The 55588-nt window shown below is 72.9% G+C and carries 54 protein-coding genes (1 of these 54 cut by a window edge); 28 read left to right on the top strand and 26 right to left on the bottom strand.

Going from position 1 to position 55588, the window contains the following annotated elements:
• Positions 1–124, top strand: the 3' end of a protein-coding gene (locus IEZ20_RS38470; RefSeq protein ID WP_189307622.1) for a phosphatase PAP2 family protein. Its footprint begins 740 nt before the window's first position; the window shows 124 of its 864 coding nt (coding positions 741–864); its start codon lies beyond the left edge, outside the window; it ends in the stop codon at positions 122–124.
• A gap of 223 nt (positions 125–347) precedes the next feature.
• Here IEZ20_RS38470 and IEZ20_RS38465 read toward each other — a convergent pair whose 3' ends face one another.
• The gene (locus IEZ20_RS38465; protein WP_189307620.1) at positions 348–3341 is read right to left on the bottom strand and encodes a bifunctional [glutamine synthetase] adenylyltransferase/[glutamine synthetase]-adenylyl-L-tyrosine phosphorylase; all 2994 of its coding nucleotides are present in this window, start codon (positions 3339–3341) and stop codon (positions 348–350) included.
• Between the two features lie 43 nt (positions 3342–3384).
• Positions 3385–4305: a DUF72 domain-containing protein gene (locus IEZ20_RS38460; protein WP_189307618.1), complete on the bottom strand. Its 921-nt coding sequence runs from the start codon at positions 4303–4305 to the stop codon at positions 3385–3387.
• A 127-nt stretch (positions 4306–4432) separates the two neighbouring features.
• Between IEZ20_RS38460 and IEZ20_RS38455 the strand changes: the two genes are divergently transcribed.
• The 5 genes from IEZ20_RS38455 to IEZ20_RS38435 all read left to right on the top strand — a co-directional run bounded on the left by IEZ20_RS38455 (position 4433) and on the right by IEZ20_RS38435 (position 10785).
• The gene (locus IEZ20_RS38455) at positions 4433–5329 is read left to right on the top strand and encodes an alkaline phosphatase family protein (protein ID WP_189307616.1); all 897 of its coding nucleotides are present in this window, start codon (positions 4433–4435) and stop codon (positions 5327–5329) included.
• Position 5330: 1 nt separating this feature from the next.
• A complete protein-coding gene (locus tag IEZ20_RS38450; protein WP_189307614.1) occupies positions 5331–6602 on the top strand; it encodes an MFS transporter in 1272 nt (423 codons plus the stop codon).
• A complete protein-coding gene (locus IEZ20_RS38445; RefSeq protein WP_189307612.1) occupies positions 6599–7618 on the top strand; it encodes a TolB family protein in 1020 nt (339 codons plus the stop codon). Before IEZ20_RS38450 ends, IEZ20_RS38445 begins: the two co-directional genes overlap by 4 nt.
• A gap of 162 nt (positions 7619–7780) precedes the next feature.
• Positions 7781–10153, top strand: a complete 2373-nt coding sequence (locus IEZ20_RS38440) for an Orn/Lys/Arg family decarboxylase (RefSeq protein WP_189307610.1) — start codon at positions 7781–7783, stop codon at positions 10151–10153.
• A 227-nt stretch (positions 10154–10380) separates the two neighbouring features.
• On the top strand, positions 10381–10785 hold the full coding sequence (locus IEZ20_RS38435; protein WP_189307608.1) for a hypothetical protein: 405 nt from the start codon (positions 10381–10383) through the stop codon (positions 10783–10785).
• A 114-nt stretch (positions 10786–10899) separates the two neighbouring features.
• Here the strand turns inward: IEZ20_RS38435 and glnA2 are convergent, their stop codons facing one another.
• Positions 10900–12261, bottom strand: a complete 1362-nt coding sequence (gene glnA2, locus IEZ20_RS38430) for a gamma-glutamylpolyamine synthetase GlnA2 (RefSeq protein WP_189307606.1) — start codon at positions 12259–12261, stop codon at positions 10900–10902.
• A 307-nt stretch (positions 12262–12568) separates the two neighbouring features.
• Here glnA2 and IEZ20_RS38425 point away from each other — a divergent pair, with 307 nt between their 5' ends.
• The gene (locus IEZ20_RS38425; RefSeq protein ID WP_189307605.1) at positions 12569–13753 is read left to right on the top strand and encodes a globin domain-containing protein; all 1185 of its coding nucleotides are present in this window, start codon (positions 12569–12571) and stop codon (positions 13751–13753) included.
• Between the two features lie 24 nt (positions 13754–13777).
• Here the strand turns inward: IEZ20_RS38425 and IEZ20_RS38420 are convergent, their stop codons facing one another.
• Positions 13778–14233 carry an RrF2 family transcriptional regulator gene (locus IEZ20_RS38420; protein ID WP_189307603.1) on the bottom strand — a complete coding sequence of 152 codons (456 nt, stop codon included), beginning with the start codon at positions 14231–14233 and terminating at the stop codon, positions 13778–13780.
• A 150-nt stretch (positions 14234–14383) separates the two neighbouring features.
• Here IEZ20_RS38420 and IEZ20_RS38415 point away from each other — a divergent pair, with 150 nt between their 5' ends.
• From IEZ20_RS38415 to IEZ20_RS38405, 3 genes are all read left to right on the top strand, one after another.
• The gene (locus tag IEZ20_RS38415) at positions 14384–15067 is read left to right on the top strand and encodes a thioredoxin-like domain-containing protein (RefSeq protein ID WP_189307601.1); all 684 of its coding nucleotides are present in this window, start codon (positions 14384–14386) and stop codon (positions 15065–15067) included.
• A complete protein-coding gene (locus IEZ20_RS38410) occupies positions 15064–15696 on the top strand; it encodes a DUF305 domain-containing protein (protein ID WP_189307599.1) in 633 nt (210 codons plus the stop codon). Before IEZ20_RS38415 ends, IEZ20_RS38410 begins: the two co-directional genes overlap by 4 nt.
• A gap of 214 nt (positions 15697–15910) precedes the next feature.
• Positions 15911–17854, top strand: a complete 1944-nt coding sequence (locus IEZ20_RS38405; RefSeq protein WP_189307597.1) for a S53 family peptidase — start codon at positions 15911–15913, stop codon at positions 17852–17854.
• 62 nt (positions 17855–17916) lie between these two features.
• Here the strand turns inward: IEZ20_RS38405 and IEZ20_RS38400 are convergent, their stop codons facing one another.
• Both IEZ20_RS38400 and IEZ20_RS38395 read right to left on the bottom strand, forming a co-directional pair.
• Complete coding sequence (locus IEZ20_RS38400) at positions 17917–18120, bottom strand: DUF397 domain-containing protein (protein WP_189307595.1); 204 nt, start codon at positions 18118–18120, stop codon at positions 17917–17919.
• The gene (locus IEZ20_RS38395) at positions 18092–18955 is read right to left on the bottom strand and encodes a helix-turn-helix domain-containing protein (RefSeq protein WP_229896487.1); all 864 of its coding nucleotides are present in this window, start codon (positions 18953–18955) and stop codon (positions 18092–18094) included. Before IEZ20_RS38395 ends, IEZ20_RS38400 begins: the two co-directional genes overlap by 29 nt.
• A gap of 115 nt (positions 18956–19070) precedes the next feature.
• On the opposite strand from IEZ20_RS38395, the gene IEZ20_RS38390 reads away from it, so the two are divergent.
• The 4 genes from IEZ20_RS38390 (at position 19071) to IEZ20_RS38375 (ending at position 21114) form a co-directional block, all read left to right on the top strand.
• Positions 19071–19295: a hypothetical protein gene (locus IEZ20_RS38390; RefSeq protein ID WP_189307593.1), complete on the top strand. Its 225-nt coding sequence runs from the start codon at positions 19071–19073 to the stop codon at positions 19293–19295.
• Positions 19289–19693 (top strand): ATP-binding protein, encoded by a 405-nt coding sequence (locus IEZ20_RS38385; RefSeq protein ID WP_229896486.1) that lies wholly within the window; start codon positions 19289–19291, stop codon positions 19691–19693. Before IEZ20_RS38390 ends, IEZ20_RS38385 begins: the two co-directional genes overlap by 7 nt.
• Positions 19694–19904: 211 nt before the next feature.
• Entirely contained in the window at positions 19905–20597 is a 693-nt protein-coding gene (locus IEZ20_RS38380; RefSeq protein WP_189307637.1) for an esterase/lipase family protein, read from the top strand.
• 187 nt (positions 20598–20784) lie between these two features.
• Positions 20785–21114 (top strand): hypothetical protein, encoded by a 330-nt coding sequence (locus IEZ20_RS38375; protein WP_189307591.1) that lies wholly within the window; start codon positions 20785–20787, stop codon positions 21112–21114.
• 227 nt (positions 21115–21341) lie between these two features.
• Here the strand turns inward: IEZ20_RS38375 and IEZ20_RS38370 are convergent, their stop codons facing one another.
• The 4 genes from IEZ20_RS38370 to IEZ20_RS38355 form a co-directional block, all read right to left on the bottom strand.
• Positions 21342–22559 (bottom strand): MFS transporter, encoded by a 1218-nt coding sequence (locus IEZ20_RS38370; RefSeq protein WP_189307589.1) that lies wholly within the window; start codon positions 22557–22559, stop codon positions 21342–21344.
• Positions 22560–22656: 97 nt separating this feature from the next.
• Positions 22657–23706, bottom strand: a complete 1050-nt coding sequence (locus tag IEZ20_RS38365; RefSeq protein WP_189307587.1) for an endonuclease/exonuclease/phosphatase family protein — start codon at positions 23704–23706, stop codon at positions 22657–22659.
• A gap of 187 nt (positions 23707–23893) precedes the next feature.
• Positions 23894–24523, bottom strand: a complete 630-nt coding sequence (locus tag IEZ20_RS38360) for a TetR/AcrR family transcriptional regulator (protein WP_189307585.1) — start codon at positions 24521–24523, stop codon at positions 23894–23896.
• 75 nt (positions 24524–24598) lie between these two features.
• A complete protein-coding gene (locus IEZ20_RS38355) occupies positions 24599–26185 on the bottom strand; it encodes an MFS transporter (protein WP_189307583.1) in 1587 nt (528 codons plus the stop codon).
• A gap of 214 nt (positions 26186–26399) precedes the next feature.
• On the opposite strand from IEZ20_RS38355, the gene panB reads away from it, so the two are divergent.
• The 3 genes from panB (at position 26400) to IEZ20_RS38340 (ending at position 29262) form a co-directional block, all read left to right on the top strand.
• Positions 26400–27266 carry a 3-methyl-2-oxobutanoate hydroxymethyltransferase gene (gene panB / locus IEZ20_RS38350; RefSeq protein WP_189307581.1) on the top strand — a complete coding sequence of 289 codons (867 nt, stop codon included), beginning with the start codon at positions 26400–26402 and terminating at the stop codon, positions 27264–27266.
• 152 nt (positions 27267–27418) lie between these two features.
• Positions 27419–28444, top strand: a complete 1026-nt coding sequence (locus IEZ20_RS38345) for an ATP-binding cassette domain-containing protein (protein WP_189307579.1) — start codon at positions 27419–27421, stop codon at positions 28442–28444.
• Positions 28441–29262, top strand: coding sequence for an ABC transporter permease (locus IEZ20_RS38340; protein WP_189307577.1), 822 nt, complete (start codon positions 28441–28443; stop codon positions 29260–29262). The genes IEZ20_RS38345 and IEZ20_RS38340 overlap by 4 nt, the downstream gene beginning before the upstream one ends.
• A gap of 79 nt (positions 29263–29341) precedes the next feature.
• On the opposite strand, the gene IEZ20_RS38335 is transcribed toward IEZ20_RS38340, so the two are convergent.
• Both IEZ20_RS38335 and IEZ20_RS38330 read right to left on the bottom strand, forming a co-directional pair.
• Entirely contained in the window at positions 29342–32614 is a 3273-nt protein-coding gene (locus IEZ20_RS38335) for an ATP-binding protein (protein WP_189307575.1), read from the bottom strand.
• Positions 32615–32628: 14 nt separating this feature from the next.
• Positions 32629–33036 carry a DUF6578 domain-containing protein gene (locus IEZ20_RS38330; RefSeq protein ID WP_189307573.1) on the bottom strand — a complete coding sequence of 136 codons (408 nt, stop codon included), beginning with the start codon at positions 33034–33036 and terminating at the stop codon, positions 32629–32631.
• 108 nt (positions 33037–33144) lie between these two features.
• Between IEZ20_RS38330 and IEZ20_RS38325 the strand changes: the two genes are divergently transcribed.
• Positions 33145–33945 (top strand): site-2 protease family protein, encoded by an 801-nt coding sequence (locus tag IEZ20_RS38325; protein ID WP_189307571.1) that lies wholly within the window; start codon positions 33145–33147, stop codon positions 33943–33945.
• Here IEZ20_RS38325 and IEZ20_RS38320 read toward each other — a convergent pair.
• The 3 genes from IEZ20_RS38320 to IEZ20_RS38310 all read right to left on the bottom strand — a co-directional run bounded on the left by IEZ20_RS38320 (position 33935) and on the right by IEZ20_RS38310 (position 36023).
• Entirely contained in the window at positions 33935–34120 is a 186-nt protein-coding gene (locus tag IEZ20_RS38320) for a hypothetical protein (protein WP_189307569.1), read from the bottom strand. The genes IEZ20_RS38325 and IEZ20_RS38320 overlap by 11 nt on opposite strands.
• Positions 34121–34195: 75 nt before the next feature.
• Complete coding sequence (npdG, locus tag IEZ20_RS38315; protein ID WP_189307567.1) at positions 34196–34909, bottom strand: NADPH-dependent F420 reductase; 714 nt, start codon at positions 34907–34909, stop codon at positions 34196–34198.
• Between the two features lie 37 nt (positions 34910–34946).
• Entirely contained in the window at positions 34947–36023 is a 1077-nt protein-coding gene (locus tag IEZ20_RS38310) for a sialidase family protein (RefSeq protein ID WP_189307565.1), read from the bottom strand.
• Positions 36024–36130: 107 nt separating this feature from the next.
• On the opposite strand from IEZ20_RS38310, the gene IEZ20_RS38305 reads away from it, so the two are divergent.
• Positions 36131–36727, top strand: coding sequence for a hypothetical protein (locus IEZ20_RS38305; protein ID WP_189307563.1), 597 nt, complete (start codon positions 36131–36133; stop codon positions 36725–36727).
• Positions 36728–36801: 74 nt separating this feature from the next.
• On the opposite strand, the gene IEZ20_RS38300 is transcribed toward IEZ20_RS38305, so the two are convergent.
• Positions 36802–37035, bottom strand: coding sequence for a hypothetical protein (locus IEZ20_RS38300; RefSeq protein ID WP_189307561.1), 234 nt, complete (start codon positions 37033–37035; stop codon positions 36802–36804).
• Positions 37036–37093: 58 nt separating this feature from the next.
• Here IEZ20_RS38300 and map point away from each other — a divergent pair, with 58 nt between their 5' ends.
• Positions 37094–37951 (top strand): type I methionyl aminopeptidase, encoded by an 858-nt coding sequence (map, locus tag IEZ20_RS38295; protein ID WP_189307559.1) that lies wholly within the window; start codon positions 37094–37096, stop codon positions 37949–37951.
• 70 nt (positions 37952–38021) lie between these two features.
• Here map and IEZ20_RS38290 read toward each other — a convergent pair whose 3' ends face one another.
• Together IEZ20_RS38290 and IEZ20_RS38285 are read right to left on the bottom strand one after the other, a co-directional pair.
• Positions 38022–38219 (bottom strand): hypothetical protein, encoded by a 198-nt coding sequence (locus IEZ20_RS38290; protein ID WP_189307557.1) that lies wholly within the window; start codon positions 38217–38219, stop codon positions 38022–38024.
• 139 nt (positions 38220–38358) lie between these two features.
• Positions 38359–39003, bottom strand: coding sequence for a PhzF family phenazine biosynthesis protein (locus tag IEZ20_RS38285; RefSeq protein WP_189307555.1), 645 nt, complete (start codon positions 39001–39003; stop codon positions 38359–38361).
• Positions 39004–39226: 223 nt separating this feature from the next.
• Between IEZ20_RS38285 and efeO the strand changes: the two genes are divergently transcribed.
• Genes efeO through IEZ20_RS38265 form a run of 4 tightly spaced genes read left to right on the top strand, consistent with a single transcriptional unit; the run spans position 39227 to position 43483 of the window.
• Positions 39227–40360, top strand: coding sequence for an iron uptake system protein EfeO (gene efeO / locus IEZ20_RS38280; RefSeq protein WP_189307552.1), 1134 nt, complete (start codon positions 39227–39229; stop codon positions 40358–40360).
• Positions 40361–40377: 17 nt separating this feature from the next.
• A complete protein-coding gene (gene efeB, locus IEZ20_RS38275; RefSeq protein ID WP_189307550.1) occupies positions 40378–41655 on the top strand; it encodes an iron uptake transporter deferrochelatase/peroxidase subunit in 1278 nt (425 codons plus the stop codon).
• A 3-nt stretch (positions 41656–41658) separates the two neighbouring features.
• Positions 41659–42531 carry an iron uptake transporter permease EfeU gene (gene efeU / locus IEZ20_RS38270; protein ID WP_189307548.1) on the top strand — a complete coding sequence of 291 codons (873 nt, stop codon included), beginning with the start codon at positions 41659–41661 and terminating at the stop codon, positions 42529–42531.
• Positions 42491–43483, top strand: coding sequence for an SCO2278 family lipoprotein (locus IEZ20_RS38265; RefSeq protein ID WP_189307546.1), 993 nt, complete (start codon positions 42491–42493; stop codon positions 43481–43483). Before efeU ends, IEZ20_RS38265 begins: the two co-directional genes overlap by 41 nt.
• A 12-nt stretch (positions 43484–43495) precedes the next feature.
• On the opposite strand, the gene IEZ20_RS38260 is transcribed toward IEZ20_RS38265, so the two are convergent.
• From IEZ20_RS38260 to IEZ20_RS38240, 5 genes are all read right to left on the bottom strand, one after another.
• Positions 43496–44236 carry a bifunctional DNA primase/polymerase gene (locus tag IEZ20_RS38260; protein WP_189307544.1) on the bottom strand — a complete coding sequence of 247 codons (741 nt, stop codon included), beginning with the start codon at positions 44234–44236 and terminating at the stop codon, positions 43496–43498.
• Between the two features lie 104 nt (positions 44237–44340).
• On the bottom strand, positions 44341–44958 hold the full coding sequence (locus IEZ20_RS38255; RefSeq protein WP_189307542.1) for a TetR/AcrR family transcriptional regulator: 618 nt from the start codon (positions 44956–44958) through the stop codon (positions 44341–44343).
• Between the two features lie 31 nt (positions 44959–44989).
• Positions 44990–45985: a small ribosomal subunit Rsm22 family protein gene (locus IEZ20_RS38250; RefSeq protein ID WP_189307540.1), complete on the bottom strand. Its 996-nt coding sequence runs from the start codon at positions 45983–45985 to the stop codon at positions 44990–44992.
• A gap of 85 nt (positions 45986–46070) precedes the next feature.
• A complete protein-coding gene (locus IEZ20_RS38245) occupies positions 46071–47252 on the bottom strand; it encodes a serine hydrolase domain-containing protein (protein ID WP_189307539.1) in 1182 nt (393 codons plus the stop codon).
• On the bottom strand, positions 47192–48505 hold the full coding sequence (locus tag IEZ20_RS38240; RefSeq protein ID WP_189307537.1) for a multidrug effflux MFS transporter: 1314 nt from the start codon (positions 48503–48505) through the stop codon (positions 47192–47194). The genes IEZ20_RS38245 and IEZ20_RS38240 overlap by 61 nt, the downstream gene beginning before the upstream one ends.
• Before the next feature lie 115 nt (positions 48506–48620).
• Here IEZ20_RS38240 and IEZ20_RS38235 point away from each other — a divergent pair, with 115 nt between their 5' ends.
• Both IEZ20_RS38235 and IEZ20_RS38230 read left to right on the top strand, forming a co-directional pair.
• On the top strand, positions 48621–49697 hold the full coding sequence (locus tag IEZ20_RS38235) for a Gfo/Idh/MocA family protein (RefSeq protein WP_189307535.1): 1077 nt from the start codon (positions 48621–48623) through the stop codon (positions 49695–49697).
• Between the two features lie 56 nt (positions 49698–49753).
• A complete protein-coding gene (locus IEZ20_RS38230) occupies positions 49754–50512 on the top strand; it encodes an SDR family oxidoreductase (protein WP_189307533.1) in 759 nt (252 codons plus the stop codon).
• A gap of 229 nt (positions 50513–50741) precedes the next feature.
• Here the strand turns inward: IEZ20_RS38230 and IEZ20_RS38225 are convergent, their stop codons facing one another.
• The 3 genes from IEZ20_RS38225 to IEZ20_RS38215 form a co-directional block, all read right to left on the bottom strand.
• Positions 50742–51926, bottom strand: coding sequence for a D-alanyl-D-alanine carboxypeptidase family protein (locus tag IEZ20_RS38225; protein WP_229896484.1), 1185 nt, complete (start codon positions 51924–51926; stop codon positions 50742–50744).
• Between the two features lie 204 nt (positions 51927–52130).
• On the bottom strand, positions 52131–53111 hold the full coding sequence (locus IEZ20_RS38220; protein WP_189307530.1) for an aldo/keto reductase: 981 nt from the start codon (positions 53109–53111) through the stop codon (positions 52131–52133).
• A 54-nt stretch (positions 53112–53165) separates the two neighbouring features.
• Entirely contained in the window at positions 53166–53492 is a 327-nt protein-coding gene (locus IEZ20_RS38215; protein WP_189307528.1) for a nuclear transport factor 2 family protein, read from the bottom strand.
• A 128-nt stretch (positions 53493–53620) separates the two neighbouring features.
• Here IEZ20_RS38215 and IEZ20_RS38210 point away from each other — a divergent pair, with 128 nt between their 5' ends.
• Positions 53621–54166, top strand: coding sequence for a DoxX family membrane protein (locus IEZ20_RS38210; protein WP_189307526.1), 546 nt, complete (start codon positions 53621–53623; stop codon positions 54164–54166).
• Between the two features lie 554 nt (positions 54167–54720).
• On the top strand, positions 54721–55588 hold an 868-nt coding region (locus IEZ20_RS38205; protein WP_373304046.1), incomplete at its 3' end, for a ribonucleotide reductase N-terminal alpha domain-containing protein.

Below are 55588 nucleotides of genomic sequence, written 5' to 3'. Positions count from 1 at the left end.
GGTGCTCTGCCTGGCCTTCGGGTGCGCGGTGGCCCGGGCGTGGTACGGCAGCCTCCCGCACGCCCTGCCGCGGCTGGTGCCGGGGTCCCGGCGGGAGCCGGCCGGGGCGGTTCAGTCCGCGTAGCCCCGGGCCGGCCGGCATGGCCCCGGGCCGGTCGGCGTGGCGCTACGGCCGGCCGGCCGGCGTGGCGCCGGGGCCGGTCCGTCCGTGCGGCTCCGGGGGCGGTCGACGTGACGCCAAGGCCGGTCCGTCCGCGCAGCTCCGGAGGCGGTCAATCCGCGTAGCCCTGGAGCCGGTCGGTCTGCGTGGCGCCTGGGCCGGTCGGTCCGTGTAGCCCCGGGGCCGGTCAGTCCGCGTAGAACAGCTCGTCGACCACCGTGCGCGCCCGGCGGGTGGTACGGCGGTAGGCGTCCAGCATGTCCCCGGCGTGCCCGGCGCCGTAGCCCAGGTAGCGGCCCACGGCGGCCAGCTCGCGCGGCTCGGTGGGGAAGGTGTCGCCGGCCCGGCCGCGGACCAGCATGACCGCGTTGCGCACCCGGGTGGCCAGCACCCACGCCTCGTCCAGGATCTCCCTGTCCTCGGCGCTCAGCAGCCCGGCCTCGCGGGCCGCGGACAGGGCCTGGCGGGTACGGGTGGTGCGCAGGGCGGGGACGTGGTGGCCGTGGCGCAACTGGAGCAGCTGGACCGTCCACTCGACGTCGGACAGGCCGCCGGGGCCGAGCTTGGTGTGCAGCCGGGGGTCGGCGCCGCGCGGCAGCCGCTCGGACTCCATCCGGGCCTTCAGCCGGCGGATCTCGCGGACGGCGTCCTCCGTCAGCCCCTGCCGGGGGTAGCGCAGCGGGTCGACCAGCTCGACGAAGCGCCGGCCCAGCTCCTCGTCGCCGGCGACCGGCTCGGCCCGCAGCAGCGCCTGTGACTCCCAGACCAGGGACCAGCGGCGGTAGTACGCCTCGTACGACTTCAGGGTGCGCACCAGCGGGCCGGACTTGCCCTCCGGGCGCAGGTCGGCGTCGATCAGCAGGGGCGGGTCGGAGCTGGGCAGCTGGAGCAGGCGGCGCATCTCGGCGACGACCTTGTTGGCGGCGGCGGAGGCCTCGTGCTCGTCCACGCCGTCCTGCGGCTCGTGCACGAACAGCACGTCGGCGTCGGAGCCGTAGCCCAGCTCGTGCCCGCCGAAGCGGCCCATCCCGATGATCGCGAACCGGGTGGGCAGGGTGTCGCCCCAGCCGTCCCGGACCACCGCGCGCAGGGTGCCGGCGAGGGTGGCCGCGGTCAGGTCGGAGACGGCCGCGCCGACCCGGTCCACCAGGGCGCCCTGGTCGGCCTCGGCGGCACTGGCCTCGGTGCCGTAGGAGGCGACGATGTCGGCGGCGGCGGTGCGGAACAGCTCGCGGCGGCGGACGCCGCGGGCCGCGGTGACGCCCTGCGCGGCGTTCTCCGCGCGGCCCACGGCCGCCATGATCTCCTGCTCCAGGGCGGCGCGGCGCCGCGGTTCCAGGCCGCCGCCGTCGCCGTCGCCGAGCAGGGCGACCGCCTCGGGGGCGCGCATCAGCAGGTCGGGGGCGAGGCGGCCCGCCGACAGGACGCGGGCCAGGTTCTCCGCCGCCGCGCCCTCGTCGCGCAGCAGCCGCAGGTACCAGGGGGTCTTGCCGAGCGCGTCGGAGACCTTGCGGAAGTTCAGCAGGCCGGCGTCGGGGTCGGCGGAGTCGGCGAACCATCCGAGCAGCACCGGGAGCAGGGTGCGCTGGATCGCGGCCTTGCGGGTCACGCCGGAGGCGAGGGCCTCCAGGTGGCGCAGGGCGGCGGCCGGGTCGGCGTAGCCGAGGGCGATGAGGCGTTCCCGGGCCGCCACGGCGCTCAGCCGGGCCTCGCCGGGGGCGAGCTGGGCGACCGCGTCGAGCAGCGGGCGGTAGAAGAGCTTCTCGTGCAGGCGGCGTACGACGGTGGTGTGCCGCTTCCACTCGCGGTTCAGCTCGCCCACCGGATCGGTGCGCAGGCCCAGGGAACGGCCGATGCGGCGCTGGTCCGGCTCGGACTCCGGGACGAGGTGGGTGCGGCGCAGCCGGTACAGCTGGATGCGGTGCTCCATGGAGCGCAGGAAGCGGTACGCCTCGTCCAGGCGGGCGGCGTCCTCGCGGCCGACGTAGCCGCCGGCGGCGAGGGCCTGGAGGGCGTCCAGGGTGGTGCCGCTGCGCAGGGCGGGGTCGGTGCGGCCGTGCACCAGCTGGAGGAGCTGGACGGCGAACTCGACGTCGCGGAGGCCGCCGGGGCCGAGTTTCAGCTCTCTGTCGATCTCGGCGGCGGGGATGTTCTCGACGACGCGGCGGCGCATCTTCTGGACGTCGGGGACGAAGTTGTCGCGGTCCGCGGCCTTCCAGACGAGGGGTTCCAGGGCGTCGACGTACGCCTCGCCGAGCGCCGGGTCGCCGGCCACCGGGCGGGCCTTGAGGAGGGCCTGGAACTCCCAGGTCTTGGCCCAGCGCTGGTAGTAGGCGAGGTGGCTGCTGAGGGTGCGGACGAGGGGGCCGTTGCGGCCCTCGGGGCGCAGGTTGGCGTCCACCGGCCAGATGGAGCCCTCGACGGTCGTCTCGGAGCAGATCCGCATCAGGTGGGAGGCGAGTTTCGTGGCGGACCTGAGGGCCTGGTGCTCGGGGGTGCCCTCGGTGGGCTCCGCCACGAAGATCACGTCCACGTCGGAGACGTAGTTCAGCTCGTGGCCGCCGCACTTGCCCATCGCGATCACCGCGAGGCGGCAGGCGGCGGCGTCCTCGGGGGCGGCGCGCTCGGCGAGGGACAGGGCCGTGCGGAGGGTGGCGGTGGCCAGGTCGGCGAGTTCCGCGGCGGTCTCGGCGACGTCGGTGGTGCCGCAGACGTCGCGGGCGGCGATGGACAGCAGGCAGCGGCGGTAGGCGACGCGGAGGGAGACCGGGTCGGTGGCGGTGGCGAGGCCCTGTTCGAACTCCGTGACGCCGGGGTGGAGGTCGTGGGGTTCGTAGGTGACCAGGGCGTGCCAGTCGCCGGGGTGGCGCGCGAGGTGGTCGGCGAGGGCGGCGGAGGCACCGAGGACGCCCAGCAGGCGGTCGCGCAGGGGCTTGGCCGCGATGAGGGTGTCCAGCAGTTCGCGGTGGGCGGTGGGGCCGGGCTGGGCCTCCAGCAGGCGGACCAGGCCGTGCAGGGCCAGGTCGGGGTCGGCGGTCGCGCCCAGGGCTTCGAGGAGGACCGGGTCGTCGCGGACGGCGGCCAGTTCGGGACCGTCCAGGAGGCCCTCGGCGGCGGAGGGGTCGGTGAAGCCGTGTCGCAGCAGACGGGTGAAGGTACTGCTCCTGCGGCCCGGCGTCATGTCCGTGGTCTCCCCTCGGATCTGCTGTGGTACTGGCCAGAGCCTAACCGGAGGGGGGCCGGGGGGCTTCGTCTGCGGGTGGTCGGCGGGCGGTGGTGGGGGTGCGCTGGTGCGGGAGCCTCGTCCGCAGGAGGTCCTGGAGGGTACGGGCCGCGGTGGGGGCGGCGTCCCCGCAGCAGTTGTTGAAGAGGATGTGCAGCTCGTCGGTGACCTCCGCCAGGGCCTGGACGCGGGGCAGCCACGCGAGCAGCTCCCGCTCGGTGTACGCGTGCCGGAAGCGGTCCTCCTTCGTTCCCGTGCCCCAGTGGGGGCTGCGTCCGTGGAAGCGGACCACCGCGAGGCGGGCGCTGGTGGCCGGTGTGTCCGCGGGCATGGAGGTCGGTAAGCCCTGGACGGTGTCGACGGCCACCGCGGTGGCGTCCAGGTCCTTGAGGAAGGCGGTGGTGCGGGGGGCCCGGGCGGGGTGCCACCAGGCGGGGTCGCGGAACTCGACGGCGAACGGCCAGCCGCGGGCGCGTTCGCGGGCGGTGCGGACGAAGGCCTCGGCGTCCGGGCCGGGGGCGAGGGAGGGCGGGAACTGGAAGAGGAGGGTGCCCAGGCGGCCGGAGCGCAGCAGAGGGGTCAGCGCTTCGGCGTAGCGGGTCCAGACCTCCGTGCGCAGGGCCTCGTCGCGGGGGTGGCCGCGCAGGTCGGCGGGGAGCGCGGCCGGGCGGGTGCGGTGGCCGGTGAGGAGGGAGAACGCCTTGACGTCGAAGCGGAAGCCGGGGGGTGTGCGGTCCGCCCAGAGGGTGGTGGTGCGGGGCGTGGGCAGGGCGTAGTAGGGGGAGTCGGCCTCGACCACGGGGAAGCGGGTCGCGTAGTGGCGCAGGCGTTTCTCGGCGTCGCGGTGGCCGGGTGGGTACCAGCCGCTCCTGAGCAGTTCGGGGTCGGTCCAGCCGCAGGTGCCGATGAGGATCTCCGCCATGCGGCTGTGAGTACCCGGCGTTCATCCGGTCTTCACCCGGGAGGTTGGCCGGCGTGGGCCGCGGGCATGTTGGCGTGAGCATGCTCTGTCCGCACCGCCAGCCGTCCATCCTTTCCCGGAGGTTGATGTGTCCGGCAGTTCTGCCCGTTCGGCGTATCGCCGTGCCCGAGCCGTCGTGGCGTCCGCGGCCGCCCTCGCCGCAGCCGCGGTCGGGCTGTGGACCGGACTCGGCGGGGGGTCCGCGCACGCCGCGGGCGCCGTGCCCAGCCCGGACCACGTGGTCGTCGTGGTCTTCGAGAACCATGCCTACAGCCAGGTCATCGGTTCCTCCAGCGCGCCGTACATCAACTCGCTGAAGACGGGGGGTGCCAACCTCACCCAGTCCTACGCCGAGACCCATCCGAGCCAGCCGAACTACTTCGCGATGTTCTCCGGGTCCACCCAGGGGATCACCGACGACAGCTGCTACACGCCGGGCTTCTCGTCCGCGCCCAACCTCGCCTCCGAGCTGATCGCCGCAGGCCGCAGCTGGGCCAGCTACAACGAGTCGCTGCCGAGCCAGGGCTCCACCACGTGCAGCAGCGGCAACTACGCCCGCAAGCACAACCCGTGGTTCGGGTTCGGCAACGTGCCGACGTCGACCGCGAAGACGTTTGCGCAGTTCCCGACCGACTACACGACGCTGCCGCAGCTGTCGTTCGTGGTGCCGAACCTGTGCAGCGACATGCACGACTGCTCGGTGTCCACCGGTGACACCTGGCTGAAGAACAACCTGGGTGCCTACGCGACGTGGGCCAAGACGCACAACAGCCTGCTGGTGGTGACGTTCGACGAGGACAACCGGCTGAGCGGCAACCGGATCCCCACCGTGTTCTACGGGCAGCCCGTCACCGCCGGCTCCAGCTCCTCCACCACCTACAACCACTACGACCTGCTGCGGACCCTGGAGGACACCCAGGGGCTCGGCACGCACGCGGGCAACGCGGCCTCCGCCCAGGACATCACCGGCATCTGGGCGTCCTGACGTGTACGTAGCGGACAGCCGTGCCAGTACGTCCGCTCACGCCGCCGTCCGGCCCTCGGCCGGGCGGCGCCGTGCCGCGGTCGCCCCGACCGTGCTCGCCCTGGGCACGGTGAGCCTGGTCACCGACGTCTCGTCGGAGATGGTGACGGCGGTGCTGCCGCTGTACCTGGTGAGCGGACTGGGCCTGTCGCCGCTGGGGTTCGGGCTGCTGGACGGGATCTACAACGGATTCTCGGCGCTCGTCCGGCTGGTGGGCGGGCACTTCGCCGACCGGGGCGGCGGACGGCACAAGTGGGTCGCCGGGATCGGGTACGGCATCTCGGCCGTGTGCAAGCCGCTGCTGCTGGTGGCGCACGCCCTGACGCCGATCGGGGTCGTGCTCGCCGCCGACCGGACGGGCAAGGGGCTGCGGACGGCTCCGCGTGACGCGCTGATCTCGCTGGCCAGTACGCCCGGGACGCGCGGGCGGGCCTTCGGGGTGCACCGGGCGATGGACACGGCCGGGGCCCTGCTCGGGCCGCTGGCGGCGTTCCTGATCCTGCGGGCCACCGTGGACGGGTACGACGCGGTGTTCACCGTCAGCTTCTGTGTCGCCGTGCTGGGCGTCCTGGTGCTGGTCCTGTTCGTGCCGGGCGGGCGGGGCGGGCCGGGCGGGCCGGGGGAGGCGGCGCCGGCCGAACGGCCGACCGTCCGTGCGGCCCTCGCCCTGCTGCGCCGCCGCGACCTGCGCCGGATCACCGTCTGCGCGCTGCTGCTGGGCCTCGCCACGGTCAGCGACTCCTTCGTCTACCTGCTGCTCCAGCGCCGCCTCGGGGTGCCCGACCGCTGGTTCGCGCTGCTGCCGCTGGGTACGGCCGCCGCGTTCCTGCTGCTGGCCGTGCCGCTCGGCCGGCTCGCGGACCGGGTGGGCCGCTGGGCGGTCTTCCTCGCCGGCCACGGCGCCCTGCTCGTCGCGTACGCGCTGCTGCTCACCTCGTGGCACGGCGCGGGCCTGCCCTACCTGGTGCTCGCCCTGCACGGCGGCTTCTACGCGGCCACCGACGGGGTGCTGATGGCCGCCGCCTCGGACAGCGTGCCCGACGGGCTGCGCTCCTCCGGGCTCGCCGTCGTCCAGACCGGGCAGGCGCTGACCCGGTTCGCCTGCTCGCTGCTGTTCGGCGCGGCCTGGACCGTGTGGGGCGACCGGGCGGCGCTGGCGGGCGCGGCGGCGGCACTGGCCGCGTGCGCCGCGTTCTCCCTCACCCTGCGCCCGGAGAGGACGGTGACCGCATGACCGTACGCCGTCGCGTGCTGATCCTGGTCTCGGCCGTCGCCGTGCTGGCGGCGGTCGGGCTGGCCTCCGTGCTGCACGCCTCCGCGCGGGCGGACCGGCGTGACCACGTCCAGGCGGGCGGGCCGCGCGTCACCCCGGGCGCGGTGACGCTGCGGGATCCCGGACGGCTGGTGTTCCGGAACATGGCGTGGGGGCCGCACCGGGACGAGCTGACCGCCGTGCCCGCGGACGCCCCGGGCGGCCCGCGCACCGCCTCCGGCCTCAAGTGCCTGCGCTTCTACGCCGCTTCGGGCGCCGGAGTCTGTCTGCAGGCCGTGCACGGGGCCGTGTCGGACACTTATCGTGCGCTGGTCCTGGACTCCCGGCTGCGGACCGTGCACCGGTACGACGTGCCGGGCATCCCCTCACGGGCACGGGTCTCCCCCACCGGGCACTTCGCCGCGTGGACGGCGTTCGTGGGCGGCGACTCGTACGCCGGGACGGACTTCTCCACCCGCGCGGCGATCGTGGACACCCGCAGCGGGGAGCTGATCCCGTCCCTGGAGGCCTTCCGGATCGTCAGGGACGGGCATCCGTACCGGGCGGCGGACGCCAACTTCTGGGGCGTCACGTTCGCGGCCGACGACCGCACGTTCTACGCGACGCTGGCCACCAAGGGGCGGACCTACCTGGTCCGCGGCGACCTGCGCCGCCGTACGGTCACCACGCTGCACGCCGACGTGGAGTGCCCGTCCCTGTCGCCGGACGGCACCCGCGTCGCCTACAAGAAGCGGGTCGCGGGCCTGCCGAAGGACGCCCCCTGGCGCCTGTACGTCCTGGACCTGCGCACGATGCGCGAGACGCCGCTCGCAGAGACCCGGAGCGTGGACGACCAGGCGGTGTGGAAGGACGCCCGCACGGTCGTGTACGCGCTGCCCGGGGACTACGGCGCCGACCTGTACGAGGTCCCGGCGGACGGGTCGGGGCGGGCGCACAGGATCAGCTCGGCCGCGGTGTCACCGGCCTACCTCGACTAGGGGGGCGTCAACGGCCTGCCTCGGCCAGGGGCCGTCAACCCGGTGGCCCGGGTTTTCCGTCATCACGGTGACGCCGGGTGCCGCGTCCCAAAGCCGCGGCGGGCCGCCCCGGAGACTTTCCGGACGGTGGCCGGGCGGCCGTCGGGAAGGTGAGGGCACGGGATGGGCGAGAGCAGGATCCTGGTCGCGGTGCCGGAGCATCCGCGCGCCGAGGGCGCCGGGGCCGAACAGCTGCGCAAGATCCGGGACGCGGTGGAGGCGGACGGCTTCGGGGTGCGCTGGGCGGTCAGCGCCGAGGACGCGGACGCGGTGCTGCGCACCGAGGCGGGGCTGGCGGCGGCCCTGGTGGCCTGGGACCTGCCCGGGGGCGCGCGGCCGGCCGGCGACGGTCCCGGCGCCGCGCTCGCCAAGCCGGCCGAGATCACCGGCGGGGCCTCCGACGGGGCCTGTGGCGGGGCGGCCGTGCTGCGGCGGATCGGGCGGCGCTACCGGGACCTGCCGGTGTTCCTGGTCATGGCCGAAGAGGGCGTGCGGGAGCTGCCGCTGTGGGTGTCGGAGACGGTCGTCGGCTACGTCTGGCCGCTGGAGGACACCCCCCACTTCATCGCGGGCCGGATCACCAGCGCCGCCCGCGCCTACCGGGAGGACGTGCTGCCGCCGTTCTTCCGGGCGCTGCGCCGCTTCGACGACGCCCACGAGTACTCCTGGCACACCCCGGCCCACTCCGGTGGCGTCGCCTTCCTCAAGTCGCCCGCCGGGCGCGCCTTCCACGACTACTTCGGCGAACGGCTGCTCCGCTCCGACCTGTCGATCTCGGTGGAGGAGCTGGGCTCGCTGTTCGAGCACACCGGTCCGATCGGGGAGGCGGAGCGCAACGCGGCCCGCGTCTTCGGCGCCGACCTCAGCTACTTCGTGCTGCACGGCGACTCCACCTGCAACCGTCTCGTCGGCCACTACAGCGTCACCCGTGACGAACTCGCCCTGGTGGACCGCAACTGCCACAAGTCGGTCCTGCACGGACTGGTCGTCTCCGGCGCCCGGCCGGTGTACCTGGTGCCCACGCGCAACGGGTACGGCCTCGCGGGCCCGCTGCCCCCGGCCGAGCTGGCGGCGGACTCGATCGCGGCCCGGATCGCCGCGCACCCGCTCGCCGGGGGCGCCGTCTCCCGGGACCCCCAGTACGCGGTGTTCACCAACTCGACCTACGACGGCCTGAGCTACGCCGCCGTACCGGCCGCGAAGGCCCTCGCGGCCAGCACGCCCCGGGTCCACTTCGACGAGGCGTGGTTCGCGTACGCCCGCTTCCACCCGCTGTACCGGGGCCGGTACGGCATGTCGGTGGACGCGGACGCCTTCCCCGGCCCGGACCGGCCGACGGTCTTCGCGACCCAGTCCACGCACAAGCTGCTGGCCGCGCTGTCGCAGTCGGCGATGGTGCACGTACGGCCCGCGCCCCGGGCGCCGGTGGAGCACGACCGGTTCAACGAGGCCCTGATGATGCACGGCACCACCTCGCCCCTGTACCCGATGATCGCCTCGCTGGACGTGGCGACGGCCATGATGGACGGGCCGCAGGGCGAGTGGCTGGTGGACGAGGCGGTGACGGAGGCGATCCGCTTCCGGCAGGAGATGGTGCGGCTCGGACGCCGGGTGGCGAGCGCCGGGGACCGGCCGCCGTGGTTCTTCGGCGTCTGGCAGCCGGAGGAGGTCACCGACCCGGCGACGGGCGAACGGCTGCCCTTCGACGAGGCCCCGCCGGAGCTGCTGCGCACCGAGCAGTCCTGCTGGCTGCTGGAGCCGGGCGCCGCCTGGCACGGCTTCCCCGGGCTGACCGAGGGCCACTGCATGCTGGACCCGGTCAAGGTCACGCTGACCTGCCCCGGCATCACCGCCACCGGCGAGATGGCCGAGGAGGGCATCCCGGCGCGCGTCCTGACGGCGTACCTGGCCACCCGGAACATCGTGGTCGAGAAGACCGACAGCTACACCACGCTGATCCTCTTCTCGATGGGCATCACGAAGGGCAAGTGGGGCACGCTGCTGGACGCCCTGATGGACTTCAAGGCCCTGTACGACGCCGACGCCCCCCTCGACCGCGTCCTGCCGGCGGCGGTCGCCGCGCACCCCCGCCGCTACTCGGGCCTGACCCTGCGCGAGCTGTGCCGGCAGATGCACGAGCAGCTGCGCTCGGCCCGCCTGGTGGAGCTGCTGGACACGGCGTTCCAGCGGCTCCCGGAGCCGGTCCATCCGCCCCAGCACTGCTACCAGCGCCTGGTCCGGGGCGGCACGGAACGGGTCCGGATCGCCGACGCCGCGCACCGGGTGGCGGCGGCGATGGTCACGGTCACCCCGCCCGGCATCCCGGTCCTGATGCCGGGCGAGTCCACCGGCACCCCCGACGGCCCCCTGCTGCGCTACCTCACGGCCCTGGAGACCTTCGACCGCCACTTCCCGGGCTTCCGCAGCGAGACCCACGGGGTGACGATCGACGAGGACAGCGGGGACTACGAGATCGAGGTCCTGCGGCCGGAGTGACACCGGGGGTCTCCTGACGCCGAGGTCCGCGCCCGCGTCAAGCCACGCATTCCCGGGACGTGCCTCCGCACCCGGCATGCGGCCTACTCGATGCACGGGCTCTCGCCGAGCCGCCCCCGGGGAATGCCCGGGGGCGGCTTCCGGGACGGGGAGTCCCGCTGCCGAGGGCCCCCTGACCGACGAGGAGGCCCTCGGCAGTTCCCGTCTCTCACAGAAGGAGAACTGCCATGCCTCGCACATCCCACAGACATCACCTGGTGATGCTCACCGTCACCGCCGCCCTGGCCGCAGGAGCCGCCATGCTGCCGGCCGGCGCCTTCGCCGCCACCCCGCACACCGGCACCGTGGCCGTGCAGCCGTCCAAGAGAGGCCACGGACACCACCCCGGGGGCCGCGCCCCCACGGGTGACCGGCACCGGCCCGGCGCCGGCGCGGGCTGCGGCTCCTGCGGCGCCCCTGCGGGCGGCACACCGGGCGGCACCTCCGAAGCCGGCGGCACCGCAGGCGGCAACACAGAAGGCGGCGTCCCCATCACCGGCACACCCGGCGACAACACGGAAGGCGGCGTCCCCATCACCGGCACACCCGGCGACAACACGGAAGGCGGCGTCCCCATCACCGGCGGCACCTGAGCCGGGGGGCGGTACCCGCCCCGGTAACGCCCGTGCCGAAACGCCCCGGGGCCGGCGGTCCGCGACCGTCGGCCCCAGGGGATCGTTTCGGCGGAGACCCGCCGTGACCTGTGCTTACAGCACCGGCAGGTTCTTCCGCAGCTCGAAGGCGGTGACCTCCGAGCGGTACTCCTCCCACTCCGACTTCTTGTTGCGCAGGAAGAAGTCGAAGACGTGCTCGCCGAGGGTCTCGGCGACCAGGTCGCTGCTCTCCATGAGGGTCAGGGCCTCGCCGAGGTTCTGCGGGAGGGGCTCGATGCCCATGGCGCGCCGCTCGGCGTTGGACAGGGCCCAGACGTCGTCCTCGGCGCCCGGAGGCAGCTCGTAGCCCTCCTCGATGCCCTTCAGGCCCGCGGCCAGCAGGACGGCGTAGGCCAGGTAGGGGTTGGCGCCGGAGTCGATGGAGCGGACCTCCACGCGCGCGGAGCCGGTCTTGCCCGGCTTGTACATCGGGACGCGGACCAGGGCGCTGCGGTTGTTGTGGCCCCAGCAGATGTAGGAGGGGGCTTCACCGCCGGCGCCCGCCGTGCGCTCGGAGCCGCCCCAGATGCGCTTGTAGGAGTTCACCCACTGGTTGGTGACCGCGGAGATCTCCGCGGCGTGCCGCAGCAGGCCCGCGATGAAGGAGCGGCCGACCTTGGAGAGCTGGTACTCCGCGCCGGACTCGTAGAACGCGTTGCGGTCGCCCTCGAAGAGGGACAGGTGGGTGTGCATGCCGCTGCCGGGGTGCTCGGAGAACGGCTTCGGCATGAAGGTCGCCTGGACGCCCTGCTCCAGCGCCACCTGCTTCATGACCAGGCGGAAGGTCATGATGTTGTCGGCCGTGGAGAGCGCGTCGGCGTAGCGCAGGTCGATCTCCTGCTGGCCGGGGGCGCCCTCGTGGTGGGAGAACTCCACCGAGATGCCCATGGACTCCAGCATGGTGATCGCCTGGCGGCGGAAGTCCATGCCGACGTTGGTGGGCGTGTGGTCGAAGTAGCCGGAGTTGTCGGCCGGGGTCGGGCGGGAGCCGTCCAGCGGGCGGTCCTTCAGCAGGAAGAACTCGATCTCCGGGTGGGTGTAGAAGGTGAAGCCCAGGTCGGAGGTGCGGGCGAGGGCGCGCTTGAGGACGTAGCGCGGGTCGGCGAAGGACGGGGAGCCGTCCGGCATGAGGATGTCGCAGAACATGCGGGCCGTGCCGGGGGTCTCCGCGCGCCACGGCAGGACCTGGAAGGTGGACGGGTCCGGCTTGGCGATCATGTCGGACTCGTAGACCCGGGCGAAGCCCTCGATGGCGGAGCCGTCGAAGCCGATGCCCTCGTCGAAGGCCTGTTCCAGCTCCGCGGGGGCCACGGCGACGGACTTGAGGAAGCCCAGCACGTCCGTGAACCACAGGCGTACGAACCGGATGTCGCGCTCCTCCAAGGTCCGGAGCACGAACTCCTGCTGCTTGTCCATCTTCCGCTTCCCCATCCTTGCTGGTCAGGCCGCCTGTCCCCCGTGCCACGGGAGGCGGTCGGGCACCTGAGCATCCCACCACAACACCATTTCACGCGCGTTGCGGACCTTGATCGCCCGAGCGTCTTCGGCCTGAACGCCTGTCGTACGGCAGGTGTCCTTCTCTGTCGCCCATCTTGCCTGCTCGCACCGGCATCCGTAATGGCCGATCCGCTTCGTACGTGACCGACACCACGCCCGCTAAATTTGCATCCCAAATGCAAGTTTTCATAGCGTGCGCGTCAGCCGAGTTCTCCGAGGAGTCCCGATGCTGACCGAGCAGTCCGCAGCCACCGTCCGTGCCACCCTGCCCGCCGTCGGCGCGGCGATCGGCGCGATCACCGAGCGCTTCTACGCCCGCCTCTTCGACGCCCACCCCGGCCTGCTGCGCGACCTCTTCAACCGCGGCAACCAGGCGGCCGGCACCCAGCGGCAGGCCCTCGCCGGTTCGATCGCCGCCTTCGCCACGCATCTGCTGGACCACCCGGAGACACGGCCGGACGCGATGCTGGGCCGCATCGCCCACAAGCACGCCTCCCTCGGCGTCGCCCCCGAGCAGTACGACGTCGTCCACGAGCACCTCTTCGCCGCCATCGTCGAGGTCCTCGGCGAGGCCGTCACGCCGGAGGTGGCCGCCGCCTGGGACGAGGTGTACTGGCTGATGGCGAACGCGCTGATCGCGATCGAGAAGCGGCTGTACGAGGAGAGCGGCGGCCCGGGCCTGCGCGCCTTCCGGGTCGAGGAGCGCGTCGAGGAGACCGCCGACGTCGTCACCTTCCGGCTGCGGCCGGCCGACGACGGCCCGGTGGCCGCCTTCCGCGCCGGGCAGTACGTCTCGGTCGGCGTCACCCTGCCCGACGGCGCCCGGCAGATACGGCAGTACAGCCTGTCCGGGGCGCCCGGCGGGGCGGTGCGCCAGATCACCGTCAAGCGCGTGCACGGCGGGGCCACGCCCGACGGCGAGGTCTCCCACCACCTCCACACGCGCGTGCACCCCGGCGACATCGTGGAACTCTCCGAGCCCTTCGGCGACCTCACCCTCTCCGACGCGCCGGACACCCCCCTGCTGCTCGCCTCGGCCGGCATCGGCGTGACCCCGATGGTCGCGATGCTGGCCGACCTCGCGGCCGGCGGCCACCGCGCCCCGGTCACCGTCGTCCACGGCGACCGCTCCCCCGCCGACCACGCCCTGCGCGCCGACCACACGGCCTACGCCGGCAAGCTGCCCGACGCCTGCGTGCACTTCTTCTACGAGCAGGGCGCCGGGCCCGGCACCCGGACCGGCCTGGTCGACCTGGCGGACATCGCCGTACGGCCCGGCACGCGCGCGTACCTGTGCGGCCCGCTGCCCTTCATGCGCGCGGTCCGTACCCAGCTGATCGGGAAGGGCGTGGCTCCGGCGGACATCCACTACGAGGTGTTCGGGCCGGACCTGTGGCTGGCGCAGGGCTGACGGGCGGCGCCCCGCGAGGGGCGCTCAGTCCAGGCCCGGTCTCCGGGAGATCCCCAGCAGGAGCGGTCCCGTCGGCTCGTCGACGATCTCGGCGAGGGTGACGGAGTCCAGCGCCGCGTAGAACGCCTCCCGAGCCCCGCGCAAGGCGCCCCGCAGACGGCAGCCGGAGCGCAGCGGGCAGGGAGGCGTTCCCTGGGCGATGCCGTCGCAGTCCACCACGTCCCCGTCGCCCTCGAAGGTCCGCACCACCGCGCCCACCGACGCCGTACGCCCCCGCTCCGTCAGCGCCAGTCCGCCGCCCCGGCCGCGCCGGGCGTGGACCAGGCCCAGGCGCTGGAGTTCGGCGACGACCTTGGCGGCGTGCGTGTAGGGGACGTCCATGTCCGCGGCGACCTGGCGGGTCGTGGGCACGGCGTCGGCGACGACGGCGAGTCGCATCAGGACGCGCAGGGCCAGGTCGGTGGAGCGCAGCAGCCGCATACCGCGAGCGTAGGTAAGACGCATACGGCGTTCAAATTTCCTGGCTCCGCATCATCCGATTCCTGCGCCCTCCCTACGGAAGTGCGGCCCCGCCGCATTACGATCAGCGAGCCCCACCGTCCCGTCCCCTTCCGCAGAAGGACACGCCTCATGGGTTCCGGCAAGAACAGCAGCACCGCGGCGCGCAAGGCGCGCATCGAGGAGATGCGGCGCGCGGAGCGTGCCCGCGAGCGCCGCAACCGGGTGCTCACCATCGCCGCCAGCGCGGTGGTCGTCGTCGGTCTCGTCGTCGGCGGGGTCGTCCTGGTGAGGTCGCAGGACGACTCCGGCAAGGACCAGGCGACGCCGAGCGGCGACGCCAAGGGTTCCGGGGACTCCGGGCACTTCACCACCGGCAAGGACGGGGTGAAGACCTGGTCGGGCAAGCTGTCCCGGACGCACGTGACGACCAAGGTGTCGTACCCGATGCACCCGCCGGTCGGCGGCAACCACAACCCGGTCTGGCTGAACTGCAACGGTGACGTCTACACCAAGCCGGTGGCGGACGAGAACGCCGTGCACGCGCTGGAGCACGGCGCGGTCTGGGTGACGTACACCGGCAAGGCGCCGAAGGCGGACGTCGACGCGCTCGCGGCCAAGGTGAAGAAGACGCCGTACTCGCTGATGAGCCCGTACGAGAACCAGGACGCCCCGCTGCTGCTGTCGGCGTGGGGCCACCAGGTGGCGGTGAAGAGCGCGAAGGATCCGGAAGTGGACAAGTTCTTCGCCACCTACGTGCAGGGTCAGCAGACGCCCGAGCCGGGCGCCTCGTGCACCGGCGGGGTCATGAAGTGAGGCGGCAGCACATCGGCTGGGCCGCGGGGGCCGCGGCGGCGGTGCTCGTCGCGGCCGGCGCGATCACGTACGCGGTCGCCGAGGACAGCGGCGGACCGGACCCGAAGACGCCGGGCGCGCAGTCGGCGGACGCCGGTTTCGCGCGGGACATGGCCGTCCACCACCAGCAGGCCGTCGAGATGTCGTACATCGTGCGGGACCGCACGAAGGACGAGGAGGTGCGGCGGCTCGCGTACGACATCGCGCAGACCCAGGCCAACCAGCGCGGGATGCTGCTGGGCTGGCTGGACCTGTGGGAGCTGCCCAAGGTGTCCGCCGACCCGCCGATGACCTGGATGGGCATGGGCGGCATGGCCTCCGGCAAGGACGGCGCGCTGATGCCGGGCATGGCGACCAACACCGAGCTGAAGAAGCTCCAGTCGCTCAGCGGCAAGCAGGCCGAGGTCTTCTACCTCCAGCTGATGACGGCCCATCACAAGGGCGGGATCCACATGGCCGAGGGCTGTGTCGCCAAGTGCACCGTCGGCGTGGAGAAGCGGCTCGCGCAGGGCATGGTCGACGCGCAGCAGTCGGAGATCGAGCTGATGGCCGGGATGCTCAAGGAGCGGGGCGCGCAACCCCGTTCGTAACACCACCGTCCGGACGAAAGCGTCAAATCCCCCTACGGGGGCGGTTACTTGAGCTTCTCTTGACTTTCACGTTCCCCTGACATGAACGGTTCACCGAGAGAGTGGCCCCCATCGTGTGATCCATTCGCCGGCCGACACCGCCGCGGGCCGGCGCGCGCATCCACGTGGTACCGACCACCACTACATGCATGCGAACCGCATCGCAGGGGGTTCTATGAGATCCAACCGCGCCACCGTGCGCGCCGGTGTGAGCATGGCAGCGACACTGCCCATGATCGCCGGTGCGCTGGCGCTGGGCATACCCGCGGCACACGCTGCGGACAGCCCCGCTCGTGACGTCCTGAAGAACACCAAGCCGCTGTGGGCCACGGCCAAGGCGGACAAGGGCGCCACCTCGGACAGCGCCCGGGTCAAGGCCCGCGTCTACCTCGCCGGCAAGGACGCGGCCGGCCTCGCCGCCTACGCCAGGGCGGTGTCCGACCCCAGCTCGCCGCTGTACGGCAAGTACCTGAGCGCCAAGAAGGCCCAGGCCCGCTTCGGCGCCACCAAGGCCCAGGTCGGCGCGGTCACATCCTGGCTGAAGTCGGCCGGCCTGACCGTCACCGCGGTCACCCCCCACTACGTCGCCGTCTCCGGTGACGTGGCCGCCGCCGAGAAGGCGTTCGGCACCCAGCTGCACAACTTCGCCAAGGGCTCGAAGACCTACCGCGCCCCGGCCGCCGCGGCCTCCGTCCCGGCCGCCCTCAAGGGCGCCGTGCTCACGGTCACCGGCCTGGACAACGCCCCGCACAAGGCGAACCACGACGACCAGCTCCCGCCCCCGGACGCGGTGTTCAAGAACTCGGGCCCGTTCTCCTCGTACTACGGCTCGAACATCGCGACGACGCTCCCGGACGCGTACGGCTCGAAGATCCCGTACGCGGTCAAGGGCTACACGGGCAAGCAGCTGCGCGCCGCGTACGGCGCGGGCACGTACACCGGCCGCGGCGTCCGCATCGCGATCACCGACGCGTACGCCTCCCCGACGATCGCCTACGACGCGGGCGCGTACGCGCTGAAGAACGGTGACGCGGCCTGGAAGACCGGCCAGCTGCACCAGTCGCTGCCGAAGAACTACACCAAGACCGAGGAGTGCGGGGCCGCCGGCTGGTACGGCGAGGAGACCCTGGACGTCGAGGCGGTCCACGCGGTCGCCCCGAACGCCGACGTCACCTACGTCGGCGCTGCCTCCTGCTACGACGACGACCTGCTGGACTCCCTCAGCAAGGTCGTCGACAGCCACCTGGCCGACATCGTCTCCAACTCCTGGGGCGACGTCGAGGCCAACCAGACGCCGGACCTCGCCGCCGCCTACGACCAGGTCTTCCAGCTGGGCGCGGTCCAGGGCATCGGCTTCTACTTCTCCTCCGGCGACGACGGCGACCAGGTCGCCAACACCGGCGTGAAGCAGGTCGACACCCCCGCCAACTCCGCCTGGGTCACCGCGGTCGGCGGCACCTCCCTGGCCGTCGGCAAGGGCGACAAGTACCTGTGGGAGACCGGCTGGGGCACCGAGAAGGCCTCGCTGTCGGCCGACGGCAAGAGCTGGGCCGGCTTCCCCGGCACGTTCACCTCCGGCGCGGGCGGCGGCACCAGCAAGACGGTGCCGCAGCCGTACTACCAGAAGGGGATCGTGCCGAAGGAGCTGGCCACCGCCAACAACGCCGCCGGCAACCGCGTCGTCCCCGACATCGCGGCCATCGCCGACCCGAACACCGGCTTCCTCGTCGGCCAGACCCAGACCTTCCCCGACGGCACCGAGCAGTACAGCGAGTACCGCATCGGCGGAACCTCGCTGGCCGCCCCGGTCATCGCGGCGGTCCAGGCCCTGGCCCAGGAGGCCCGCGGCGGCAAGGCCATCGGCTTCGCCAACCCGTCGATCTACGCCAAGTACGGCAAGCAGGGCGTCTACCACGACGTCACGGACGACCCGACGGGGTCCGGCCTGGCCGTGGCCCGGATCGACTTCGTCAACGGCTTCGACGCCTCCGGCGGCCTCGCGACCTCGGCCCGCAGCCTGGGCAAGGACAGCTCCCTGAAGGCCGTGAAGGGCTACGACGACGTCACCGGCGTGGGTTCGCCCGCGGGTGGGTACGTGCAGTCGTTCCGGAAGCGGTAATCCTCCGGATCAGGTGAGGGGCGTGGGGCCTTGGCGGCCTCACGCCCCTTTGCGTTCCTCGGTTACTGGGACTTGAGGGCGGCGATGAAGGGGGTCCAGGCGGTGGGGGTGAGGAGGAGGCTGGGGCCGTGGGGGACCTTTGAGTCGCGGACGGGGATGAGGCCGGGGATGCCGTCCGCTACTTCGACGCAGTTGCCGCCGTCACCGTTGCTGTAGCTGCTCTTGAACCAGAGAGCGTCACTCAAGTCGATCCGGTTGCTTGCCATTTCGGAAATCCTCTGCCGCTGCCTTGATCTTGGCGAGGGACGTGTCTGGTGACAGCGCGACGGCCCTGAGCCGATCGTATGCCTTGCGGTATTGCTTCACGAGGGCCGGATCGTCAATGGTGTCGCCGCTGTAGGACGCCTCGGTGTAGATCAGCGGGGGAGCGTCGGGGAACACCATGACCATGATGGAGGCGGCCATCAAGGGATACGCACCGCACGTCCGCGGAACGATCTGCGGAGTGATCCGGCGCCGCTCGGCCAAGGCCACGACGCGGTCGAGCTGTTCCGCCATTTCCAGCGGAGGGAGGATCGGTTCCCTGATCAGCGACTCGTGCAGGATCGCCCAGTACTCCGGGGTGGTGTGGTCGTCCTCGAAGATGCGGGCACGCGCGAGACGGGCCGTCACCTTTTCTTCCACCCACTCATCGAGGGCTCCCGGGTGAGCCGACCGGACCAGCGCCCGCGCGTACGGCGCCGTCTGGAGCAGCCCGGGGAACGTGATGGGACACCACTCCTCGATGGACTCCGCGTGCTTCTCCGCCTCCAGAACCTTCTCGAAGTACGCGGCATGCGGCCCCCTCCTCGCCCTCCGCACATCCTCACACCGCCGCTCGAAGAACCCGTCGGTCTTCAGCACCCGATCCGCATGCCGGGCCAGATCGATCGGCATCCTCCGCTCCCCGCGCTCGATGTCGCTGAGGTACGTCTTGCCGTAGAAGCTGCCCTCGAGGAACGCCTCCAGCGACAGCCCCGCCGCCTCCCTCTTCCACCGCAACTCCTTGCCGTAGAAGGTCGGGACGCTCATCGAGCCGTCGATGTCCTTACCGCGAGCCACCGCTCACCCTCCTCCGCTGCCCTGGTCGCGAACGCGAAACCCCTTTCACGGTAGCGGGGTTGGCGACAGGCTGTGAGGAGTTCGTCACAGAGCGCACAGAAGGTTGCCGCCCCTCATGCCGGACCACTCCCCCACCGCCTACGACGTGACCCTCTGCGTCGAGGATCTCCGCGCCGCGCTCGCCCTGCACGGCATCACGCTCCCCTCCCTCCGCGTCGACCTGCCGGGCTTCGCGGGTACGTACGCCCCGCCCGCCGGGCTCGTCACGCTCGGGAACTGCAACACGGCCACGGCGCGTGCGCTGGCCGCCGTGCTGAGGAAGGCGGCGGCGGAGTGCTGACGCTGCTGGAGCTGGAGCTGCTCGCGACACCGAAGGCCGCACCGGACCTGCGCCACCGCCTCCGGGACCACGGCTTCGACGTCCGCCTGTGCGCGACGGAGCTGCTGACGAACGTCATCGACCACCTGGGCGAGGGCACCCCGGTGACCGTACGGGTGATCGGTACGGCGGCGCCGCACGGCCGTACCCGCATCGAGGTGACCGACCCCGAGCCACGCGCGTTGCCCGCCCTGCTGCCCGCCACGCAGACGGAGGAGTCGGGGCGGGGACTGGCTCTCGTGGACGCCCTCGCAGAGCGGTGGGGCGTGGAACGGGGGCCGGACCGGAAGACGGTGTGGTGTGAGCTGCGGGACTGCGGCGGGGAGCGAGAAACCGGACGCACGCCTCTTGACCACTGATACCTACTGGTCAGTACGCTCCAGTCATCCCTCGACGACACCGGTGTCCTTTCCCTGCGCCTGCGGCGAATCGGCGTCTTCCGCCGTCCCCACTCGCCCTCGGGCACGGCCTCCCGCAACCCGGGAGGCGCTCCGCGCAGTCCCCGTCAGACGCGCCGCCGAGCGCGTTTCCCCACCGCTCCCCGTGAGGCTCCCCGTGCAGAGATCCCTCCTGAACAGATCCCTCGTCGCCACGGCCGTCGCCGCGACCGGCGTGCTCCTCGCCGTGCAGGCGCCCGCTTCCGCAGCGCAGGCGGCCGGCAGCTCCGCCTTCCGCTCCGGCAGCAACCCGGTCCTCTTCGTGCACGGCTACACCGGTGACGGCGGCAACTGGAACACCATGGCCTCCCGCTTCAGGAACGACGGCTGGCCGTCCTCCTACCTGGACCAGTGGACCTACGACTGGCGCCAGTCGAACGCCACGACCGCCCAGCAGCTCTCCGCCGAGGTCGACCGCCTGCTCGCGGCGACCGGCGCCACCCAGGTCGACATCGTCAGCCACTCCATGGGCGGGCTCTCCTCGCGCTACTACCTCAAGAACCTCGCGGGAACGGCCAAGGTCGACGCCTGGGTGTCCCTGGGCGGCCCGAACCACGGGACCGACAGCGCCAACAGCTGCCTCGACACGTCCTGCACCGAGATGCGCATCGGCTCGGACTTCCTCGCCGCGCTCAACTCCGGCGACGAGACACCCGGTTCGGCTCGCTACGCGACCTGGTGGTCCCCCTGCGACACGGTGATCAACCCCGACAGCTCCGTCCCCCTGTCCGGCGCGACCAACACCGAGACCGCCTGCCTCACCCACACGGACCTGTTCAACGACGCAACGGTCTACACCGAGGTCCGGAACACGATCAACCGCTGACCCCACCCCACCCGGCCCCCGGGGTGACACGGCGATGGGCAGATCCGTGCCGGGGGGCGGGAGGGAAAGGGCAGGTGAGCGGGTCGGGGTGCCGGTGCCGGGTGGCACACATCCGCCAATCGCCGATGTCCGGGAGGGGAGGGGCTGGGGGGCGGGTGCGTGCTCGACACTTGCCGGGGGAGGTGCCGTGGGGATCGAGCTGGAGTTGCGTGTCGGGCGGGCGCCGGCGCGGGGGAAAGGGCGGCGGCGGGAGGTCGTGGTCCGGGCCTCGCACGAGCACGGGGAGATGCTCGCGCCGGCCCTGGAGGGGGTGACCGGGGGGCGGCTCGCCCGGATCGACCCCTACCGGGACACCCGCTTCACCGACCAGGACGCGCAGGCCGCCCTGCCGGAGGTGGCCGCCCTCGTACGGGAGTGCGCCGACCCCTCCCGGGAGGCCGCCCTGGTCGATCTCGCCGAGATGCTGGAGGCCTGCGCGGCGATGCCGGGGAGCTGTCTCTGGTTCATCGGCGACTAGGGCCTCTCTTCCGGATCAGGCCGGCTGCGGACGACGGTGCCTGTCGGCCGACCCGAGCGGGGTCCGGTGCGTGCAGCCGCAAGGCGGAGGAGGGCGTCGACGCGGAGCGTCGACAACCGACGACAACGCCGCGGATGTGCGTGCCGGACCCCGCGACCCCGGCATGATCCGGAAGAGAGGCCCTTAGGCCGGACCAGGCCCCTCCGGCCGGCCCCTGAGGGCTCGCCTCAGCCTCGCAGTGCCCCCGACCCTTCCGGCACCCGCGACGCGACGATCCGGCCCGCCGACGGGGTCGCCCGCCTGCGGTCCACGGCGTACGCCACGCTCGCCACGCCCAGCCCCAGCACCGCCAGGGCCGCTCCCGCGAGGGCGGGGGACGTCGTACCGAAGCCGGCCGCGAGGGCCAGGCCGCCGATCCAGGCGCCGCCGGCGTTGGCCAGGTTGAAGGCCGCCTGGTTGGCCGAGGAGGCGAGGGAGGGAGCCGCCGACGCCTTCTCCATCACCATGAGCTGGAGCGGGGAGCCGGTCACGAAGGCCGCCGTGCCCAGCAGGGTCACCGCCAGGGCCGCGCTCCACTCCGCCCGCATCAGCAGCGGGAACAGCAGGAGCACGGCCCCCAGGGACGCCAGGCCGCCGAAGAGGGTGCCGCGCAGGGAGTGGTCCGCCAGCCGGCCGCCCAGGAGGTTGCCGGCCGTGGCGCCGACGCCGAAGAGGGCCAGGAGCAGGGTCACGTTCGTCTCCGCGTAACCCGCCGTGTCCGTCAGCATCGGCGTGACGTAGCTGTAGGCCGCGAACAGCGCGCCGAAGCCCGCCACCGTCGTACCGAGGGCCAGCCAGACCGGCACGGACCGCAGGGCGGCCAGTTCGCCGCGCAGACCCGCCGACGAGGCCGCGTGTTCCCGGTCGTGGGGGATCAGGAGGGCCAGCGACGCTATCGCCGCGACCCCGATCGCGCTCACTCCGAGGAAGGCGGCCCGCCAGCCCAGGTGCTGGCCCACCAGCGTGGCCACGGGAACGCCCGCGATGTTGGCGACGGTCAGGCCGAGGAACATCAGGGACACCGAGCGGGCCTTGCGCTCGGGCGGGACCATCGCCGTGGCGACGACCGCGCCCACGCCGAAGAAGGCGCCGTGCGGCAGGCCGCTGAGGAAGCGGGCGGCCAGCAGGGAGCCGTTCCCGGGGGCGAACGCCGACAGGGCGTTGCCGGCCACGAACAGGACCATGAGGGAGATCAGGACCGTGCGGCGGGGCATGCGCGCGGTGAGCGCGGCCAGCAGGGGGGCGCCGATGACGACGCCGAGCGCGTACGCCGAGACCAGGTGGCCGGCGGTGGGGAGGGAGATGTCCAGGTCGTCCGCGACGTCGGGCAGGAGGCCCATCATCACGAACTCGGTCGTACCGATACCGAAGGCGCCGACGGCCAGTGCGAGCAGGGCCAGGGGCATGGAGGGGCCTGTGCCTTTCGAAGCGGGGGAGCGGAGTTCCGTCACACGATAAGTTCAGTTCCGGAACAAAGTCTCCCGAGCCCCGTATTCCAACCGCTCACGAGGACGTGTCGAGCCTCACACGTGCCGCCACCGGCAGGTGGTCGCTGTGGGTGCGCGGCAGCGTCCAGCTGCTCTCCGGCTCGGCGCCCCGGACCATGATCTGGTCGATGCGCGCCATCGGGAACGACGCCGGCCAGCTGAACCCGAAGCCGCTGCCCGCCGCGCCCTGCGTGGAGCGCAGCTGCGAGGTGACCGCGTTGAGCGCGCGGTCGTTCATCGTGCCGTTGAGGTCGCCGAGGAGGACGACCCGCTTGAGCGGCTCGTCGGCGATGGCCTCGCCCAGCGCGTCGGCGCTCTTGTCCCGCTGCCGGGCGGTGAACCCGGCCTCCATCTTCACCCGCACCGAGGGCAGGTGGGCGACGTAGACCGCGATCGGGCCCCGGGGCGTGGCGAGCGTGGCGCGCATGGCCCGCTTCCAGCCGAGCTTGATGTCCACGGCCTCGACGCCGGTCATCGGGTACTTGCTCCACAGGCCGACCGTGCCGACCACCGCGTGGTACTTGTACGTCGGCGCGAGCGCCTTCTCGTAGACGGGGACGGAGGACGCGGGGAGTTCCTCAAGGGCCAGGACGTCGGCGCCGGAGGCGGCCACGTCCCGCGCGGTCGCGGCCGGGTCGGGGTTGTCGGCGTTGACGTTGTGGGTGGCCACCATGAGGTCGCCGCCGCTGCCCGTCCTGTCGGTCAGCAGCCCGCCGAAGAGGTTGAGCCAGACGATCGCCGGGAGGACGACCGCGAGCAGGGCGGTCGCCGACTTCCGGACGAAGCCGGCGACCAGCAGCACCGGGATGGCCAGGCCCAGCCAGGGCAGAAACGTCTCGGTGAGCGAGCCGAGGTTGCCCACCGCGTTGGGGATGTGGGCGTGCACCAGCATCACCAGGGCGAGCAGCAGGGCGAGGACGGCCAGGACGAGGCCGCGCCGCCAGATCCGCGGATCGTTCCGCCAGCCGGCGAACAGGCGGTGCGCGAGGCGCCGAAGCCGGGATCCCGGTCGCTCGGGCTCCGAGCCGCCGCCCACCGTCTCCGTCATGTACGCCTGCTGCGCCATACCGTCTGCCTCACTGCCTGCCGTGCACACCGTTCGCCCCCGTGCTCTTCCGACCCTAGGGGATGATCGGCTCCGATCCCGCCGTCCCATGACGGCCGTACGGAAGACGAGGACGAACGAGCCGGGGCGGGGAGTTCCGGTTACCCCCTCGACCGGCGCGGTCTGTGACAGAACGCGCACACGAGCGCTACGAGGCTGTCGACCTGACGGGCCGTAGGCCGTCCAGGACCGCGTCGACGATCTGTTCCGCGAGGCCCTCGGGCAGGTCGGCCTCGGGGCGCATGACGGAGCGGACGAGCATGGGGCCGACGAACATGTCGTTGGCCAGGTCCAGGTCGACGTCCGCCCGGATCTCGCCGTTCTCCTGCCCGCGCCGCAGTACGTCCAGGGCGAGGACGCGCCGGGGCACTATCACGCTCGCGTGGTACGCCGCCCACACCTTGGGGGCGGACTTCATCTGGGCGTACACGTTGTGCAGGATCGCCGAGGAGCGGCTGACGAGTCCCCGCTGGCGCAGGGCCTCCAGCAGCACCACGAGGTCGTCGCGCACGGAGGTGCCGGGGAGTTGGGGGTCGGGGGGTTCGGCGGCGCGTACGACGTCGACGAAGAGTTCCTCCTTGCCGCTCCAGCGGCGGTAGATGGTGGCCTTGCCGACCCCGGCCGTGCGCGCGACCCGCTCGATGGACAGCTCGGCGAGGGGCACGCCCTCCTCCAGGAGCTTCATCACGCCCTCCAGAATGGCGCGTTCCACGGCTTCGCTGCGCGGGCGGCCACGGGCGGGTCCGTCCGGGCGCGAGCGCTGGTCGGCAAGGCTCACGTGTTCCGTCCTCTCACTGTGCTGCGGGAATTGTCCCGCAGCGGCCTCCTTCCCCCGTGGAACCGCGCGCGGAGCTCACTCCCCGGCGGCGACCAGTTCCGGTTCCTCCTCGCGCCGCCGGCCGGCCGGCGGCCTGCCCGGCAGGAACAGGGCGGTCACCACGGCGCCGATCAGCGCGACGCCCGTACCGCACAGGGCGGTGACGTGCATGGCGTGCAGGAAGGCGTCGTGGGCGGGGGTGACGAGGGCCTCGCCGCGCGGGCCGAGCTTCTCGGCGACGCCGAGGGTGGCCTCGATGGACTCGCCGGCGGTGGCGCGCACGCCCGGCGGCAGCAGGCCGAGCTTGTCCTCGATGCCGTCGCGGTAGGAGGTGGCGAGCACCGAGCCGAGGACGGCGATGCCGAGGGCGCCGCCGACCTGGCGGAAGGTGTTGCTGAGCGCGGAGGCGGAGCCGGCCTTCTCACGGGGCAGGGCCTGCATGATGACGACGGAGGTCGGCGTCATGATGTGCGCCATGCCGGTGCCCATGAGGAAGAAGACGACCTCCAGCAGCCAGATGGGCGTGTCGGCCTCGAAGGCGGCGAACGCGGCCAGGGTCGCCGCGATCAGCAGCAGGCCCCCGGTGGTGACGGCCTTGTTGCCGAACCGGTCGACCAGGAGCCGGGCGCGCGGCGCGAACAGCAGCTGGGCGATGGCGAGCGGCAGCATCAGCACGCCGGACTCCAGCGGGGAGTAGCCGCGCACGCTCTGGGTGTAGAAGACGCCGAAGAACGTGACGCCCATCAGCGCGAAGAAGACCAGCGCGATGGCGCTCATGGCGGCCGAGAAGACCTTGTTGCGGAAGTAGGTGACGTCCAGGGAGGGGTGGTCGCTGCGCTTCTCGAAGACGACGAAGGCGGCCAGGACGGCGAGGCCGGCGAGGATGGTGGCCAGCACCTTGGCGTCGGTGAAGTCGGCGAGTTCGCCGCCCTTGATGATGCCGTAGACCAGCAGGACCAGGCCGACGACGGACAGGACCACGCCGACGGGGTCGAGGCGGCCGGGCCTGGGGTCGCGGGAGTCGGGCACCAGCCAGGCCATCAGGGCCAGCGCGACGATCACGATGGGCACGTTGACGAAGAAGACCGAGCCCCACCAGAAGTGGTCGAGCAGCGCGCCGCCGGTGATCGGGCCGATGGCGATGGCGAGGCCGACGCCGCCGGCCCAGATGCCGATGGCCTTGGGCTGCTCCTCGCGCTCGAAGACGTTCATGAGGACGGCGAGGGTGGCGGGCATCACGAAGGCGGCACCGAGGGCCATCAGGGCGCGGTAGGCGATCAGCTGGCCGGGCGAGCCCGACTCGGCGGCGAGTGCGGAGCCGATGCCGAACACGGCGATCCCGCCGAGCAGCACCTTCTTGCGGCCGATGCGGTCGCCGACGAGTCCGGCGGTGAACAGCAGGCCGGCGAAGACGAGGGTGTAGGCGTTGATCGCCCACTCGATCTCGCTCTGGGTGGCGCCGAGGCCGGTCGGCGCGGGGGTCGCGATGGTCTTGATCGCGACGTTCAGGATCGAGTTGTCGAGCACGACGATGAGCAGGCTCAGCATGAGCACGCCGAGGATCGCCCAGCGGCGCCGGTGGACCGCTTCCGGTATTCGGGAGGCAGGGACGGGACTTGTCATGGGTTCGAGCCTACGATCATTCCGATACGGAACCGTCTCGTATCTTATTTTTTTACCGATGCCTTACTCACCGGGGTCTTACGTACCCCGGGTTCCCGGCCCGGGCGGGGGATCACAGGGGGTACCCCTGGCCTCCGATGGCACGAGGTGCCACCATGGAGGCGATCCGGAGACGCCGTAAGGGCGCTTCGAGATGACTGAAGGAGCCGTTGCCATGACGCAGCTTTCGGCTGCCCAGAACAAGCCCTCCGACGGCAGCAAGGCGCTGTACGGGGGGAAGGGCACCCGCCGCATCACCGTCCGCGACATCGCCCTCGCCAAGGAGCGGGGCGAGAAGTGGCCCATGCTCACCGCCTACGACGCGATGACCGCGTCCGTCTTCGACGAGGCCGGGATCCCGGTGATGCTCGTCGGCGACTCGGCGGGCAACTGCCACCTCGGGTACGACACCACCGTGCCCGTCACCCTCGACGAGATGACCATGCTGTCCGCCGCGGTGGTCCGCGGCACGCAGCGCGCCCTCATCGTCGGCGACCTCCCGTTCGGCTCCTACCAGGAGGGCCCGGTGCAGGCGCTGCGCTCGGCGACCCGGCTGGTGAAGGAGGCCGGGGTCGGCGCCGTCAAGCTGGAGGGCGGCGAACGGTCGTACGAACAGATCCGGCTGCTGGTGGAGTCCGGCATCCCGGTCATGGCCCACATCGGGCTGACCCCGCAGTCCGTCAACGCCATGGGCTACCGCGTACAGGGGCGCGGCGAGGAGGCGGCGCAGCAGCTGCTGCGGGACGCCAAGTCCGTGCAGGACGCGGGCGCCTTCGCGGTGGTGCTGGAGCTGGTGCCGGCGGAGCTGGCGGCCGAGGTGACACGGGTCCTGCACATCCCGACGGTCGGCATCGGAGCCGGGCCCGAGACGGACGCGCAGGTGCTCGTCTGGACCGACATGCTGGGCCTGACGTCCGGCCGGGTGCCGAAGTTCGTGAAGAAGTACGCGAACCTCCGTCAGGTCATGGGCGACGCGGCGAAGGCGTTCGCGGAGGACGTCGTCGGCGGAACGTTCCCGCTGGAGGAGCACTCCGTCCACTGAGCCACTGCGGCACCACCGGGCAGCCCGCCGATCATCCCCCGTCGGCGGGCTGGCCCGTCTTTGTGGCGGGTGTCGGCGATCCGTCGGTCGGCGCGGGCCGGTGTCGGTCGGGTGTCGGTGGTTTGTCGGTGGGTCCTGGCACTGTCGTCGGCATGACACGCATCGATGACAACCCCGCCGGCGGACGCTCCGCCGTGACCGTACGGGGACTGGTCAAGCACTACGGCGAGACCAAGGCGCTGGACGGCGTCGACCTGGACGTGCGCGAGGGCACCGTGATGGGTGTGCTCGGGCCGAACGGCGCCGGCAAGACCACCCTCGTACGGATCCTGTCCACCCTGATCACCCCCGACGCCGGGCAGGCCACCGTGGCCGGCTACGACGTCGTGCACCAGCCGCGTCAGCTGCGCCGGGTGATCGGACTGACCGGCCAGTACGCCTCGGTGGACGAGAAGCTGCCGGGCTGGGAGAACCTCTACCTGATCGGCCGGCTGCTGGACCTGTCCCGCAAGGACGCCCGGGCCCGCGCCGACGAGCTGCTGGAGCGGTTCTCGCTGACGGAGGCCGCCCGGCGCCCGGCGGGCACCTACTCCGGCGGTATGCGCAGGCGCCTCGACCTGGCCGCCTCCATGATCGGCCGGCCCGCCGTGCTGTACCTGGACGAGCCGACCACCGGGCTCGACCCCCGCACCCGCAACGAGGTGTGGGACGAGGTGAAGGCGATGGTCGGCGACGGCGTCACCGTGCTGCTCACCACCCAGTACATGGAGGAGGCCGAGCAGCTCGCCTCCGAGCTGACCGTGGTGGACCGGGGCAAGGTCATCGCGAACGGCGGCATCGAGGAGCTGAAGGCCCGCGTCGGCGGACGCACGCTCCGGGTGCGGCCGGTGGACCCGCTGGAGCTGCGCCCGCTCGCCGGCATGCTGGACGAGCTGGGCATCACCGGGCTCGCCGCCACCACCGTCGACGCCGAGACCGGCACCCTGCTGGTGCCGATCCTGAGCGACGAGCAGCTGACCGCCGTGGTCGGCGCGGTCACCGCGCGCGGCATCACGCTCTCCTCCGTCACCACCGAACTGCCCAGCCTGGACGAGGTGTTCCTGTCCCTCACCGGCCACCGCGCCAGTGCCCCGCAGGACACCGTGCCCGCCGACGACCGCCAGGAGGTCGCCGTATGAGTTCCGCCACCCTCTCCCCCGCCGCCGCGAAGGCCGACACCCCGATCCCGCTGCGGGCCCACCTGCGGCACACCGGCGCGCTGATCCGCCGCAACCTGCTGTGGATCCGGCAGGACCCGGAGTCGATGTTCGACGCCATCCTGTTCCCGGTCATCTTCACCCTGCTGTTCGTGTACGTCTTCGGCGGCTCCATCGGGCAGTCGCTGGGCGGCGGCCAGGAGCGGTACGTCCAGTACGTCATCCCCGGGCTCATGGCCATGATGGGCATGAACATGGCCCAGGGTGTGGGCACCGGTTTCAACCAGGACTTCAACTCCGGTGTCATGGACCGCTTCCGGTCCCTGCCGATCGGCCGCGGCTCGGTGCTCTTCGCGAAGATCGCGGTGGAGCTGATGCGGATGCTGTTCGCGACCGCGGTGCTGATGGTGGTCGCCGTCGCGGTGGGCTACGACATCAAGGACTGGGCCGGGATGCTGGCCTCGGTCGGGCTGTCCGCGGTGTTCGGCTCGGCGCTGATGTGGGTGTTCCTGACCCTCGGCGTGGTGATGAAGAACGCCCAGTCGGTACAGGCGATGGGCTTCCTGGTGCTGATGCCGCTGCAGTTCGGCTCGTCGATCTTCGCGCCGCCCGCCTCCATGCCGGGCTGGCTCCAGGCGTTCACCGACTACAACCCGCTGTCCACGCTGGCCGACACCGCGCGCGGCCTGATGGAGGGCGGCCCCATCGCGCACGACCTGTGGGTGACGGTGATCTGGTCGGTCGGTCTGACCGTGGTCATGGCGCCGGTCGCGATCCACAAGTTCCGCACCAAGAGCTGACGGCACGAAGAGCCGGCGGCACCGGGAGCCGACAGCGGGAAGAGGCCGGCAGCGGGGGGAAGCCGGCGTCGCGCGGCGCTCAGACCAGGGCGGTGGCCTCCGCGAGGGAGAGGCCACCGCCCTCGGCGTACGCGGCCTCGTACGACCGCGTGTCCAGGGCCCGGCGGATACGGGCCTCGGTCAGCTCGCGGCAGCGCCGCTCCACCCCGGAGACCACGTGCTCGGGCGGCAGCAGCGCGCCGGCGGCGCCCAGGCAGCGGGCGGCGTCGGTGGCGCGGGCGCCGCCGTCGGCGCGGGCGAGGGCCATCGCGGCGACGGTCAGGCCGATGGAGTGCAGATGGGGGGTGACGGCCGTGGTCAGCGGGTCGGTGGCGAGGTCGAGCGCCCTGCGGGCCCGTGCCAGGGCCTCCTCGGTGCGGTCGTCCACGGCGTCCAGCCAGGCCTCCTGGCAGACGATGATCGCGTCGAAGACGATGAAGTGCGCGATCGCGATCTCCTCGCGCAGCAGCCGCAGCTGTTCCCGTGCCTCCTCGGTGCGGTCGGTCAGGCCGAGCCAGACGGCGAGGAAGAGCCGGGCGGCGGGCATCGCCTCGTTGTGGGTGCCGTCCTGGCTGGCGATGACCTCGCGGAGCATCCGCTCGCCGCGCTCGGTCTCTCCGGCCTCCATCAGCACGTTGCCGAGCCGGGCGCGGAGCACGGCCACCTGGGCGCGGGCGCCGAGGCGTTCGGCGTGTGCGACGGCCGCCCGGTAGTCGGCGGCGGCCTCCCGGTGGGCGCCCTTGCGTTCGTGGGCCTCGCCGCGGGCGGACAGGGCCTCGGTGGTGCCCCAGGCGTCGCCGAGGCGGCGGTAGATCTCCAGGGACTCGTCGGCGTCGCGGGTGGCGTCGCCGGCCGAGGCGGTGCGGTTGGCGAGGAAGTTGGCGCGCAGGTGGAGGGCGCCGGCCAGCTCCCACTCGAAGCCCGGGGTGTTCCGGCAGGTCTGCACGGCGGCGTCCGCGATGGCACGCAGCCGGTGCGCGCCGCCGGTCAGCAGCTCGGCGAAGAACCACAGCATGCCCGGGGGGCGGCAGGTCTGCGGCAGACCGGGCTCGTAGACCTGGGCGACCGCGCGGAGCTTGGCCTGGGCCTCGGGGGTCTGCCAGTCCTCGATCTCGGTGTCCATGCAGGCCAGATGGGCCAGGTGGACGCCGCGCCGGGCCTCGGCGAGGATCTCGCCGGTGTACGGGGGCGGGGCGTCGGTGCAGCGCTGCCAGACGGGGGCGGCGCGGCGGACCGGCTCGGCGAACGGGTCGGGGCCGAGCGCCATGGCCTCCCGGCACCAGGTGCGGGTCTCGATGCGCTGGTCGCGCATCTGCCAGAACCAGAGCAGGGACAGGACCAGGCAGAGGGCCTCCTGTTCGTCGCGTTCGGCGACGGCGTGCCGGAAGGCGGTGCGCAGGTTCTCGTACTCCAGCTGGAACCGGTCGATGGCGGCGCGCTGTTCGGGGCCGCGCAGCAGCGGGTCGGTGGTGCGGGCGAGTTCGCGGTAGTGGACCAGGTGGGCGCGTTCGGCCTCGCCGCGGCGGCCGGTCTCGGCGAGGCGTTCGGCGGCGTACTCGGCGACGGTCTCCAGCAGCCGGTAGCGCATGCCGCCGTCGGCCGCGGGGGCGGCGACCACCAGGGACTTGTCGACCAGGGAGCCGAGGGCGTCCAGGGCGGCCGGGCCGCACACGGCCTCGGCGGCGGCCAGGTCGCAGCCGCCGGCGAAGACGGACAGCCGGGCGAGGACGTCGCGCTCGCCTGCGTCCAGCAGGTCCCAGGACCAGTCCACGACGGCTCTGAGGGTCTGCTGGCGGGGCAGCAGGGTGCGGCTGCCGGAGGTGAGCAGCCGGAACCGGTCGTCCAGCCGGTCCGCTATCTGGCGGGGCGTGAGCATGCGCAGCCGGGCCGCCGCCAGCTCGATCGCCAGGGGCAGTCCGTCCAGGCGGCGGCAGATCTCGGCGCACGCCCCGGGGTCGTCCTCGGTCCGGAAGCCCGGGCGGGCCGCCGCGCCCCGGTCGGCGAGCAGCCGCAGCGCGACCGGCTCGGGCAGCGGCTCCACGGGCCGCAGCAGCTCCCCCGGTACGCCGAGGGGTTCGCGGCTGGTGGCGAGGACGGTCAGCTCGGGGCAGCGGGCCAGCAGCCGCTCGGTGAGCCGGGCGGCGGCGTCGACGACGTGCTCGCAGTTGTCGAGGATGATCAGCATGCGGCGCCGGGCGCAGTGCTCCACGAGCCGTTCGACGGGGTCGGCGTGCCGTTCGGAGACCGCGCGCATGCCGTCCACGCCGGCGCCGTGCAGCACGGTCTCCCGGGCGCCGATCGCGGTGAGCACGGCCTGCGGTACGGCGTCGGGGTCGTCCACGGGGGCCAGCTCGGCGAGCCAGACCCCGTCCCGCAGGGTGGGCCGTACCGCCTCGGCGGCCTCCAGGGACAGCCGGGTCTTCCCGGCGCCGCCGGGTCCGAGGAGGGTGACCAGGCGGGCCGCGGTGAGGTCGGCGCCGATGGCCCGGATGTCGCTCTCCCGGCCGACGAAGGAGGTGAGCCGGGCGGGCAGGTTGCCCGGGCGGTCCGCGGGCCGGCCCGGGGCGGGTCCGGCGGGCGGGGGTTCCTCGCCGAGCAGTTCGGCGTGCAGGGCGCGCAGGTCGGGGCCGGGGTCGGAGCCGAGCCGGTCCGCGAGCAGGCGGCGTACGTCGTCGTAGGCGGCGAGGGCCTGGGCGGGGCGGCCGGCGTCGCGCAGGGCGCGCAGCCGCAGCGCCTGGAGCCGCTCGTCCAGGGGGTGGCTGTCGCACAGGGCGGTCAGTTCGGGCAGCGCCCGCTCGGCCTCGCCGAGGGCGAGGGCGGCGGTGTGCCGGGCCCGCTGGGCGTCGAGTCTGCGGGTCTCCCAGCGGGCCGCCTCGGCGGTGCGGTCGGGCAGGTCGGCCAGGGCGGGCCCGTGCCACAGGGCGAGGGCGTCGTCGAGGACGGCGGCGGCCTTGGCCGGGTCGCCGTCGGCGAGGGCGGCGAGGCCGTCGCCGGTGAGCCGGTCGAAGCGGGTGAGGTCCACGTCGTCGGGGGCGGCGGTGAGCCGGTAGCCGCCGTCGGCGGAGGCGACGGCGTCGGCGCCGAGGGCCCGCCGGAGCCGGCCGACGAGCGCCTGGAGGGCACCGGCGGCGTCCGCGGGCGGGTCGGCGCCCCACACCTCGTCCACCAGCACGGGCGCGGGCACGGTCCGCCCGGCCCGCAGCGCGAGCACACTCAGCAGGGCACGCAGCCGCGCCCCGCCGACCGGGACGGCCGTACCGTCGGGACGGATTGCCTGGGTGGTGCCGAGCAGCCGATAGCGCACGGGGTCCATTGTCCCCGGTGCCGTCAGGGGCGGGCGCCGGCGGTCGGGACTTCGAGGGTGACGAGGACGCCGGCCTGGTCGCGGCTGCGGCGCGGCCCGGGACCGCCGGCCGTCTCCTCCCGACGGAACCACTTGGGGCAGCTGTCGACCGGCTCCAGCGACCACTCTTCCGGCACCGGCTCGAAGGTGCGTGAACCCGGTCCGGTCTCGGCGTAGACCTGGTACACCAGCTCGATGGCGCGGACGTGGCCGGTGGTGTCGTGCGGGACGTCGCCGTGGTTCTCCACCCACGCGTCGGCGCCGTACCACTGTCCGTCCGCGTGCTCCTCGTCCACGGCGACCAGCGGCCAGGCGACCTGCTTGCCCACGCCGAACGGGCGACCGCAGCACTCCATCTGCCAGCTCTCGTAGAACACCTTCATCAGTGCCATCTCTCCACCTTCCAGGAACCGGACGGCCGTGGCGAGGCGTTTTCCTGGTGAGCCCCGGCCGGGTACGGTCGGCCTGCCGACCGCCCCGCACCAGGAGGAGCCCGCCCCATGACCACCGCCACCAGCCGTCGCGGCGACCGGCAGATCAGTCCCGTGTTCGTCGGCATACTGGCCGTGACGGCGGTGACCGGCTGGGCCACCTGGACCGGGTTCGCCGCGCAGCCGGGAATCGCGGTGTTCCTGTTCGTGACGGCGGCCTGGATCGTCTCGCTGTGCCTGCACGAGTACGCGCACGCGCGCACCGCCCTGCACGGCGGGGACATCACGGTCGGCGCGAAGGGCTATCTCACGCTGAACCCGCTGAAGTACACGCACGCGCTGCTGAGCATCGTGCTCCCGGTGCTGTTCGTGATCATGGGCGGGATCGGTCTGCCCGGCGGGGCGGTGTTCATCGAGCGGAGCCGCATCCCGGGCCGCTGGCGGCACAGTCTGATCTCGGCGGCCGGCCCGCTGGCGAACGTGCTGTTCGCGGCGGTGTGCACGGCCCCCTTCTGGCTGGACGCGCTGGACGGCGTCCCCGCGGAGTTCCGGTTCGCGCTGGCGTTCCTGGCGCTGCTGCAGGTGACGGCGGCGCTGCTGAACTTCCTGCCGGTGCCGGGCCTGGACGGCTACGGCGTGATCGAGCCCTGGCTGTCGTACAACGTGAAGCGGCAGGTGGAGCCGTTCGCCCCGTTCGGTCTGCTGTTCGTGTTCGCGCTGCTGTGGCTGCCGTCGGTCAACGGCGCGTTCTTCGACGTGATCGACGCGATCATGCGGGCGCTGCACGTCGACGGCTTCTCCCAGTACTGCGGACAGGAGCTGTACCGGTTCTGGGAGGGCACCAACGACTACTGCTCGGTCAGCCGGTGACGGACCCGCTCCGGCCGGCCCTGCCGCGCTTGACGTAGTACCACGTCATGTTGGACGACAGGCCCGCCAGGAGCACCCAGACGATCCCCAGCCAGCTGCCCCGGGCGAAGGAGACGACCGCGGCGGCCACGGCGAGGACGCAGACGACGAGGGGGTAGAGGGCGATGCGGGGCATGGTGGGTCGGCTCCTGTCGGGGACACTGCGCGGTGACTGCTTCGCCGACCAGTGTCCCCCATCGCCCTTCGCGGCTCACACGTCGGTGACGCGGAGCCCGGCGTGTGCCTTGTACCGGCGGTTGACGGAGATCAGGTTCGCGACCAGCGACTCCACCTGGTGGGCGTTGCGCAGCCGGCCGGCGAAGACGCCGCGCATGCCGGGGATGCGCCCGGCCAGCGCCTGCACGATCTCCACGTCGGCGCGGTCCTCGCCGAGCACCATCACGTCGGTGTCGATCTGCTCGATCTCCGGGTCCTGGAGCAGGACGGCCGACAGGTGGTGGAAGGCTGCGGTGACCCGGGAGTCCGGCAGCAGCGCGGCGGCCTGCTCGGCGGCGCTGCCCTCCTCCGGCTTGAGCGCGTAGGCGCCCTTCTTGTCGAAGCCGAGCGGGTTGACGCAGTCCACGACGAGCTTGCCGGCCAGCTCCTCGCGCAGCGACTTCAGGGTGTCGCCGTGGCCGTCCCACGGTACGGCGACGATCACGATGTCGCTGCGGCGCGCGGTCTCGGCGTTGTCGGCGCCCTCGATGCCGTGGCCGAGTTCGTCGGCGGCGGCCCGGGCGCGCTCGGCGGCGCGGGAGCCGATGATCACCTTCTGGCCGGCCCGGGCGAGCCGGTAGGCGAGGCCCTTGCCCTGCGGTCCGGTGCCGCCGAGCACGCCGACGACGTACCCGGAGACGTCGGGCAGGTCCCAGGGGTCCTTGGCGGGGGCCTTGGCAGGGGTCTGTGCGCTGTCGGTAGAGGTCATGGGCCGACTCTACGTCCGCCGCCGGGCCGGTAGCGGCTCAGGTCAGCCGGTGCACGGGCACCCGGCGGAAGGTGATCGTCTCGTAGGCGCCGAAGTCGCCCGTCTCGTGGAGCAGGCCGACGGTGTGCGGGTCGACGCGGACCAGGTCGGAGTAGGCGGCGGGGAGCCCGTCGGCGGTGTACGCGGTGCGCCAGGTGGTGCCGCCGTCGTGGGAGGCGCGGATCGTCATCAGGGCGCGGGCGCCGCCGGGGTCGGCGGGGGCGGAGAAGAGCAGCACGTCGGGGTCGCGGAGCTGGAGCACGGCGGCCTCGCAGACCGGCGCGGCCAGTCCGGCCTGCGGGCGGAAGGGCTTCACGAGGGTCTTCCCGCCGTCCTCGGAGCGGGCGTCGGCGCGGTTGCCGGGTGAGGGGGAGTCGTTGCGGGTGTTGAGGTAGACGCGGCCGTCGGGGAGTTCGGCGGCGGTGGTCTCGTTGACGTTGACGTAGCCGTCGGTGTTCTCGTCCAGGTAGCCGAGGTACCAGGTCTCGCCGTGGTCGTCGCTGAGCAGGCAGTGCCCGCTGTTGTACTTCGCCTCGGCGCCGGTGTCGGTGCCGGTGGGCGGCAGGGTGTGGTTGGCCGGGACGAGGACGCGGCCGGAGGTGAGCTGGAGGGCGTGGCCGGGGGTGGTGGCGTACCAGCGCCAGCCGGGCCTCTTCACCTGCGGGGTGATCTCCCTGGGCTCGGACCACGTCAGCCCGTCGTCGTCGCTGTGTTGCACCCACACTCGCCGGCCGTCGGCGTCGGAGACCTGGCCGCGCAGGATGGCGGCCTCGGTGGCGGAGGCGGAGGCCCGTATGTGCACGAGCAGGATCCGGCCGGTGTCCAGGACGACGGGGGCGGGGTTGCCGGCGAGGTCCGTGCCGTTGCGCGCGGCGGCCTGGAGGGGTCCCCAGGTGCGGCCGCCGTCGGCGGACCGTTTCAGCACGATGTCGATGTGCCCGTGGTCGGCGGCGGAGTCGACGCGGCCCTCGCAGAAGGCGAGCAGGGTGCCGGACCGGGAGGCGACGACGGCCGGTATGCGGAAGCTCGCGTATCCCTCGCGGCCCGCGCGGAAGGGGACGGTCACGTCGGTCATCGGGCGGCTCCTGAAGGCCTGCGGACGGGCCGTCACCATCCCCGGGTCGGGCGAATTCCGGGTGAACTCCGCGTCACGGGTGAGTGGTTGCGGCAGGATGCGGTCGCATGGACGCCGTACGGGTCGCGTTGCTGCGGGAAGTGCTCGCCGGGACCGAGTGGCTGGGGGCCACCCGGAGGTTCGCGGGGGTGCTGCGCGGGTCGGTGGTGGCGCACGGGGGCGGGCTGCTGCTGGTGGGCACGCCGGAGTACGAGCCCTGGCACCTGGCCGCGCACCTGGTGGACGAGGCGGCCTGGTCGGGCACGCCGGAGCTGGCGCCGACGCTGGTACGGCATCACGCGCGCCCCTCGGATCCCGCGCATCTGGCGGTCGGGCCGGGACGGCTCGCGGCGGCGCGGCGCGGTGAGACCCTGCTGGTCGTGGCGCCCGGGGAACCGGCGCCGCTGCTGGAGCGGGTGCACGACGCCCGGCGGGCCGGGGTGACGGTGCTGGCGCTGGGCGCGGGCGGGGGCGAGCTGGCCGCGATGGCCCATGACACGCTGGCCGTGCCTCAGGGGGCGGAACTGGACCTGGACACCGTGCAGCACCTGGTCAGCGCGGCGGCCGGGGAGAACGCGGGCTCTTTGAGGGTGCGACGGGGGTTCCGGGACCGCCTGTCCCGCTGGACGGAAGCGCTGACGGCTCCCCCGCCGGCCCCCTGGTGACCCGCCCGGCCGCCGGTCCGCCGTGCCGCCGTGCTCAGGGGCGGGTGCCCGGTGTCCCGGCCCCGGAGGTCCGCTCAGCTCTCTTCCGTGCTGCCGCCGGCGGGCGCGTCGTGCCAGCGGGGGTCGTTCTCCCACTGGAGGTTGCGTTCGGCGGCGGTCTCCATCGCGTGCCGGGCCTCGTCCGGGGACGCGTACGGCCCGAAGCGGTCCTTGCCCGGGCAGTCCGGGCCCTCCTCGACCTTCTTGTGCTCCAGGCAGTAGTACCACTCGCCCGGCTTGCCGGCGGTGCGCTTCTTGAACAGGGCCATGACCAGCTCCTCTCGCCACCGACATGTTCCCCCATGTCCGCTGGTTAGACTCGCTGACATGTCTGGCCAGTCGCTGCTCGTACCAGGGGAGCTGTCTCCCACCCGTTCGGTTCCCGGAAACATCCGCCGCCCCGAGTACGTCGGCAAGCCCGCGCCGACGCCGTACACCGGGCCGGAGGTGCAGACCCCCGAGACCATCGAGGCGATGCGGACCGCCGGCCGTATCGCCGCGCGGGCGATGGCGGAGGCCGCGAAGATCATCGCGCCCGGGGTCACCACGGACCAGCTGGACAAGGTCGCCCACGAGTACATGTGCGACCACGGCGCCTATCCCTCCACGCTGGGCTACCGGGGCTTCCCGAAGTCGCTGTGCACGTCGGTCAACGAGGTCATCTGCCACGGCATCCCGGACTCGACCGTGCTGCGCGACGGCGACATCGTCAACCTGGACGTGACGGCGTACATCGGCGGGGTGCACGGCGACAACAACGCCACCTACCTGGTGGGTGACGTCGACGAGGAGTCGCGGCTGCTGGTGGAGCGCACCCGGGAGTCGCTCGACCGGGCGATCAAGGCGGTGAAGCCGGGCCGGCAGATCAACGTCATCGGCCGGGTCATCGAGTCGTACGCCAAGCGCTTCGGCTACGGCGTGGTCCGGGACTTCACCGGCCACGGCATCAGCACGTCGTTCCACTCGGGGCTGATCATCCCGCACTACGACAGCCCGCACGCGACGGCGGTGATGCAGCCGGGGATGACCTTCACGATCGAGCCCATGCTGACGCTCGGCACCCACGAGTACGACATGTGGGACGACGGCTGGACGGTCGTGACGAAGGACCGCAAGCGGACCGCGCAGTTCGAGCACACCCTGGTCGTGACGGACACCGGCGCGGAGATCCTGACCCTCCCCTGAGCACCGCGCGGGGCGCGTGAGCCCTGGACGACCGGGTCCCCCGCACCGCGTGCGGGGGACCCGGGTCGCATCAGCGCAGGTAGTCGCTGCAGTGGGCGCCGGACCAGGTCACGTGGTTCTCCAGCGAGGTCAGCGAGCCGGCGTACGGGCTGCAGACGGCCTCGTCGTCGTCCTTGGTGTCGTAGTTGGTGGCACCGGCCGTCGTCGCGCCGGCGGCGGCGAGAGCGGCGGCGAGGCAGGTCGCGGCCACGACTGATCTGATGCGCATGGTGCTCCTCTCGGGGAGGCGGAGTGGTCACGCCCAGTGGTCCCCGTTCGCCCTCGCGCGCACACGCGGATCCACCCGGACGGGCGCTCGAACGGTCACCCGGGCGCCGCACCGGCCGCCGGCGCGTCGCCGCGGTGTGTCAGCGCTCCAGGCGGACGCGCCCGCCGACCTCGATCCACCCGTGCGGCTGGGGCGCGGTCAGGATCTGCGAGCCCCGGCCCTGGGTGATGTTGAGGGCCCGGCCCAGCCGTTCGGTCAGGAGCAGGGCCGCGGCGCCGGTCGCCTCGTCCTCCTCGATGCCGTCGTCGCGGCCGGGGAAGGCGCGGGCCCGGACCCGCCCGGCCGCCTCGTCCTCCCAGGCCCAGGCGTAGATCCACTCCCCCTTCGGCGGCACCGGGAGCGCGTCCACCTCGGCGGCGCTCGGGTACTGGCGCAGGGTGCGCGGCGGCGCCCACTCCGCGCGGGCCTCGATCCAGCTGAACTCTCCGTCCAGCCGGGTGCCGACGACTCCGGCCGGGGTGACCAGTTCGGGTACGTCGAGCAGCCAGGCCGTGCCTACGCAGGGGTGACCGGCGAAGGGCAGCCGGAGGGTGGGCGTGTAGATGTCGATCACTCCGCGCTCGGGGTCGTCCACGAACACGGTCTCGCTGAAGCCGAGTTTGCCGGCGAGGGCCTGCCGGTCGCTCCGCTCGGGAAGCACCGAGCCGTCGCGGACGACTCCCAGCTCGTTGCCGTAGCCGCCGTTCGGTCCGCAGAAGACGCGGAGTACGTCGTAGTCAGTCACCGGGGAATTGAAACACCGCGGCCCCGGCGAGCGCTTACCAGGCGTGCCCCCGGACCCTTGACGTCGCCTTTGCCGTTTGTTGCCGTCTCTTTTGAGACGTCGCCATCAAGCCGTGTCCGTGACGTGACGGTGAGAGCTGAATCACGGCACCCAGGGGTATGGGTGAGGTAAGCCTCATGTAAGTTAGGGCAGCCTCACCAGATCAGATCCGCTTGGAGCCTGCATGCGAGCCGTCCGACTGACCGTCACCGCCGCCGCCACCGCGGCGGCTCTGACCGCCCTCTCGGCCTGCACCGCGAAGAGCGACGCCAAGGACGGCGACGCCATCCAGGTCACGGCCGCCGACTCGAAGTGCGACACCTCCAGCACGTCGGTGCCGGCCGGTCAGGTCACGCTCAAGATCGAGAACAAGGGCTCGAAGGCGACCGAGGTCGAGATCCTGTTCCCGGACGACCGGATCGTCTCCGAGAAGGAGAACATCGGCCCGGGCACCAAGTACACGCTGACCGCCGAGGTGAAGGCCGGGTCGTACGAGATCGCCTGCCGGCCCGGCATGAAGGGCCACGGTGTGCGGCAGAAGCTGACCGTGACCGGCGGTGGCGGCGCCAAGCGGGACCCGCGGCTGGACAAGGCCGTCGCCGACTACCGCCAGTACGCCCAGGACCAGGCCGACGAGACGCTGCCGAAGGCCGAGACCTTCGTGAAGGCGGTCAAGGACGGCGACCTGGACGCCGCGAAGAAGGCCTACGGCCTCTCCCGCCTCGGCTGGGAGCGCACCGAGCCGGTCGCCGAGTCCTTCGGTGACATCGATCCGAAGGTCGACGTCCGCGAGGACGGCCTGGAGGCCGGCCAGAAGTGGACCGGCTGGCACCGGCTGGAGAAGGCCCTCTGGCAGGACAAGAAGATCGGCGCGCAGGAGAAGGCCCTCGCCGACCAGCTGCTGACGGACCTCAGGGACTGGCAGGGCCGGGTCGGCAAGGCCGAGATCACCCCGACCTCCATGGCCAACGGCGCCAAGGAGCTGCTGGACGAGGTCGCCACCGGCAAGGTCACCGGCGAGGAGGACCGCTACGCCCACACCGACCTGGTCGACTTCAAGGGCAACGTCGAGGGCGCCCAGAAGGCGTACGAGCTGCTGAAGCCGGTCGCCGCGAAGAACGACCCGGCGCTGACCAAGGAGCTGGACCGGCAGTTCGCGGCGCTGGACACGCTGCTCGACACGTACCGGACGGACAAGACGTCGTACGACTTCGTCTCCTACGACAAGGTCGGCAAGGACCAGCGCAAGGAGCTGTCGGACGCGGTGAACGCGCTCGCCGAGCCGCTGTCCAAGCTCGCCGCCGCGGTCGTGAAGTAAGCAGGGGGGCACGAGCGATGACCGAGATCCAGGAGACCCAGGAGGCCCGGGAGCCCCGGGAGAACAGTCCGTCGCGTCGGGCGCTGATCGGCTGGGGCGGTGCCGGGCTCGCGCTCGGGGCCGCCGTGGCCGGCGGGGCCGTGGCGATGGCCAGGACGGGCGACGACATGGACCCCGCCGCCGCCGGGACGGGCGCCGCGGTGGAGTTCCACGGCACCCACCAGGCCGGCATCGCGACGCCGGTCCAGGACCGCCTGCACTTCGCCGCGTTCGACGTGAAGACCGAGGACCGCGACGCGTTCGTCCAGATGCTGAAGGACTGGACGGCGGCGGCCCGCCGGATGACCGCGGGCAAGGCGGTCGGCGAGGGCGCCTACGGCGGACTCGCCGAGGCCCCGCCGGACGACACCGGTGAGGCGCTCGGGCTCAAGCCGTCCCGGCTGACGCTGACCATCGGCTTCGGGCCGTCCCTGTTCGACAAGTTCGACCTGAAGGACCGGCGGCCGGAGGCCCTGGTCGACCTGCCCAGGTTCCCCGGCGACAACCTGGACCGCGCCCGCACCGGCGGGGACCTGTGCGTCCAGGCCTGCGCCGACGATCCGCAGGTCGCCGTGCACGCCATCCGCAACCTCGCCCGGATCGGCTTCGGCAAGGTCGCCATCCGCTGGTCGCAGCTCGGTTTCGGCAAGACCTCCTCGACCACCCCGGACGCGCAGACCCCGCGCAACCTGATGGGCTTCAAGGACGGCACCCGCAACATCGCGGGCACCGAGACCGACCGGCTGAAGAAGTTCGTGTGGGTCGGCGAGGGCGACGGGCCGGACTGGATGACCGGCGGGTCGTACCTGGTCGCCCGGCGGATCCGGATGAACATCGAGACCTGGGACCGCACCTCGCTCCAGGAGCAGGAGGACGTGTTCGGCCGCGACAAGCGCGAGGGCGCCCCGGTCGGCAAGGCCAAGGAGCACGACGAGCCGTTCCTGAAGGCGATGAAGCCGGACGCGCACGTGCGGCTCGCCCACCCCGACTCCAACAACGGGATCACCATCCTGCGCCGGGGCTACTCGTTCACCGACGGCACCGACGGCCTGGGCCGGCTCGACGCGGGCCTGTTCTTCCTCGCCTACCAGCGGGACGTACGCAAGGGCTTCATCCCGCTCCAGCGCAAGCTCTCCGCGCACGACGCGCTCAACGAGTACATCCAGCACGTCGGTTCCGCGGTCTTCGCGGTCCCGCCCGGCGTCCGGGACTCCGGTGACTGGTGGGGCCGCACGCTGTTCTCGAAGGAGGCCTAGCCGGTGTTCTCCAACTACCTGATCGGCCTGCGCGAGGGGCTGGAGGCGTCGCTCGTCGTCTGCATCCTGATCGCCTACCTGGTCAAGACCGGCCGCAAGGACGCCCTGAAGCCGATCTGGATCGGCATCGGCATCGCGATCGCCATCGCCATGGGCTTCGGCTGCGCCCTGGAGTTCGGCTCCCAGGAGCTGACCTTCCAGGCGCAGGAGGCGCTCGGCGGCTCCCTGTCGGTCATCGCCGTGGGCCTGGTGACCTGGATGGTGTTCTGGATGCGGCGCACCGCCCGGCACCTGAAGTCGGAGCTGCACGGCAGGCTGGACGCGGCCCTGAAGCTCGGCACGGGCGCGCTGGTCGCCACCGCCTTCCTCGCCGTCGGCCGGGAGGGCCTGGAGACCGCGCTGTTCGTGTGGGCGTCGGTGCACGCGGCGAGCGACGGCACCCCGCGCCCGCTGGTCGGCGTCGCCCTGGGCCTGGCCACGGCGGTCCTCCTGGGCTGGCTGTTCTACCGGGGTGCCCTGAGGATCAACCTCGCCAAGTTCTTCACCTGGACCGGCGGCATGCTGGTCGTGGTCGCGGCGGGCGTGCTCGCGTACGGCTTCCACGACCTGCAGGAGGCCGGCTGGATCCCGGGCATCAACGAGCTGGCCTTCGACATCAGCGGCGTCATCCCGCCGGACAGCTGGTACGGCACCCTGCTGAAGGGCGTGTTCAACTTCCAGCCCGACCCGACGGTCGTCCAGATCACGGTGTGGGCGCTGTACCTGGTCCCGGTGCTCGCGCTGTTCCTCTCCCCGGTAGGGTTCGCCTCCGGAAAGGGGAAGGTGAAGGAGCCCGATGACCAGGGAACGCAGCCGTCGACGGCTTCGCAGGCGTGACCGGAACGCACTCATAGCGGCCTCGCTGACCGCTTTGTCGCTCACCGCGAGCGGATGCGTGGTGGTGCACGGGGAGCGCGAGGTGCTCCCCGCGGCCACCCGCGCCGAGGCCGCCAAGGCCCTCACCGCGTTCACCGACGCGTACAACAAGGCCGACAAGGCCTACGACAGCTCCCTGGACGCGCCCTATGTGACCGGCGCCCTCGCCGACATCGACGCGGCCCGGCTGAAGGCCGGGCACGTCAACAGCCCGTCCGGGAACGCCGGCCACAGCCCGCTGAAGCTGACGGACGTGCGGATCACGATCCCGAAGAAGGCCGGCTGGCCCCGCTGGTTCGTCGCCGACGCCAAGGGCAACAAGGGCGGCAGCTACCGCTGGGTGCTGGTCTTCACCCGGGGCGACCTCGGCGAGCGCTGGCGCGTGGCCTATCTGACGCTCATGGCCCCCGGCACGGTCCCGGAGTTCACCAAGGACGAGGACGGCTGGGCCGAGGCCGTGCCCGCCGGCACCACGCAACTGGCCGTGCGCCCGGACGAGCTGAGCGCGTCGTACGCGTCCTACCTGAAGAGCGGCGGGAAGACCTTCGCCGACGGCCGCGACACCAGCAAGCTGCGCGCGGACCGTGCCAAGGAGGCCCGGAAGCCCGGCCTGGTCCGCCAGTTCATCGACGAGCCGCTCACCCACGGCGCCTACGCGCCGCTCGCGCTGCGCACGGCGGACGGCGGGGCGCTGGTCTTCTTCACCACGCACCACTACGAGAAGCAGACCGCCTACACCGGCGGCCTGGTGCAGGTCCCGAACAAGTCCGTGCAGGCCCTGGTCAAGGGCGAGGTGAAGCAGTCCCTGACGATGGAGTCGATCGCCAACGAGGCCGTCCTCGACCCGGCCGGCAGCGGCCCGGTACGGATGCTGGGGCGGGTCCAGGGACTGACGGCCGCCCAGGGCGAGTAGGCCGGCTGCCGGTCAGTGGTGCAGGGGCCAGGCCGTGCCGTGCCGGCCGGCCTCGGCGCCCACGTGCCGGGCGCAGGCGTCGGTGAGCGCCTCCAGCAGGCTCAGCGGGTCGGGCAACGGGTGCTCGGGGCCGCGCACCCAGCGCACCTGCCGGTCGTCGACGCCGGGCAGCCGGGCGGGCGGTACGAGGACGTAGGAGCCCCGGCAGTGCCAGCGCAGGCCGGGGTGCTCGTCCATCGTCTCCGGGTGGCAGTCCAGCTCGCAGGGCCACCACTCGTCCTCGTCCTCGGGGGTGCCCCGGGTGAGGGTGAAGAACAGCATGCGGCCGTCGTCGCTCTCGGCGACCGGTCCGACCTCGACGCCGGAGCCGAGCAGCCGCTCCATGGCCTCCCGGCCCGCCGCCAGCGGCACGTCCAGCACGTCGTGCACCATGCCGGTGGCGGTGATGAAGTTCGCCTGCGGCTGGTGCCGGGCCCACCGCTCGACCTGGGCGCGGTCGGTGGTGGACTGGGTCTGCCAGGCGAAGGACACCGGGTGCCGGGCCGGGGTGGGACAGCCCACGCGGTCGCAGGAGCAGCGGTAGCCGTCGGCGGGGTGCGCGGCGGGTGCGAGGGGCAGTCCGGCCGCCGCGGCGGCCAGCAGGAGGGTCTCACGGCCGCCGTCGTCCGCGGCGGCCTCCTTCGTGCGGCGTCCGAGCAGCCACTGGGAGAGTTTGCTCTGCCGGCCGCTCCGGCCGCCGAACGTCGCGCTCATCTATCCCCTCGGTCCCGTGCTCGCCTCGCTGGTGTGCGGACAGCATGCCCTATCGTCCCATCTTCACGTACTTCGGGGGCCCGGAAGGCGTGGTGCGGAAGCACTCAACGGGGTGCGATGCCGTACAGGGCGTATTCGACCAGGGTGTCCGTGTAGTCGTACGAGATCGGTCCGGTCCGTTGCAGCCAGCGTTGCGCGAGCGGGGACACGAACAGCTCCAGCGCGATCCGCGGGTCGACGTCGGCCCGGACCGCCCCCGCCGCCTGTGCCGAGCGCAGGCGGGCGACGTACAGCTGGAGCTGCGGTTCGAGGAGTCCGCTCACGACCTCGCGGCCGAGCTGCTCGTTGACCACGCCCTCCGCGGCCAGCGCCCGCGCCGGCACGTCGAAGCGCGGGTCGAGCAGTTCGTCCACCGTGGCCCGCAGCACCGCCTTGAGGTCGGCGGCCAGGTCGCCGGTGTCCGGGACGGCGGCGTCCGGCTCCTGGCCGGCCGCCCGGGCCGTCTGCCCGGCGAGGTCCAGGAACGCCTCCAGCAGGACGTCCGCCTTGGACGACCACCACCGGTAGATGGTCTGCTTGCCGACCCCGGCCCGGGCGGCGATGGCCTCGACGGTGGTCTTCGGGTAGCCGACCTCGCCGACCAGGGCGAGGGCGGCGGCGTAGATCGCCCGGCGGGACTTCTCGCTGCGGCGGGTGGCGTCGGGGGTGGGCTTGTCGACCATGGGGTCGAAAGTAACAAGCCGGGGCGGCGGGCTACGACGCGGAGTCGTGCGGCGGCCAGGCGTCGCCCCAGTCGGCGTCCCGGGCGGCCTTGTACAGGTCGCCGTGGCGCTTGGTGACCGTCGTACGGCGCAGCCGCTCCTCCCTCTCGCACAGGTCGAGCAGCACCTGGCCCTTGCGCAGCTGCGGGCGCCGGACCACGCGGGCGGGGGCGGGTTCGGCGGGCAGCCGGGTGGCGGCGACGTAGCTGAACTTCTCGTCCTCGTACGCCAGCGAGCCGCCCTTGACCTGGCGGTGCAGGGAGGAGCGGCCGACGCGGGCGGAGAAGTGGCACCAGTCCGTGCCGGGCGCGATGGGGCAGGCGGCGCTGTGCGGGCAGGGGGCGGCGACGCGGAAGCCGGCGCGGACCAGCCGGTCGCGGGCCTCGATGATCCGCTGGTATCCGGCCGGGGTGCCGGCCTCGACGATCACGACGGTCTGCGCGGCGCCGGCGGCGGCGTCGACGAGGGCGGCCCGGTCGGGCTCGGCGAGTTCGTTGAGGACGTACGACACCGTGACCAGGTCGGTGGCGGCCAGGGTGAGGTCCTCGCCGATCCGGGCGCGCTGCCAGCGGGCGCCGGCCAGGGCCGGGTTGGCGGCGGCCAGCTGCCGGCCGAGGGCGAGGGCGGGCTCGGCCCAGTCCAGCACGGTGACGCCGCGCTCGCCCGGCCAGGTCTCGGTGACGGCCCAGGTGGCGGCGCCGGTGCCGCCGCCGACGTCGGTGTGGCTGCCGGGGGTCCAGTCGGGGAGGGTGTCGGCGAAGGCCGTGAGCGCGGAGTGGACGGCCTCGAAGGTGGCCGGCATGCGGTAGGCGGCGTACGCGGCGACGTCGGCGCGGTCGCGGAGGATCGGGGCGTGGGTCGGGGTGTCGCCGCGGTAGGTGGCGATCAGCCGGTCCACGGCGGCGGTGACCTCTGTGGGGGGCAGGCCGTGGAGCAGGTCGGCCAGGGCCGTGCGGAGGGTTGCGGCCGGGGAGGCGGGGTCGTTCACCCGGCGATTCTATGGCGCCCGTGCCTCCGGCTGGTTCGGCGGTTCCGGGGTGCCCCGCACTGGTGCCGGCCTGCTGGGGGCGGGGTCAGGGCAGGGCCCTTGCCAGGTGTGTGGCCAGTTGTGCTCGTGGGGCGCTGTCCGGGGGGCGGCGGCGGGGGTGGACCGTGTTGGCCAGGAGGACGAGGAAGGTGTCGGTCGCCGGGTCCAGGACCAGGGACGTGCCGGTGAAACCGGTGTGGCCCACCGCGCCGCGGCCGGCGAGTTCGCCCATGAACCAGGGCTGGTCCAGGGCGAAGCCCAGGCCGGGCGGGGTGAAGAGCAGCTCCACGAAGTCGGGGCCGAGGATGCGCGCGGGGCCGTAGGAGCCGCCCGCGAGGAGGGCGCGGCAGAAGACGGCGAGGTCGGGTGCGGTGGAGAAGAGGCCGGCGTGGCCGGCGACCCCGCCGAGCGCCCAGGCGTTCTCGTCGTGGACGACGCCCCGCAGCATCCCCCGGTCGGCCTTGGCCCACGGCCGCCGCTGGTCCTCGGTGGCCGCGGCGCCGGGGCAGGGCCCGAACGCGGTGGCGGTCATGCCGAGCGGCCGGGTGATGCCGTCCCGGACGAGGACGTCGAGGGTGCGGCCGGTGATGCGCTCCAGGACGTGCTGGAGCAGGAGCATGTTGAGGTCCGAGTACCGGTGGTGCCCCGGCTCGGCGGACGGGGCCTCGGCGCGCAGGAGGGCGAGGCGGGTGGCGTCGTCGGGGCAGTCGTACAGGGGGAGTTCGGGGCGCAGGCCGGAGGTGTGGGTGAGCAGCTGCCGTACCGTGACGCCGTACGCGGCGGCGGCGTGGAACTCGGGCAGGTAGTCGCCGACCCGGGCGTCCATGCCGAGGGTGCCGCGCTCGATCTGCTGCACGGCGGCGACGGACGTGAACAGCTTGGTGAGGGAGGCCAGGTCGAAGGGGGTGTCGAGGGTGGCCGGGACCCGGGCGGCGGGCGGCAGCTCGACACCGGTGCCGGACTCGGGGTCGTAGGAGGAGTAGCGCACCGCCCAGCCCGACGCCTCGGCGACGGCGATCACGGGTCCGCGGCCGGCCAGCACGACGGCGCCGGCCGCCCAGGGGCGCTCGCCGGCGGTGAGGGCGCGCACCTCGTCGACCAGGCGGGCCAGGGCGGCGGGGTCCAGCCCGGCCCGTTCCGGTGTGCCGGTGCGCAGTCTCGGGACGCTCAGCTCTCGTCTCCCTCCGAGCCCGCACGGGCGGTCGCCCGTGTCGTCCAGGGACGGCACAGTCCCACGAAGCAGGCCACCGCGACCAGTGCTCCGGCCAGCTGGACGACGGCCATGGGTACGGCGGTGTGCTCCCCGGCGACGCCGACGAGCGGGGAGGCGACCGCGCCGACGAGGAAGGAGGAGGTGCCGAGCAGCGCGGAGGCGGAGCCGGCGGCGTGCCGGGTGCGCAGCAGGGCGAGGGACTGGGCGTTGGGGAGCGTGATGCCCATCGCCGACATCAGGACGAACAGGGCGGCGGCGACGGGGACGAGCCCGGTGTCGCCGAGGGCGCCGGTGGCCATCAGCAGCAGGGCGGTCGCGGCGAGCGCGATCACGGTCAGTCCCACGGCGAGCACCTTGTCCAGGCTGACCCGGCCGACCAGCAGCTTGCCGTTGATCTGCCCGGCGGCGACCAGGCCGACGGAGTTGAGGCCGAACAGCAGGCTGAAGGTCTGCGGGGAGGCGCCGTAGATCTCCTGGATCACGAAGGGGGACGCGCTGACGTAGGCGAACAGCGCGGCGAAGGCGAAGCCGCCGGCGAGCATGTAGCCGGTGAAGGGCAGGTCGGCGAGGAGGGTGCGCATCGCGCGCAGGGTCTCGCCCATGCCGCCGCGGTGTCGTTCGGCCGGGGGCAGGGTCTCCGGCAGCCGCAGCCAGACCAGGGCGGTGAGCAGCGCGCCGATCACCGTGAGCACCACGAACACGCCCCGCCAGTCCGTCACCCGCAGGATCTGGCCGCCGACCAGCGGGGCCACGATGGGGGCGGCGCCGGAGATCAGCATCAGGGTGGAGAAGAAGCGGGCCATGGCGACCCCGTCGTACAGGTCGCGTACGACGGCCCGGGCGATGACCACCCCGGCCGCGCCGGCGAGCCCCTGCACCAGCCGGAAGGCGGTCAGCGTCTCGACGGTGGGCGCGAGGGCGCACAGGGCGGTGGCGGCGAGGTAGACGGCGAGCCCGGTGAGCAGCGGGCGGCGTCTTCCCCAGCGGTCGCTCAGGGGGCCCACGACCAGCTGGCCGAGCGCGAGTCCGGCCATGCAGGCGGTGAGGGTGAGCTGGACGGTGACGGCGGGGGCGTGCAGGGAGCGGGTGACCTGCGGCAGGGACGGCAGGTACATGTCCATGGCGAGCGGGGTCGTCGCGGTGAGGCCGCCGAGGAGGAAGGTGACCAGGGGGCCGGTGCGGGACGCGGCCCGGGCGGGTGAGGGTGCGGTGGCGGAGGCGGACCGCCGGTCCTGTTCCGGTGTCGGTGCCGCCGCGTGGTCCGGCATGTGCCCCTCCCTGCTGCTGTGCTGCTGCTTGCCTGACATCGCTGTCGTCGGTACGACCGGCACCTATGCTCTCAGCTCGTACACACTGCCGAGGCACACGTGAGCGAGGGTGGGGATGGCGGAGCGGAGCGTGCGGTGGGGGATCCTGGCGACGGGCGGGATCGCGGCGGCGTTCGCGGCGGATCTGGTCGATCTGGCGGACGCGGAGATCGTGGCGGTGGCCTCACGCCGCCGGGAGTCGGCGGAGGCGTTCGCCGAGCGGTTCGGGGTGGGGCGGGCGTACGGCGACTGGGAGTCGCTGGCGGCGGACCCGGAGGTCGACGTGGTGTACGTCGCCACTCCCCACGCGGCGCACCGTGCGGCGGCCGGGCTGTGCCTGGGGGCGGGCCGGAACGTGCTGTGCGAGAAGCCGTTCACGCTGAACCTGCGCGAGGCGGAGGAACTCGTCGCGCTGGCGCGGGAGCACGACCGCTTCCTGATGGAGGCGATGTGGATGTACTGCAATCCGCTGGTGCGGCGGTTGAAGGAGCTGGTGGACGACGGGGCGATCGGTGACGTGCGCACCGTGCAGGCCGACTTCGGGCTGGCCGGTCACCTCTTGCCGGAGGCGCGGAATGGAGCGCTGCCCGCAGCGCACCGGCTGCGGGATCCGGCGCTGGGCGGCGGGGCGCTGCTGGACCTGGGCGTGTACCCGGTGTCGTTCGCGCAGCTGCTGCTGGGCGAGCCGGAGGGGATCGCCGCGAGCGCGGTGCTGTCGCCGGAGGGCGTCGACCTCCAGACGGGGGCGGTGCTGTCCTGGGAGAGCGGGGCGCTGGCCTCGCTGCACTGCTCGATCGTCGGGGGTACGGCGGTGACCGCGTCGGTCACCGGTGCGCGCGGCCGGATTGACATCCCGTCCGGTTTCTTCCATCCCGACCGGTTCGTCCTCCACCGGGACGGCCGTGACCCCGAGGAGTTCGCCGCCGACCCGGCCGACGGGCCGCGCACCAGCCTGCGGCACGAGGCGGCGGAGGTCATGCGGGCGCTGCGGGCGGGCGAGAAGGAGTCGCCGCTGGTGCCGCTGGAGGGGACGCTCGCGGTGATGCGCACGCTGGACGCGGTGCGGGAGCGGATCGGGGTGCGGTATCCCGGGGAGGAGGGGAAGGATGGGAAGGACGCGGCGGGTGACGCGGTGGTCCCGCTCGTCGGCTAACCGTATGGCGGACAGCGGATTCCGCATCGCGGACTCGCCGCCTACGCTGCCGTGCCATGACTGACACGCACTCGAAGATCGCGGTGGTGACGGGGGCCGGCTCGGGCATCGGGCGGGCCGTCGCCGTGGAGCTGCTGCGCGCCGGCTGGTCGGTGGCACTGGCCGGCCGGCGCGCCGAGCCGCTCACGGAGACGGCGGCACTGGTGCCGGGGGCGGCCTCGCTCGCCGTACCGGCCGACGTGTCCCGGCCCGAGGACGTCGACGCGCTGTTCACGGCGGCCGTGGAGCGGTTCGGCCGGCTGGACCTGCTGTTCAACAACGCGGGGACCTTCGGACCCGGCGGGGTGCCGGTGGAGGAACTGCCGTACGAGGCCTGGCGGCACGTGGTGGACACCAACCTCAACGGGGCGTTCCTGTGCGCCCAGGCGGCCTACCGGCGGATGAAGGAGCAGGACCCGCAGGGCGGCCGCATCATCAACAACGGCTCCGTCTCGGCCCACACGCCCCGCCCGCACTCGGTCGCCTACACCGCGACCAAGCACGCGCTGACCGGTCTGACCAAGTCGCTGTCGCTGGACGGGCGGCCGTACCGGATCGCGGTCGGGCAGATCGACATCGGCAACGCGGCGACCGACATGACGGCCCGGATGCAGACGGGAGCGCTCCAGGCGAACGGGGAGGTGGCCCCGGAACCGGTGATGGACGTGGCCGATGTGGCGCGCACGGTGCGGCACATGGCGGAGCTGCCGCTGGAGGCGAACGTGCAGTTCGCGACGGTGCTGGCGACGACGATGCCGTACATCGGGCGGGGTTGAGCGAAGCTCCGGACGCCCGCACAAGTGGAAGTAGAACATCCGCGCTATTGCGGCCGGTCGTGGACCTGTGCTCAACTTTTCTCCACGAGAGCTTCACATCTGACGCACGAAAGTTCCGCGGCCACTGCGAGGGGGGAGGCGGCGGCCGTTCCACCGGGCCGGAGTTGGGGGTGGACCTCGCGGCGGACCGCGGGTACACGCCGGCCGGTGGAACGGCCGCCGCACTGCGTCACACGGCGTCGCCCGGTCCGCTTCCACTCTCCTCCGGCGCCGTCGCCGCCCGTGCCCGACGCCGGCGCAGGGCCCAGGCGCCCGCCCCCAGGACCGCCAGCGCCCCGGCGGCGCCGGCGCTGGCCTGCCACCCCGAGCCGCCCCCGGACGCGGGGCCGGGCGCGCCGGCCGCCGCCTGTACGGCCTTGCGCCCGGGCGCCGGGCTCGCGCTCGCCCCGCCCTCGCTGAGCGGTTCGACCAGCAGGCCCACGGGCTGCGCCGAACGCCCGTGGGTGAAGCCCCAGTCGAGCAGCGCGGCGGTGTGCTCGTAGACGGCGTTGCCACCGGACTCGGGGTGCATGACGGTGACCAGCAGGGTGCGCCCGCCACGGGTGGCCGCGCCGGTGAAGGTGTTGCCGGCGTGGCTGGTGTAGCCGTTCTTGACACCGATCAGGCCGTCGTATGTCTTCAGGCCCCATGCCCCGGTCAGCAGGCGGTCGGTGTTCTGGATCTGGAACGTCTTCTTGCCGCCCGCAGGGAAGTCGGCGGTCCGCGTGCCGCAGTAGCCGCGGAAGTCGGCGTCCTTCAGGCCGTGGCGGGCGAAGAGCGTGAGGTCGTACGCCGACGAGAGCTGCCCCTTGTGATCGAAGCCGTCGGGGCTGACCACATGGGTGTCCAGGGCCTGGAGGTCCTCGGCCTTGGCCTGCATCTCGGCGACGGTCCGGGCGATGCCGCCGTTCATGTGGGACAGCACGTGCACGGCGTCGTTGCCCGAGCGCAGGAACACGCCCTGCCACAACTGCTCGACGGTGTAGGTGATGCCGGGCTTGATGCCGACGAGGCTGGAGCCGGCCGGGACGTCGGCGAGATCGGCGTCGGTGACCTTGTACCGCTCGGTGCGGTCGAACTTCTTCAGCACGGTGTCCGCGAACAGCATCTTCAGCGTGGACGCGGGCGCGAGCCGGCGGTGCGCGTGGAACGCGGCGAGCACCTCCCCGCTCTCGCAGTCGGCGACCAGCCAGGCCTGGGCGGTGAGCTTCCCGGGCAGTCCGGAGGCACCGCGCACCTGGACGCCGGTGCGGGCCAGACGCTCACCGCCGACGACCGGCGTCGCGGCGGCGGCCTCGGTGGCCGTGGACAGGGGAAGGGCGGCGGCCGTCAGCCCGAGGACGGCACGCCGGCTGAGCCGGGAACATTCGCGCACCCGGGGACCGTACACCGCTTCGAGCAGGGGATTAGCGACCCGTGGGGCCCGACGGACCGGAATTTGCCGCGTTATGAGAATCCGATGAGTCACCCCGCTTCCCCGGCCCTCGCACTCCCTCCGCCCAGGGGCCCTCGACGGCGTGCCCGGGCAGCCGGGCGGGCGGCCCGGCGCCGGCCGCGCCCGTACCGCCCCGGGGACCGCTCACCTGCCGAGCAGGCGGTCGATCTCGGCCAGCTGGGCGGCGGTGAGCGGCCCCTTCGCGAGCGCCCCGGCGTTCTCCTCGGCCTGGGCGACGGTCCGGAAGCCGGGGATCGGCACGGTGCGCGGGCTGCGGGCCCACAGCCAGGCGAGGGCGCCCTGGGCGAGGGTCCGGCCGCCGCTGGTGAGGACGGACCGGACGGCGTCGATCCGGGCCAGCCACCGGGGGTCGGCACCGGAGCCGTCCTCCGCGTACCCGGGGAGCCAGGCGGGCGGCCGGCTGCGGATGTCCCCGGCCTCGAGCGGTCCGCCGCGCCGCCCCGCCAGCAGCCCCATGGCGAGCGGACTGCGGTCGACGCTGGCCAGTTCCAGCCGCTCGCACAGCTCCACCATGCCGGGCGCGTCCTGCAGGACGTTGAGGCGGTGCTGTACGGCCGTGGCGTGCGGGCCCTCGGCGAAGACGGCGGCCCGTGCGGGATCGTCGGTGCTCCAGCCGTAGGCGCGTACGAGTCCCTCCCGCACGAACTCCTCGCACGCGTCGCGGAGTTCGGCGGCGCGGGCCGGGTCGGCGTCGGAGAGGTGCAGCTGGTACAGGTCGACGCGGTCGGTGCCGAGGCGGCGCAGGGAGGCGGTGAGGGCCCGCCGGGCGTACTCCGGGGTGTCGTCGGTGCCGGTGAGGGTACGGGTGTCCGGGTCGAAGACGTTGCCCCACTTGGTGGCGAGGACGACGTCGTCGCGCCGTGTGCCCAGGGCCCGGCCCAGGATCTCCTCGCTGTGCCCGGTGCCGTAGGAGTCGGCCGTGTCGAAGAAGGTGACGCCGAGGTCGAGCGCCCTGCGGACCGCCCGTACGGACTCGTCGTCGTCCACCTTCCCCCAGCCGACGGGCTGTCCGTCGGCGGTCCGGTGCTCGCCTCCGATGGCCCAGCACCCGAACCCGAGTGCGCTCACCTCTGTGCCGCTGCGTCCCAGCGTCCGTGTCGTCATGGGCGGGACGCTAGAAGGTGGAGCGCACGCGAACACAAGCCCCCGGAGGGCTTCTTACGCCTGTCCGGTCTCGAAGCGTGAGATCCGTCCGTCGTCGTCGACGGTGAAGTTCCACTTGGTGCGCATCTCGCCCCAGGTGTCGTTGCTGTAGCGGGCCAGCAGGGTGCGGCCGCCGTCGGACTCGTTGTCGACCTCCATGTGACCGTGGGAGGAGAAGATCTCCCGGTCGGTCCACTCGGCGAGGTCCCGGTCCAAGCCGTCGTCGGCCATGGTCGCGCCGGGCGCGAGCAGCGACATGAAGCCCTCGCGGTCGTGTGCGTTGACGGCGTGGACGAAGGCCCGGACGGCCGGCTCGCTGAGCTTGGCTGGCTGAATCGTCATGGCGTCAGGCTCACACCGCTCCCCCGGTCCCGCCACCCGAACGCCACCCAGGACGCGCCGGACGGCGTCGGCGGTGCGAGGGTGGGCACACGGGAGGGACCTGTCCGCCTGTCTGCCGGGGAGTCACCGTGACCTGTTACGACCGACGTGATCTGGGCCTGCTGCTGCTCCGGCTGGGCACCGGCGGAGTGCTGGCGGCCCACGGCGCGCAGAAGCTGTTCGGCTGGTTCGGCGGCCACGGACTGGAAGGCACCGGCCAGTTCATGGAGTCCGTCGGCTACGCCCCGGGCAAGGCGAGCGCCACCGCGGCGGGCCTGGCGGAGGCGGGCGGCGGCACGCTGCTGGCGCTGGGCCTCGCCACTCCGGCGGCGGGCGCGGCGGCGGCCGGCGCGATGGCCGGGGCGTCGGCGGTCCACGCGCCCAACGGCTTCTTCGCCCAGGAGGGCGGCTACGAGCACGCGGCGACCCTGGGCCTGGCCGCGGCCGGACTCGCCGTCACCGGCCCCGGCCGGCTCTCCCTCGACCACGTGCTCGGGCACGTCTTCGACCGCGGCTGGATGGTCCCTGCCGCCCTCGGCGCGACGGCGGCGGCGACGGCCGTGGTGGTGGGCACGCGCAACCGGCGGCTGCGGCGGCAGAGGGAAGGCGAGCAGGAGGCGTTGTTCGAGGAGTGACGGCCGCCGCGCGGGAACGGCCGCTGTTCGCGCGGGACGGCCGCTGACCGGTGATCACGTTCGACGGTCGCTGACCGGTGACCACGTTCGACGGTCGCCGACCGGTGACCACGTTCGCCGTTCGTGAGGGCCGGCCGGAAGGCGCCGGTGCGGAGGCGCCGTTCGGGCGGAGAGGCGGTGCGTCGCGTTTCGGCCATCTTCGTGTCGCCGCCGCCTCCGCCCCTCGCGCCACAGCCCGCCTGCCGACCGGCCACGGCCGTCCGCACCCCGCCCGCGTGCCCTCCGCGGACGGGGCGGAGGAGCCCGCCGAACCCTTGTCGGGGCTGGCGTCCCGGGCCGTCTCCTCCCTCGTTGTCCGAACAACGAACACGCCCCGGGACACTACATCTGGGGTTCGTTGCACGGCGAGACACAAGATGTATGCTCCCACCTGATTTCGGCGACACCTGAGACGCCCACGGCACAGCGGGCCCCTCAGGCACTGGCGTCTGTCTTCCCACGCCTTGCCACCCCTGTGTCCCGGGCCCCGTTTTCCACCGACGAGGGAGCACCACGTGACCCTGGCTCCGAGCCACCCGGTTCCGCTCACCGAGGAGTACCCGCAGCGGGATCCGGAGCCCGCGCTGCTGCGGACCCTGACCGAGCTGACCGCCGACCTGCCCGACGCCGATCCCGGCCGGGTGGCCGCCGCCGCGCTGCGGGGCCGGTCCTCGCGGGCCGACGAGGCGGAGCTGCGTGAGCTGGCCACGGAGGCCGCCGCCGGCCTGATCGCGGAGGACCCCGCCTACTCGAAGCTGGCCGCCCGGCTGCTGACCCTGACCATCCGGGGCGAGGCCGCCTCCCAGGGCGTGGCCTCCTTCACCGAGTCCGTCGCCGTCGGGCAGCGCGAGGGCCTGGTCGCCGACGGCACGGCGGAGTTCGTCCGCGCCCACGCCGAACGGCTGGACGCCCTGGCGGAGTCGGCGGTGGCGGAGGGCGCCGACGACCGGTTCGGCTACTTCGGCCTGCGCACCCTCTACAGCCGCTACCTGCTGCGCCACCCCCTCACCCGCAAGGTGATCGAGACGCCCCAGCACTTCATGCTGCGCGTGGCGAGCGGGCTGACGGCGGACCACACGGCCCGCTCGGTGGACGAAGTCGCGGCGCTGTACGGCCTGATGAGCCGCCTGGACTACCTGCCCTCCTCCCCCACCCTGTTCAACTCCGGCACACCGCGCCCGCAGATGTCCGCGTGCTACCTGCTGGACTCCCCGCTGGACGAGCTGGACTCCATCTACGACCGCTACCACCAGGTGGCCCGGCTCTCCAAGCACGCGGGCGGCATCGGTCTCGCCTACTCCCGTATCCGCTCCCGCGGCTCCTACATCCGGGGGACGAACGGGCACTCCAACGGCATCGTGCCGTTCCTGAAGACCCTGGACG

Source organism: Streptomyces cinerochromogenes (genome assembly GCF_014648635.1).
GTDB lineage: Bacteria > Actinomycetota > Actinomycetes > Streptomycetales > Streptomycetaceae > Streptomyces > Streptomyces cinerochromogenes.
The sequence above is the reverse complement of the archived record's forward strand: the minus strand, read 5'-3'. Positions and strand labels throughout refer to the sequence as shown.

Coding starts and splice junctions, on each gene's coding strand:
- IEZ20_RS38465 (WP_189307620.1), bottom strand. CDS start 3,341: ATGACGCCGGGCCGCAGGAGCAGTACCTTCACCCGTCTGCTGCGACAC.
- IEZ20_RS38460 (WP_189307618.1), bottom strand. CDS start 4,305: ATGGCGGAGATCCTCATCGGCACCTGCGGCTGGACCGACCCCGAACTG.
- IEZ20_RS38445 (WP_189307612.1), top strand. CDS start 6,599: ATGACCGTACGCCGTCGCGTGCTGATCCTGGTCTCGGCCGTCGCCGTG.
- IEZ20_RS38440 (WP_189307610.1), top strand. CDS start 7,781: ATGGGCGAGAGCAGGATCCTGGTCGCGGTGCCGGAGCATCCGCGCGCC.
- IEZ20_RS38435 (WP_189307608.1), top strand. CDS start 10,381: ATGCCTCGCACATCCCACAGACATCACCTGGTGATGCTCACCGTCACC.
- glnA2 (WP_189307606.1), bottom strand. CDS start 12,261: ATGGACAAGCAGCAGGAGTTCGTGCTCCGGACCTTGGAGGAGCGCGAC.
- IEZ20_RS38425 (WP_189307605.1), top strand. CDS start 12,569: ATGCTGACCGAGCAGTCCGCAGCCACCGTCCGTGCCACCCTGCCCGCC.
- IEZ20_RS38420 (WP_189307603.1), bottom strand. CDS start 14,233: ATGCGGCTGCTGCGCTCCACCGACCTGGCCCTGCGCGTCCTGATGCGA.
- IEZ20_RS38415 (WP_189307601.1), top strand. CDS start 14,384: ATGGGTTCCGGCAAGAACAGCAGCACCGCGGCGCGCAAGGCGCGCATC.
- IEZ20_RS38405 (WP_189307597.1), top strand. CDS start 15,911: ATGAGATCCAACCGCGCCACCGTGCGCGCCGGTGTGAGCATGGCAGCG.
- IEZ20_RS38400 (WP_189307595.1), bottom strand. CDS start 18,120: ATGGCAAGCAACCGGATCGACTTGAGTGACGCTCTCTGGTTCAAGAGC.
- IEZ20_RS38390 (WP_189307593.1), top strand. CDS start 19,071: ATGCCGGACCACTCCCCCACCGCCTACGACGTGACCCTCTGCGTCGAG.
- IEZ20_RS38370 (WP_189307589.1), bottom strand. CDS start 22,559: ATGCCCCTGGCCCTGCTCGCACTGGCCGTCGGCGCCTTCGGTATCGGT.
- IEZ20_RS38365 (WP_189307587.1), bottom strand. CDS start 23,706: ATGGCGCAGCAGGCGTACATGACGGAGACGGTGGGCGGCGGCTCGGAG.
- IEZ20_RS38355 (WP_189307583.1), bottom strand. CDS start 26,185: ATGACAAGTCCCGTCCCTGCCTCCCGAATACCGGAAGCGGTCCACCGG.
- panB (WP_189307581.1), top strand. CDS start 26,400: ATGACGCAGCTTTCGGCTGCCCAGAACAAGCCCTCCGACGGCAGCAAG.
- IEZ20_RS38345 (WP_189307579.1), top strand. CDS start 27,419: ATGACACGCATCGATGACAACCCCGCCGGCGGACGCTCCGCCGTGACC.
- IEZ20_RS38340 (WP_189307577.1), top strand. CDS start 28,441: ATGAGTTCCGCCACCCTCTCCCCCGCCGCCGCGAAGGCCGACACCCCG.
- IEZ20_RS38335 (WP_189307575.1), bottom strand. CDS start 32,614: ATGGACCCCGTGCGCTATCGGCTGCTCGGCACCACCCAGGCAATCCGT.
- IEZ20_RS38330 (WP_189307573.1), bottom strand. CDS start 33,036: ATGGCACTGATGAAGGTGTTCTACGAGAGCTGGCAGATGGAGTGCTGC.
- IEZ20_RS38325 (WP_189307571.1), top strand. CDS start 33,145: ATGACCACCGCCACCAGCCGTCGCGGCGACCGGCAGATCAGTCCCGTG.
- IEZ20_RS38320 (WP_189307569.1), bottom strand. CDS start 34,120: ATGCCCCGCATCGCCCTCTACCCCCTCGTCGTCTGCGTCCTCGCCGTG.
- npdG (WP_189307567.1), bottom strand. CDS start 34,909: ATGACCTCTACCGACAGCGCACAGACCCCTGCCAAGGCCCCCGCCAAG.
- IEZ20_RS38310 (WP_189307565.1), bottom strand. CDS start 36,023: ATGACCGACGTGACCGTCCCCTTCCGCGCGGGCCGCGAGGGATACGCG.
- IEZ20_RS38305 (WP_189307563.1), top strand. CDS start 36,131: ATGGACGCCGTACGGGTCGCGTTGCTGCGGGAAGTGCTCGCCGGGACC.
- IEZ20_RS38300 (WP_189307561.1), bottom strand. CDS start 37,035: ATGGCCCTGTTCAAGAAGCGCACCGCCGGCAAGCCGGGCGAGTGGTAC.
- map (WP_189307559.1), top strand. CDS start 37,094: ATGTCTGGCCAGTCGCTGCTCGTACCAGGGGAGCTGTCTCCCACCCGT.
- IEZ20_RS38290 (WP_189307557.1), bottom strand. CDS start 38,219: ATGCGCATCAGATCAGTCGTGGCCGCGACCTGCCTCGCCGCCGCTCTC.
- efeO (WP_189307552.1), top strand. CDS start 39,227: ATGCGAGCCGTCCGACTGACCGTCACCGCCGCCGCCACCGCGGCGGCT.
- efeB (WP_189307550.1), top strand. CDS start 40,378: ATGACCGAGATCCAGGAGACCCAGGAGGCCCGGGAGCCCCGGGAGAAC.
- IEZ20_RS38265 (WP_189307546.1), top strand. CDS start 42,491: ATGACCAGGGAACGCAGCCGTCGACGGCTTCGCAGGCGTGACCGGAAC.
- IEZ20_RS38260 (WP_189307544.1), bottom strand. CDS start 44,236: ATGAGCGCGACGTTCGGCGGCCGGAGCGGCCGGCAGAGCAAACTCTCC.
- IEZ20_RS38255 (WP_189307542.1), bottom strand. CDS start 44,958: ATGGTCGACAAGCCCACCCCCGACGCCACCCGCCGCAGCGAGAAGTCC.
- IEZ20_RS38240 (WP_189307537.1), bottom strand. CDS start 48,505: ATGCCGGACCACGCGGCGGCACCGACACCGGAACAGGACCGGCGGTCC.
- IEZ20_RS38235 (WP_189307535.1), top strand. CDS start 48,621: ATGGCGGAGCGGAGCGTGCGGTGGGGGATCCTGGCGACGGGCGGGATC.
- IEZ20_RS38230 (WP_189307533.1), top strand. CDS start 49,754: ATGACTGACACGCACTCGAAGATCGCGGTGGTGACGGGGGCCGGCTCG.
- IEZ20_RS38220 (WP_189307530.1), bottom strand. CDS start 53,111: ATGACGACACGGACGCTGGGACGCAGCGGCACAGAGGTGAGCGCACTC.
- IEZ20_RS38215 (WP_189307528.1), bottom strand. CDS start 53,492: ATGACGATTCAGCCAGCCAAGCTCAGCGAGCCGGCCGTCCGGGCCTTC.